44 protein-coding genes and 1 pseudogene (2 of these 45 only partly in view) are annotated in these 57,671 nt (G+C 67.7%); 24 read left to right on the forward strand and 21 right to left on the reverse strand.

The genetic code is table 11. The features are described from left to right. Both IW252_RS05300 and IW252_RS05305 read right to left on the reverse strand, forming a co-directional pair. Positions 1-296, reverse strand: partial view of a FecCD family ABC transporter permease gene (locus tag IW252_RS05300; RefSeq protein WP_196835610.1) — the 5' end (the start) only. The gene continues 826 nt to the left of window position 1, outside the view; only the first 296 of its 1,122 coding nucleotides appear in the window; it begins with the start codon at positions 294-296; the stop codon falls past the left edge of the window. Next, positions 296-1,297: a FecCD family ABC transporter permease gene (locus IW252_RS05305; RefSeq protein WP_196835611.1), complete on the reverse strand. Its 1,002-nt coding sequence runs from the start codon at positions 1,295-1,297 to the stop codon at positions 296-298. Before IW252_RS05305 ends, IW252_RS05300 begins: the two co-directional genes overlap by 1 nt. Before the next feature lie 26 nt (positions 1,298-1,323). Here IW252_RS05305 and IW252_RS05310 point away from each other — a divergent pair, with 26 nt between their 5' ends. Next, on the forward strand, positions 1,324-2,172 hold the full coding sequence (locus IW252_RS05310) for an MBL fold metallo-hydrolase (RefSeq protein ID WP_196835612.1): 849 nt from the start codon (positions 1,324-1,326) through the stop codon (positions 2,170-2,172). A 31-nt stretch (positions 2,173-2,203) separates the two neighbouring features. On the opposite strand, the gene IW252_RS05315 is transcribed toward IW252_RS05310, so the two are convergent. The 3 genes from IW252_RS05315 to IW252_RS05325 all read right to left on the reverse strand — a co-directional run bounded on the left by IW252_RS05315 (position 2,204) and on the right by IW252_RS05325 (position 5,349). Beyond that, entirely contained in the window at positions 2,204-3,256 is a 1,053-nt protein-coding gene (locus IW252_RS05315) for an ABC transporter substrate-binding protein (protein WP_196835613.1), read from the reverse strand. A gap of 145 nt (positions 3,257-3,401) precedes the next feature. After that, a complete protein-coding gene (locus IW252_RS05320) occupies positions 3,402-4,070 on the reverse strand; it encodes a YqaJ viral recombinase family protein (RefSeq protein WP_196837119.1) in 669 nt (222 codons plus the stop codon). 124 nt (positions 4,071-4,194) lie between these two features. Then, positions 4,195-5,349, reverse strand: coding sequence for a mechanosensitive ion channel family protein (locus tag IW252_RS05325; protein ID WP_196835614.1), 1,155 nt, complete (start codon positions 5,347-5,349; stop codon positions 4,195-4,197). A 139-nt stretch (positions 5,350-5,488) separates the two neighbouring features. Between IW252_RS05325 and IW252_RS05330 the strand changes: the two genes are divergently transcribed. From IW252_RS05330 to IW252_RS05340, 3 genes are read left to right on the forward strand one after another with little or no spacing between them, the layout of a single operon-like run. Continuing rightward, entirely contained in the window at positions 5,489-6,511 is a 1,023-nt protein-coding gene (locus tag IW252_RS05330; RefSeq protein WP_196835615.1) for a PhzF family phenazine biosynthesis protein, read from the forward strand. 3 nt (positions 6,512-6,514) lie between these two features. Further along, positions 6,515-8,014, forward strand: coding sequence for a DHA2 family efflux MFS transporter permease subunit (locus IW252_RS05335; RefSeq protein WP_331271450.1), 1,500 nt, complete (start codon positions 6,515-6,517; stop codon positions 8,012-8,014). A gap of 38 nt (positions 8,015-8,052) precedes the next feature. Next, positions 8,053-8,745, forward strand: coding sequence for a TetR/AcrR family transcriptional regulator (locus IW252_RS05340; protein ID WP_196835616.1), 693 nt, complete (start codon positions 8,053-8,055; stop codon positions 8,743-8,745). Positions 8,746-8,778: 33 nt separating this feature from the next. Here the strand turns inward: IW252_RS05340 and IW252_RS05345 are convergent, their stop codons facing one another. Further along, entirely contained in the window at positions 8,779-9,615 is an 837-nt protein-coding gene (locus IW252_RS05345) for an SDR family NAD(P)-dependent oxidoreductase (protein WP_196835617.1), read from the reverse strand. Positions 9,616-9,766: 151 nt separating this feature from the next. Here IW252_RS05345 and IW252_RS05350 point away from each other — a divergent pair, with 151 nt between their 5' ends. The 6 genes from IW252_RS05350 (at position 9,767) to IW252_RS05375 (ending at position 16,070) form a co-directional block, all read left to right on the forward strand. Continuing rightward, positions 9,767-11,047, forward strand: coding sequence for an acyl-CoA dehydrogenase family protein (locus tag IW252_RS05350; RefSeq protein WP_196835618.1), 1,281 nt, complete (start codon positions 9,767-9,769; stop codon positions 11,045-11,047). Between the two features lie 228 nt (positions 11,048-11,275). Continuing rightward, positions 11,276-11,437 (forward strand): hypothetical protein, encoded by a 162-nt coding sequence (locus tag IW252_RS05355; protein ID WP_196835619.1) that lies wholly within the window; start codon positions 11,276-11,278, stop codon positions 11,435-11,437. 319 nt (positions 11,438-11,756) lie between these two features. After that, complete coding sequence (locus IW252_RS05360; protein WP_196837121.1) at positions 11,757-12,740, forward strand: aldo/keto reductase; 984 nt, start codon at positions 11,757-11,759, stop codon at positions 12,738-12,740. Between the two features lie 9 nt (positions 12,741-12,749). Next, the gene (locus tag IW252_RS05365) at positions 12,750-14,243 is read left to right on the forward strand and encodes a DUF5129 domain-containing protein (RefSeq protein ID WP_196835620.1); all 1,494 of its coding nucleotides are present in this window, start codon (positions 12,750-12,752) and stop codon (positions 14,241-14,243) included. A 35-nt stretch (positions 14,244-14,278) separates the two neighbouring features. Further along, positions 14,279-15,445, forward strand: a complete 1,167-nt coding sequence (locus IW252_RS05370) for an AI-2E family transporter (RefSeq protein ID WP_196835621.1) — start codon at positions 14,279-14,281, stop codon at positions 15,443-15,445. Positions 15,446-15,467: 22 nt separating this feature from the next. After that, positions 15,468-16,070, forward strand: coding sequence for a YdeI/OmpD-associated family protein (locus IW252_RS05375; protein ID WP_196835622.1), 603 nt, complete (start codon positions 15,468-15,470; stop codon positions 16,068-16,070). On the opposite strand, the gene IW252_RS13630 is transcribed toward IW252_RS05375, so the two are convergent. After that, the gene (locus IW252_RS13630; protein WP_196835623.1) at positions 16,067-16,831 is read right to left on the reverse strand and encodes a DUF305 domain-containing protein; all 765 of its coding nucleotides are present in this window, start codon (positions 16,829-16,831) and stop codon (positions 16,067-16,069) included. The two genes, IW252_RS05375 and IW252_RS13630, sit on opposite strands and share 4 nt — an antisense overlap. A 116-nt stretch (positions 16,832-16,947) precedes the next feature. Between IW252_RS13630 and IW252_RS05385 the strand changes: the two genes are divergently transcribed. The 5 genes from IW252_RS05385 (at position 16,948) to IW252_RS05405 (ending at position 23,404) form a co-directional block, all read left to right on the forward strand. Further along, positions 16,948-18,417, forward strand: a complete 1,470-nt coding sequence (locus tag IW252_RS05385; RefSeq protein ID WP_231365914.1) for an LVIVD repeat-containing protein — start codon at positions 16,948-16,950, stop codon at positions 18,415-18,417. A 229-nt stretch (positions 18,418-18,646) separates the two neighbouring features. Beyond that, positions 18,647-19,768: an L-talarate/galactarate dehydratase gene (locus tag IW252_RS05390; protein WP_196835624.1), complete on the forward strand. Its 1,122-nt coding sequence runs from the start codon at positions 18,647-18,649 to the stop codon at positions 19,766-19,768. Between the two features lie 71 nt (positions 19,769-19,839). Then, positions 19,840-20,736, forward strand: a complete 897-nt coding sequence (locus IW252_RS05395; protein ID WP_196835625.1) for a LysR family transcriptional regulator — start codon at positions 19,840-19,842, stop codon at positions 20,734-20,736. A gap of 106 nt (positions 20,737-20,842) precedes the next feature. Next, positions 20,843-21,772: a 5-dehydro-4-deoxyglucarate dehydratase gene (kdgD, locus tag IW252_RS05400; protein WP_196835626.1), complete on the forward strand. Its 930-nt coding sequence runs from the start codon at positions 20,843-20,845 to the stop codon at positions 21,770-21,772. Between the two features lie 39 nt (positions 21,773-21,811). Next, positions 21,812-23,404, forward strand: coding sequence for an aldehyde dehydrogenase (NADP(+)) (locus IW252_RS05405; protein ID WP_196835627.1), 1,593 nt, complete (start codon positions 21,812-21,814; stop codon positions 23,402-23,404). A 71-nt stretch (positions 23,405-23,475) separates the two neighbouring features. Here the strand turns inward: IW252_RS05405 and IW252_RS05410 are convergent, their stop codons facing one another. Further along, positions 23,476-24,489: a LacI family DNA-binding transcriptional regulator gene (locus IW252_RS05410; RefSeq protein ID WP_196835628.1), complete on the reverse strand. Its 1,014-nt coding sequence runs from the start codon at positions 24,487-24,489 to the stop codon at positions 23,476-23,478. Between the two features lie 280 nt (positions 24,490-24,769). On the opposite strand from IW252_RS05410, the gene IW252_RS05415 reads away from it, so the two are divergent. Next, a complete protein-coding gene (locus IW252_RS05415; RefSeq protein ID WP_196835629.1) occupies positions 24,770-27,514 on the forward strand; it encodes an exo-rhamnogalacturonan lyase family protein in 2,745 nt (914 codons plus the stop codon). Beyond that, the gene (locus IW252_RS05420; protein WP_196835630.1) at positions 27,514-28,341 is read left to right on the forward strand and encodes a rhamnogalacturonan acetylesterase; all 828 of its coding nucleotides are present in this window, start codon (positions 27,514-27,516) and stop codon (positions 28,339-28,341) included. Before IW252_RS05415 ends, IW252_RS05420 begins: the two co-directional genes overlap by 1 nt. 74 nt (positions 28,342-28,415) lie before the next feature. Here IW252_RS05420 and IW252_RS05425 read toward each other — a convergent pair whose 3' ends face one another. The 6 genes from IW252_RS05425 to IW252_RS05450 form a co-directional block, all read right to left on the reverse strand. After that, the gene (locus IW252_RS05425; protein WP_196835631.1) at positions 28,416-29,696 is read right to left on the reverse strand and encodes an ABC transporter substrate-binding protein; all 1,281 of its coding nucleotides are present in this window, start codon (positions 29,694-29,696) and stop codon (positions 28,416-28,418) included. A 314-nt stretch (positions 29,697-30,010) separates the two neighbouring features. Beyond that, the gene (locus IW252_RS05430; RefSeq protein ID WP_196837123.1) at positions 30,011-31,309 is read right to left on the reverse strand and encodes an ABC transporter substrate-binding protein; all 1,299 of its coding nucleotides are present in this window, start codon (positions 31,307-31,309) and stop codon (positions 30,011-30,013) included. A 165-nt stretch (positions 31,310-31,474) separates the two neighbouring features. Next, positions 31,475-32,278 (reverse strand): sugar phosphate isomerase/epimerase family protein, encoded by an 804-nt coding sequence (locus tag IW252_RS05435; protein ID WP_196835632.1) that lies wholly within the window; start codon positions 32,276-32,278, stop codon positions 31,475-31,477. Further along, the gene (locus tag IW252_RS05440; protein ID WP_196835633.1) at positions 32,275-34,143 is read right to left on the reverse strand and encodes a DUF2264 domain-containing protein; all 1,869 of its coding nucleotides are present in this window, start codon (positions 34,141-34,143) and stop codon (positions 32,275-32,277) included. Before IW252_RS05440 ends, IW252_RS05435 begins: the two co-directional genes overlap by 4 nt. A gap of 114 nt (positions 34,144-34,257) precedes the next feature. Continuing rightward, positions 34,258-35,571 carry an ABC transporter substrate-binding protein gene (locus IW252_RS05445; RefSeq protein ID WP_196835634.1) on the reverse strand — a complete coding sequence of 438 codons (1,314 nt, stop codon included), beginning with the start codon at positions 35,569-35,571 and terminating at the stop codon, positions 34,258-34,260. A gap of 169 nt (positions 35,572-35,740) precedes the next feature. Next, positions 35,741-36,757: a LacI family DNA-binding transcriptional regulator gene (locus IW252_RS05450; RefSeq protein WP_231365915.1), complete on the reverse strand. Its 1,017-nt coding sequence runs from the start codon at positions 36,755-36,757 to the stop codon at positions 35,741-35,743. A gap of 172 nt (positions 36,758-36,929) precedes the next feature. Between IW252_RS05450 and IW252_RS05455 the strand changes: the two genes are divergently transcribed. The 5 genes from IW252_RS05455 (at position 36,930) to IW252_RS05475 (ending at position 43,602) form a co-directional block, all read left to right on the forward strand. After that, positions 36,930-38,096 carry a Gfo/Idh/MocA family protein gene (locus tag IW252_RS05455; RefSeq protein WP_196835635.1) on the forward strand — a complete coding sequence of 389 codons (1,167 nt, stop codon included), beginning with the start codon at positions 36,930-36,932 and terminating at the stop codon, positions 38,094-38,096. 23 nt (positions 38,097-38,119) lie between these two features. Then, positions 38,120-39,367, forward strand: a complete 1,248-nt coding sequence (locus IW252_RS05460) for a dihydrodipicolinate synthase family protein (RefSeq protein ID WP_408065781.1) — start codon at positions 38,120-38,122, stop codon at positions 39,365-39,367. After that, positions 39,364-40,245 carry a sugar phosphate isomerase/epimerase family protein gene (locus IW252_RS05465; RefSeq protein ID WP_196835636.1) on the forward strand — a complete coding sequence of 294 codons (882 nt, stop codon included), beginning with the start codon at positions 39,364-39,366 and terminating at the stop codon, positions 40,243-40,245. The genes IW252_RS05460 and IW252_RS05465 overlap by 4 nt, the downstream gene beginning before the upstream one ends. A gap of 85 nt (positions 40,246-40,330) precedes the next feature. Next, positions 40,331-42,442: a DUF6807 family protein gene (locus tag IW252_RS05470; protein ID WP_196835637.1), complete on the forward strand. Its 2,112-nt coding sequence runs from the start codon at positions 40,331-40,333 to the stop codon at positions 42,440-42,442. A gap of 23 nt (positions 42,443-42,465) precedes the next feature. After that, entirely contained in the window at positions 42,466-43,602 is a 1,137-nt protein-coding gene (locus tag IW252_RS05475) for a M24 family metallopeptidase (protein ID WP_196835638.1), read from the forward strand. Between the two features lie 164 nt (positions 43,603-43,766). Here IW252_RS05475 and IW252_RS13790 read toward each other — a convergent pair whose 3' ends face one another. From IW252_RS13790 to IW252_RS05500, 6 genes and pseudogenes are all read right to left on the reverse strand, one after another. After that, entirely contained in the window at positions 43,767-46,838 is a 3,072-nt protein-coding gene (locus IW252_RS13790; RefSeq protein ID WP_456243198.1) for a rhamnogalacturonan lyase family protein, read from the reverse strand. 138 nt (positions 46,839-46,976) lie between these two features. Continuing rightward, positions 46,977-49,271 (reverse strand): annotated as a pseudogene (locus IW252_RS13795) (GDSL-type esterase/lipase family protein); the annotation flags it as partial. 322 nt (positions 49,272-49,593) lie between these two features. Then, positions 49,594-50,502, reverse strand: a complete 909-nt coding sequence (locus IW252_RS05485) for an NAD-dependent epimerase/dehydratase family protein (RefSeq protein WP_196835639.1) — start codon at positions 50,500-50,502, stop codon at positions 49,594-49,596. Between the two features lie 3 nt (positions 50,503-50,505). Beyond that, positions 50,506-51,861: a Gfo/Idh/MocA family protein gene (locus IW252_RS05490; protein ID WP_331271454.1), complete on the reverse strand. Its 1,356-nt coding sequence runs from the start codon at positions 51,859-51,861 to the stop codon at positions 50,506-50,508. 134 nt (positions 51,862-51,995) lie between these two features. Then, on the reverse strand, positions 51,996-52,913 hold the full coding sequence (locus tag IW252_RS05495) for a carbohydrate ABC transporter permease (RefSeq protein ID WP_408065782.1): 918 nt from the start codon (positions 52,911-52,913) through the stop codon (positions 51,996-51,998). 13 nt (positions 52,914-52,926) lie between these two features. Further along, positions 52,927-53,853: a carbohydrate ABC transporter permease gene (locus IW252_RS05500; RefSeq protein WP_196835641.1), complete on the reverse strand. Its 927-nt coding sequence runs from the start codon at positions 53,851-53,853 to the stop codon at positions 52,927-52,929. A gap of 269 nt (positions 53,854-54,122) precedes the next feature. On the opposite strand from IW252_RS05500, the gene IW252_RS05505 reads away from it, so the two are divergent. Together IW252_RS05505 and IW252_RS05510 are read left to right on the forward strand one after the other, a co-directional pair. Continuing rightward, the gene (locus IW252_RS05505; protein ID WP_196835642.1) at positions 54,123-55,340 is read left to right on the forward strand and encodes a mandelate racemase/muconate lactonizing enzyme family protein; all 1,218 of its coding nucleotides are present in this window, start codon (positions 54,123-54,125) and stop codon (positions 55,338-55,340) included. A gap of 42 nt (positions 55,341-55,382) precedes the next feature. Next, positions 55,383-56,552, forward strand: coding sequence for a glycerate kinase (locus IW252_RS05510; protein ID WP_196835643.1), 1,170 nt, complete (start codon positions 55,383-55,385; stop codon positions 56,550-56,552). Between the two features lie 37 nt (positions 56,553-56,589). Here IW252_RS05510 and IW252_RS05515 read toward each other — a convergent pair whose 3' ends face one another. Continuing rightward, positions 56,590-57,671 carry the 3' portion of an amidohydrolase family protein gene (locus IW252_RS05515; protein WP_196835644.1) on the reverse strand. Its footprint extends 244 nt past the window's final position, so only the last 1,082 of its 1,326 coding nucleotides appear in the window; its start codon lies off the right edge, out of view — the gene reads right to left on this strand; its stop codon occupies positions 56,590-56,592.

A 57,671-nucleotide genomic window follows, 5' to 3' on the forward strand; every position in this document is an offset into this window, starting at 1 on the left:
TCGGTCACGATGAAGCTGAGCCCTGGCACGGTCTCCCCCGTCAGGATCAGCCACAGTTGATCGAGGTACACCACCGGATCACCGAGCACCACGCGGGCGATGAACAGGACGATCACGGCGGCGATGAGCCCGGCCAGGACCCGGCGCACCCGGCGCGAGGCCCGCTGTGTGGCCGTACCGTCCGCACCGACGCTGGCACTCAAGACGGCCTCACGGGTGGCGTTGGCGTCGGCGGGTGCGGTGGCGCTCGCGGTAGCGGCGCGGGACGCGGAGCGGGAACTAGCGCGCTGGAACATTACAGGTTCACCTGCTTCCGGGTGCGGATCAGCCACATGAAGACGGGCGCGCCGATCACGGCCGTCATGACGCCCACCTGCACTTCGCTCGGCGGCAACACGATGCGGCCCAGCACGTCAGCGCCGAGCAGCAGCACCGGCCCGGCGAGCACACTCAACGGCAGCAGGACGCGGTAGTCGGAACCGACCATCAGGCGCAGCGCGTGCGGGACAACGAGGCCGAGGAAGGCAATCGGTCCGGCCAGCGCCGTCGCTGCACCCGCGAGGAGGACGACGCCGAGTCCGGCGATGAGCCGCCCCCGGCCAACGCGCACGCCCAGGCCCGTGGCGGCGTCGTCCCCCAACGCCAGCGCGTTAAACAAGCGCGTGGATCCGAGGATCAGCAACGCGCCGGCGGCGAAGAACGGCAACAGGGTGACGACGTCGGCCACGGACCGGGCGCCCAGCGTGCCCACCTGCCAGAAGCGGAACCCGTCCAGAGCCGTCTGGTCCAGCAACAGCACCGCGTGCATGATCGAGCTGAGCCCGGCGGCCAACGCCGCGCCAGCCAGCGCGAGTTTGATGGGGGTCGCCCCCTCCCGCCCCAGGCTGGCCACGGCATAGATCACGACGGCGGCCGCGGCCGCGCCGACGAACGCGAACCAGATGTAGCCGGAGACGGTCGCCACCGAGAAAAAGTGGATACCCAGCACCACCGCGAGGGCCGCGCCCGCGTTGAGCCCGAGAATGCCGGGGTCAGCCAGCGGGTTGCGGGTCATCCCCTGCATCGCGGCGCCCGCCAGCGCCAGCGCCGCGCCCACCACGAGCCCGGTCACGGTGCGCGGGATGCGCGAGTGGATGATGACGTGGTCCGTGTTGGACGGATCGAAGGCGGTCAGGGCCTCAAACACCACGGCGGGACCGGTGGCGCGGGCTCCTACCGTGACGGAGAGCACAGCCAACACGACCACCGCAGCGGCCAGGAGCAGTGCCACGGCCGTGCCGCGCAACGTCTGGCTCATGCGTTGGTTCTCTCTAGACTGGTCAAATGGTCGATCTTCACGCACCACAGCCCGTGTCAGCGTTTGCTTCATTGCTGCTGGCTCCCAACCCGTCGGCGATGACGCTCGACGGCACGCAATCTTACGCCGTTCGGTTCCCCGGGCATACCTCGCTGATCGTGGTGGACCCGGGGCCCGACGACGCCGGCCACGTGGCCGCTCTGGCCGCCCTGGGGGACGTGGCGCTGATCCTCATCACGCACCGACACCCGGACCACACCGCGGGGATCGACGCGCTGCACCAGCTCACCGGCGCGCCCGTGCGGGCCGTCCTCAGCGAGTTCTGCCGCCCTGCGGCGCCACCTCACCCGGCCCACAACACCCCGGCCGGGTTCGGTGAACCGCTGCGAGACGGGGAACTGATCACGGAAGCCGGCGTGAGCCTGCGCGTGGTAGCCACGCCCGGCCACACGTCCGATTCCGTGAGCTTCTTCCTGCCGGAAGACGGCCAGCACGGGGCGATGATCACCGGTGACACCATTTTGGGCCGCGGCACCACCATCCTGGACTTCCCCGACGGGACCCTGGGCGATTACCTCGCCTCGCTCGAGCGCCTGGCCGGGTTCGGCGCCGCCACCGTGTTGCCGGCTCACGGCGGCACCCTCCCCGACCTGGCCCGCATCGCCGGCGAGTATACGGCGCACCGCAACCAGCGGCTCGCCCAAGTGCGCGACGCCGTCGAGCGGGTGGAGTCCGGGCACGACGACGGTTCCGCCGCGTCCGTGGCCGAGGTGACCGACGTCGTGTACGCGGACGTCGATCCCGCGGTGCGGGGCGCGGCGGAACACTCCGTGTCCGCGCAAGTGGCGTACCTGCGCGGGACTGAAGGCGCCTAAAGCCGACAAGCTCGGGGAGCTACCGCGTCGATTATTCGACGACCGACTCGACCGTCTCGGCCATCTCCGGCACCACGTTCTCGAGGGCCCACGGCAGGCTCAGCGCGCTGGCCGCGGAGATGGAGAGCGTCTGGTGGTCATCGTTGGTGTAGATCAGGCCGCCGTTGCCGACCGCCGGGATCTGGGCGAACAGCTCGTTGGCCGCAACGTCCTCGGCGGTGGTGCCCGCCGGGATCCAGGTGTAGAAGACGTCAGACTCGAGCTCGTCGCCACGCTCAGCGGACCAGTCGTAGTAGAACTGCCCCTCCGGCGCGTTCTCCGCAACGATGGGGGCCTCCGTCATGCCCAAGGACTTGAAGAAGCGGGGGCGGGTGTCCTCACCCGTGTACAGGCTGACGATGTTCTGCGCGGTGTCGAGGTTACCGGCGATGAACGTGGCCTCGGACAGCGCCGGGTGCTCGTCGCTGACGGCCTGGACCTGGGACTCGACGTCTTCGATGAGCGCGGCGGCTTCCTCCGACTTGCCGAGAGCCTTGCCGGTGGCCTCCGCAACGGACTGCCACGAGGCGAGGTAGTTCTCCTTCTGCGGGCCCACGACGGGGGCGATCTTGGAGAGCTTGTCGTAATCTTCCTGCGTCAGGCCCGAGTAGCCGGCGAGGATGACGTCCGGCTGCAGCTCGGCGATGGCCTCGAAGTTCACGCCGTCGGCCTCGCTGTAGAGCTCCGGGGCGCCCTCGGAACCGATCGGGGCGCCGAGCTCCTCCAGCTTGGCGTCAATCCAGTCGGTGCTGCCGTTCTCGTTACCGCCCCAGGTGACCTCCGGCATGCCGGCCGGCACCACGTCGAGCGCCAGCGCGGTATCCGCGTTGACCCAGGAGACGGTCACGACGGTCTCGGGCTGCTCCGGGATCTCCGTCTCGCCGTAGATGCTCTCCACGGTCACCGGGAAGGCGCCGCTGGCCTCCTCGTCCGCCGGGGCGTCTTCGCCCGTGGCGGCGCCCGAGCAAGCGGACAAAGTCAGGGCGGTGGCTGCGGCTGCGGCAAGCAGCCCTACGCGACGAGAGGCGCGGCGGGAGATGTTCATAGCTGGTCCTTGCGTGAATGCGGGGTTGATGCAGCGGCCACGTAGCCGCCTGAGTAAGGTTAGCCTCAGTGAGCACCATTACGCAAAGCGGATGTGACGAAATTGTCACCCGTGGTGCCCACGCAGCACCGCACGGACACCCGGCTCAGTAATGCAACGCCGCCGGACCATAATCCGCGCGTTGGGCGGCCCGCTCGCGGGACGCCTGCGTCTTCTCGTGCAGCCGGTCAATCAGCCGGTTGGCGTTGGAGATCAGATCCGCGATGGCCGCATCGTCCCGGTCAATCCAGACGTGCTGCGGCTCGCGGCGCAGCGGCCTGAAATCCCGGTGCTCCTCCCACACAAAGAGCGTCCGCTGGGCCCCGATGACGTACTGCTGCCACCAGACTTGGCGCAGGTAATGCTTGGGAATCGTGCGCCACGCCTTATTGGTGGTCTTGATTTCCGCGAGCTCCACGGCCCCGTCGGCCCGGAGGGCGATCCCGTCCGGGGTAGCCAGGTGCCGGACCTCGGACGCCGCATGGAACAACAGGGAACTCGGCTCGATGACAAACCGCTCCTGAACCCAGGCCGCGATGACGGGCTCCCGCTGCCGGCCATACTCCGTGTACGGGTTACCGGCGAACCCTGAGCCGTGCAGTTTGGCCTCCGCCGCGGCCTCGATACTCCGCGGGGTGGACAGCTTCGCCACGTCCGTCGCGGTAATTCCTCGGGTCCGCGCACGCAACCAGTTGACGCGGTCGCTGGAATCGGCCACCACGCGGCTGAGGCACGCATGCCGCGTGGGCGCCGGGCCGTCCCCGCCGGCGCCGATCGGTGGTGCTGGGACGACGGGGGCGGAGGGATTCACAGGCACCCGCCTATTCTGCCCCAGCACGCGCTCGGGCCCCGGCAGCCAACGCCGCCGGGGCCCGAAGTCAGTGCGTCGCAGTAGAAACCTATTCGCTCGCCGACTGGATCATCGGCTTCGGCAACGCCTCGGGGTAGTTCTCGCTCAGTTCCTTGAGCAAGGCCTCCCGGACCGAGTTGTGCAGTTCCCAGAGCTCGCCAGCGTTGGCGGCGGTGACCCAAATGAAGATGGTCATCAACCCGCCACGGGCGTCGCTGACGGCCAGGTCGGAGTCCCGGCCATCCCAGTGCGGGTTGGTCTCGAGGACCTTCTGGAACGTGGAGCGCAGCACATCAACCGGCGCCTTCCACGTCAGCTCGATGCTGATACCACCAGCCACGTCGTTGGTTCCGCGCGAGTAGTTCCTGAACGGCGTCGTCGTGAAGTACGTCGAGGGTAGGATCAACCGGGTCTCGTCGATCAGCTTGACCACCACGTACGTCAGGGTGATCTCCTCCACGTTGCCGCGGGAGCCCTCCACAAACACGGTGTCATCGACGCGCAGCGAGTCCGTAAAGGCGATCTGCAGGCCGGCAAACAGGTTGGTCAACGCGGACTGCACCGCCAGGCCGGCCACCACCGAGATGAGGCCGGCGGACGCCAACAGGCCAGCTCCGAGCGCGCGCACCTGCGGGATCATGAGCAGGACACCGGCGACGGCCAGCACCAGAACGACGGCGACGGCCACCCGCCGCAGCAATCCCACCTGGGTGCGCATTTTGGACATGCGCCGGGCGTCCACGGACTGCTCGGAGCGGTACTTGGAGAGCATCAGCGATTCGACGAAGTGCAGGACCACCACGAGGAGCCAGGCGAACGCGGCGACCATGCCCGCCAACAGCAGGAAGTTCGCGGCCTCATACCAACTCGCGTCGGGGGCGGTCACGCCGATCGCACCGAGCGATCCCGTGGCGCAGAGCAGGAAGAAGATGGGCCAGCGCGCCCGGGACATATCCGCCAACAGTTCGGGGCGTTTGCGCAGCACTCTGCGCAGTACGGTGATCCCCACCCACGTGACAATGAACGCGATCACCACGGCAATGGCGATGCCGACCACCGGCTGGAGGTAGTCCGGCAGCCCGGAGGTGGCCGATTCCGTGAGGCCGCTCAGGCCGTTCTCGCCGGGCACCACCCGGTCCGGGTCAATCAAGGGATCAGCGGATTCGCTCGGGGACGAGCTCGAGGAGGACACAAGAGAACGCATGTCCCTAGCCTGACATAGCCGGCGCCGCGCCCGCTGTGAACTAACCATGAGTGGCCCCACGCTTCACCGGTGGCGAAACGATCAGTCACGAAACACTGTGGTGGTACGGACGGGCGAGCCAATGTGTCACGATTCAATCATGCTTGCCTCTGCCCCGAACCAGGATTCCCCGTACGCGCGCGTTCACTTTAAGCAGGTCGACGTGTTCTCCGCGGTGCCGTACTTGGGCAATGCGCTGGCGGTGGTGCTGGATGCGACGCACTTGGACACCGAGACCATGCAACGCATCGCGCAGTGGACCAACCTGTCGGAGACCACGTTTGTGCTGCCGCCCACCACCGCGGGGGCCGACTACCGCGTGCGGATCTTCACCTCGACGACGGAGCTGCCGTTCGCCGGGCACCCCACCCTCGGCACCGCGCACGCGTGGCTCGAGGCCGGAGGCGTCCCGGCGGCGGGCGACGTCGTGGTCCAGGAGTGCGAGGCGGGGCTGATCGAGGTGCGCATTGAGGACCCGGACGCGGCGGCGCCGCGGTTGGCGCTGAAGGCCCCGCAGTTCTACCGCACCGGCCCGCTGGAGGACGACGTGCTGGAGTGGGCCGTGACCGGGCTGGGGCTGCGCATGGACGACGTCGTCGGTCACCAGTGGTTGGCCAACGGCCCACAGTGGGCCGGGTTGCTATTGCGGGACGCGGAGACCGTGCTGCGGATCGAACCGGATTTTGCGTCGCTCGAGGGGCTGGAGGTCGGGGTGATTGGGCCCCACCTCGAGACGCCGTCGGGCAACATTCACACGGGCCGCGATCCGCGGCACGAGGCCGCCCGCCCGTCGGGAACACGTGCCGAACTTGAACCGCTGCCGGATACCGGGGCGATCAGCATGGGGGCGTTCGCCTCGGCGATCTCCCATGTCCCGGCCGACTACGAGGTGCGCGCGTTCTGCCCCGGCGAGGCCCTGCCGGAGGACCCGGTGACGGGCAGCCTCAACGCCGGGTTCGCGCGGTGGCTCGTGACGGAGAACCTCGCCGCGCCGTCGTTCACCGTGCGCCAGGGCACCCGCGTGGGCCGGGCTGGCTACGTGCAGGTCCACCAGGACGAGGCCGGTTTGTGGATCGCTGGCGACTGCCTGACCTGCATCGACGGCTCGGTGCTGGTTCCCTAACCCGTGCCGTCAGCCAGCCACACCGCCGCCGACGACCGCCAAGCGTGGGGCGCCCTCTGGGCGCTCGTCATCGGGTTCTTCATGATCCTGGTGGACTCGACGATCGTCACCACCGCCATGCCCGCCATCATGGCCGGCCTCAACACGGGCGTCTCCGGCGTCGTCTGGGTCCATAGCTCGTACCTGCTCGCGTTCGTGGTGCCGCTGCTCATCACCGGGCGCATGGGAGACCGGTTCGGCCCCAAAAACTTGTACCTGACCGGGCTCGCCGTGTTTACCGCCGCCTCCCTCTGGTGCGGGCTCGCGCCGGATTTGCCCAACCTCATTGCTGCCCGCGTGGCTCAGGGGCTAGGGGCCGCGCTGATGACGCCGCAGTCGATGACCTTCATTACCCGCCTCTTTCCGGCGGAGCGGCGCGGGGCCGCGATGGGCCTGTGGGGCGCGGCGGGCGGGCTGGCCTCGCTGACCGGCCCGCTGCTCGGAGGCGTACTCACCGATTCTCTGGGGTGGGAATGGATCTTCTTTGTCAACATTCCGCTGGGGATCTTCACCTTCTGGCGGGTGCTGCGCAAGGTCCCGGCGCTGCCGACGCACGCGCGCAGCTTTGACATCCCGGGCGTGCTGCTGTCCGCGGCCGGCGTCTTCCTCTTGGTCTTTGGGATTCAGGAGGCGGAGACCTTTGACTGGGGCCCCGTCGTCGGCTGGTTCGGGATCTGGCACATGATCGCCCTGGGAATCGCCCTGTTGGTGACGTTCATCTGGTGGCAGCGCCACACCCGCACGGAGCCCCTGCTTCCGCTTAACCTCTTCGCGGACCGCAATTTTTCGCTCGCTACGAGTGCCATCGCGTGCATGGGCGTCGCCATCACCACCCTGAGTATCCCCGTCATGTTCCAGTTGCAGTCCGTCCGCGGCCTCACCCCCACGCAGGCGGCGCTCGTCATCGCACCCATGGCCCTGCTCGGTGCCGCGATGGCCCGCTACGCTGGCCGTCGCGTCAACCGCAAGGACCCTCGCACGCAGGCCGTCCTCGGCTTCTTGGTCTTCGGCGCCGCCATCATCGCCTTCGGGATGATGCTGCCGCTGAGCATCTCCGTGCTCTGGCTGCTGATCCCCGCGGCCCTCATGGGCGTTTCCAACGCGCTCGTGTGGCCGGCGGTCTCGCTGACCGCCACGCGGGATCTGGGACCCACCAACGCTGGCGCCGGCTCGGGCGTCTACAACATGACCCGCCAGATCGGCGCCGTGCTCGGTTCCGCCATGATGGCCGTGCTCATCGAGGCCCGGATCGCAGCGCACGTCGCGCGCACAGGGCACGACGGCGGTGCGCCGGGCGGCCTCTCCGAGGTCATGTCCCAGCAGGTGCCGGCTGCGCTGGGGCAGGCTGTCTCCGCCGGGCTCGGCGAGGCGATGTTCCTGCCAGGCCTCGCGGCCGTGGTGGGTGGGATCCTCTGCCTCGGGTTTCGCCGCTCGGGCACTGTACAGACGGTGACGGGCCGCTAGGAGGCCGCCCCCGGCCCACCCGTGCTAGATTCCCCGCCATGACCTCTGCCAGCGACTCCGCCCTCCCCGTCAGCGCGCTCCGGCTGCTGCTAGACCAAGGATTCGGCGCGACCAGCGTGGAAGACCTCGCGGCGGCCGCCGGCGTCAGCCGCAGCACGTTCTTCCGCCGCTTCGGGTCCAAGGAGGGCATGGTCTTTGCCGACATGGAGCACGTCATCACCTCGGTGACCGAACGGCTCGGCGAGCGTGCGCAGCAGCCGGTGGGCGACGTCGTCGTGGCCGCCTCCCTCGGCGTGTTCGACCACCTGACCGCGGACGCCGAGCGGGCCGAGCTACGGCACCGGTTGCTCGTGGCCGTGCCAGCTCTGCGCGACCGCGAGCTGGTCAGCACGCACCGGTTCGAGTCCGCGTTCCGCCAGGGGCTGGCGGGCGTGTTCGCTGATCCCGCGGAGGCGGTCGCGTACAGCGCCGCCGTCGTGGCTGTCCACAATTTCCACCTGCGCCGCTGGTTGGCCGAACCGTCCGCCGCGCACCGACAACAGTTGGCCGCGGACCTCCGCGCGCTCGGCGCACGCTATGCGGAGGTACTGGATCCCGATCATGCGGTGCCCGGCGCGCCGGAACCGCGTGGTGCGGCCGCGAGCGCGGTGGTCGTGACCGTACTGGATTCCGCGGACGAAGGCCAGGTGCTGCAGGCGGTGCGTTCGGCCTTGCGGAGCCGGACTTCCTGAGCGTTCACGGGGTCGCCGGACGCCGCGCAGACGCTAGCCCTCGACGCCGACGCGGCGCGCGCTCTCGGCCCAAAGGGCCTCGACGAGCCGGACGTCGTCCTCCTGCGGATGCGGCGTGCGGGGCGGACGGCGGTGTTCGGTGAAGTAGTGGCCAGACATCCCCGGCTCCTTCGCCACGGAGTCCATGGCCCAGAGGAGATTGTCCGCGCCGAATTGTGCCGGGCTGAGCAAGCGAGACACGGGGGTCTTGTAGATCAGGCGCATCAGCGCACTGCCCGTCTCTTGGGCGAAGTTGGAAGAGATGTTGCCGGGATGGATGGCCACCGCCGCCAATCCACGTTCGTGGTAGCGGGTGTGGAGCCCCTGGACGTGCAGGATGTTGGCCAGCTTCGAGTCACCGTAGGCCTTCATGGCCCGGTACTTCCGTGACGCATCCAGGTCATCCATCCGCAGGCGTCCAAACGCGTGCGCTCCGACGCTGGAGGTATTCACCACGACGCCCCGCGCGGCGAGCAACGAATCCATGAGCAACTGGGTGAGTAGGAATCCGGCATAGTGATTGACCTGCATGGTCCGTTCGTGGCCGTCCGGCGTGATCTTGCGCTCGGCGAAGACCCCGCCGGCGTTATTGGCCAGCACCTCGAGGTGGTCGGTGCGCTCGAGGACCCAGGCGGCGGCCGCACGGACCTGGCTGAGGTCCTCGAAGTCCGCCGCAAACGCTTCGGCACCGAGCGGTCCGGCGACCGCGTGCAGCTTCTCTGTGGTCCGGCCGACCAGCAGCAGGCGTTCGCCGCGGGCGGCCAGGGAGCGTGCCGCAGCCGCGCCGATTCCATCCGAGGCACCGGTGATGAGGATGGTTCGCTGGGTCATTGTGCTCCTGACGCCGTGAGGTGGGCAGGAATCACGCTACCAAGGGAACAGGCACCATGAGACTCAGTTTCTTGACGTGGAACTGAGTTCCAGTGGATAGTGGTGTGCACCACGTCCACACCGCCGCACCGGCCCGCCCCAGGGAGTCGCCATGTCCAGCCCACAATCCTCCGCCCACGCGGCCACCGAAGAGTCCGCCAACTTCCCCACCGGCGTGACGGCCTCCGAGTACGAGGTGTGGGGCGACGTCGACGCGGACCCGGCCGGAGTCTTCGCCGATGTCACCGGCGCGGACCGCGCCTACTGGGATACCGCTCGGACCTTCGGGCGTGAGGAGGTCGCGCCCGTCATTGACGACTTCTGGAACCGTGCCGACTACCCGCTAGAGCTGGCGCGCCGCATGGGTGCGCTGGGGCTGCTGCGCGACGGCGTGGACGTTGACGGCTACGAGCCGATGACGCCGCTGGCCGCTGGCCTGGTCAACATGGAGCTCTCCCGTGCGGATGGGTCCATTGGCACCATCTGCGGCGTACAGGCCGGGCTGGCCATGCGCTCGATCGCCCTATGCGGCACGGACGAACAAATCGCCCAGTGGGTGCCGAAGCTGGTCCGCGCCGAGGTGTGGGGCGCCTTTGGCCTCACCGAGCCCACCCACGGCTCCGACTCCGTGTCTTTGGAGACGACGGCGACGCGCGTGGACGGCGGCTACCGGATCTCGGGCGAGAAAAAGTGGATCGGCAACGCCTCGCTCGCCGACACCACCGAGGGCGGCATCACCGTTATTTGGGCCCGCGTGATCGGTGGCGAGCACGACGGCAACGTGCGTGGCTTCATCGTTCAACAGGAGTGGGACGGATACTCGGCCACCACCATTGAGAACAAACTCAGCCTGCGCGCCATCTGGCAGGCGCACATCCGCATGGACGCCGTCTTCGTCCCGGACAGCCACGTCCTGGAACGGTCCACATCCTTCAAAGATGCCTCACGTGTCCTCTTTGCCACCCGCCTCGGCGTCGCGTGGTCCGCCGTCGGGCATGCCACGGCATGCTACGAGACGGCGGTGCAGTACGCGGGTCAGCGCGTCCAGTTCGGTCGGCCGTTGGCCAAGAGCCAAATCGTGCAGGAACGGCTGGCGCGCATGCAGTCGGAACTGGTGAGCATGCAGCTGATGGCCCGCCACATGACCGAGCGCGACGCAGCGGGGCAGCTCACGCCGGAGCAGGCTTCGCTCGCCAAGTTCACCTGCACGCGGCAAGCCCGGCAGATCGCCGCCAACGCCCGTGACCTGCTCGGCGGCAACGGCATCCTGTTGGAACACCGCGTGGCGCGGCACTTCGCCGACGTCGAGGCCATTCACACGTACGAAGGCACCGAGACCATCCAAGCGCTCCTCATCGGCCGCTCCATTACCGGCGTCTCCGCCTTCGCGTAAGCGGGAATCCTCATTCCCACGCACTTCACCGAGGCCATTCAGAGAAATACCAGCTTGAGCGATTAGCGTCATGGTTACCTCATGAAGGTGCGAGTGATGAGAGCACCGGTCGCGTCAGTCTTTCGAGACCATCCGACCGGTGCTCGTCTCACTTAACCACGCTTCTGAGCTGGCCAAATGGCACGCACGGGAGCAGACTAGAACTAACCAGTGGAGAGGAGAAGTGCCATGACCACGACGGACCCAACTAAGAAGTCTTCTGAAGCCGCCACGGATGAGGAAGCGCTGCAGGCACGCCGGGACAAGGACCAGCACGACCACGACGACGCGCGAGTCGATGAGTGGGAAGACGAGTCTTTCCCGGCGTCCGACCCTCCCTCGAACTACTGATCACACCGGCCCTCAAGAGTGCCAGAAGCCTCCAACGTTGCTCTCAGGTGATTCCAAGAATGGGCCGTTAGGCTGAAATCACCTTCTCAAGGTGCGAGTGATCAAGAAGCACCGGTTGTCAGCGGTTTATCGCCTCCTTGTCCGTTGACGCCGGTGCTTCGCTCATTTAATACCGCACTGACAAGCCCCGGCTGCGGATAGCATGAAGTGAGCAGCAGCACGTGACTAACCCTAGGAGGACGCCGTGCCGGAATTCCGGATCCAGCCCACCCACGAGACGCACCGCCCGTACGTGGCCGCACCGGATCGCTACGAGTCCATGGCGTATCGCCAGGTCGGCACCTCCGGCCTCCTGCTACCTCCTTTGAGCTTGGGCCTCTGGTGGAACTTCGGCGACAACCGCCCCTTCGATACGCAGCGGGAGATCCTCCGGCATGCCTTCGATCGCGGCATCACGCACTTCGACCTCGCGAACAACTACGGGCCTCCCTACGGCAGCGCCGAAGAAAACTTCGGCCGGATGATGCGCACCGACTTCGCCCCGTACCGGGATGAAATCATCGTCTCCTCCAAAGCCGGGTATGACATGTGGCCCGGCCCCTACGGGATCGGCGGCTCCCGGAAATATCTGCTCTCCTCCGCCGAGGCCTCGCTGCGCCGCATGAATCTGGAGTACGTGGACCTCTACTACTCGCACCGTCCGACGCCGGAGGTGCCGCTGGAAGAGACCATCGGCGCGCTCGACACCCTCGTCCGGCAGGGCAAGGCGCTGTACGTCGGCATTTCCTCCTACTCCCCCGAGCGCACGGCGGAAGCCGCAGCGATCGCGCGGGACCTCGGCACACCGCTGGTCATTCACCAGCCCTCCTACTCACTCCTCAATCGGTGGGTGGAAGACGGCCTACTCTCCACCCTGCAGCGCGAGGGCATGGGCTCCATTGCCTTCACCCCGCTCGCGCAGGGCCTGCTCACCAACAAGTACGTCGACAACCCGCAGGCCGCCGCGGCCGGGGGCCGCACCACGGTTCAAGGCCTGACCGAGGACAATCTCGCCATCGTCAAGAACCTGGCCCGCGTGGCCGAGGAGCGCGGCCAGAGCCTGCCCCAGTTGGCGCTGGCGTGGCTGTTGCGCGACGGCGGCGTCACGTCCGTGCTCGTCGGCGCCTCGTCCACCGCACAATTGGATGACAACCTCGGCGCCCTCTCCAACACCTCCTTCACCGACGAGGAGCTGACGCTGATTGACCGCATTACCTCCGGCGAGCCCAGCGTCGACCTGTGGCGCGCGCAGTCTCAGGTGTAAAGGAGCCCGATGAGCCACCACGTCAATCGTTCGACTCCGCGTCCGCCGCGTCCCCTATCGGGTGTCCGAGCCGCGTTCGCTGCCGCCGGCGCGGCTCTCGCGGCGCTCACTCTCGGGGCCCCCGCGGCCTCGGCGGTCCCCCCGTCCGAGGTGACGGTGGTCGATCAGGCACAGGTGTTTGACGACGCCGCCCTCAGCACCGCTGTGGGCGAGGTGGACTTCCGCGAGCCCACCGACGTCGTCGTCATCAGTCTGGACGCCCAGCCGACCGACGAGGACGAGGAGGCCACGGCCCTGAACGCGGCCGTGCTGGAGCACGCGCGGGCCGAGGCACCGCAGTGGTTGAGTGGCGAGAAGTGGGCCGACGGCCTCTTCATCTTGGCCGTGGACCCCGAGGCCCGGCTGGTCGGCACCTATTTTGGCGAGGATCGCGCGGTATCCGACGGCGCTCAGGGCGAGATTCAGGATGCCACCAAGGATGATTTCCGAGCGGGCGAATGGAACGCCGGTGCCATCGCCGGCGTCGAGGAGGCAGCCGCTGCGATCGGACGCCCATGGTTCCAGCATCCCGGGTTCATCGTGCTCGTGGGCGCCCTGGGACTCGGCGCCGCTGGGACGGGCATTGCCGTGATCGCCACCCGCGCGAGCCGGCAGCGCCGCTTCGCTGACGCGCTGCGTCGAGGCGATGAGCACGTCGCCCGCGTCGATGCGGACCTGCGCACCACCGCAGGGTACGCCGCCGAGATTCCCACCGGTTCCTCCTACGGGGCCCAGGTCCTGCAGCAATACCAAACCTTCCAACAAGACGTGGTGGCGGTGAAGGCCGAAGGCCAGCAATTGGCCGCCCGCACCCCCGCCGAACGCGCACAGAAGGACGCGGTGGGCGAGGCCCATGACTGGGCGGATCGAGCCGGACACCTCGACCTCTTCGACGACGTCGTCGCGGACACAGCGGTGCTGTTGACGATGAGTCCCGGATGGCAGGCCGCATGGAAGCGCCAAGTGGATCCGTTCCGGCAGGATCTCGACGAAGTGCCGGGCGTCGTAGACCTTGCTCCCGAGGCCGCTGAATCCGACGCCGCGCGCGAACTGCTGGACTTCGCGGGCACGGCGCGGGCGGAGATTCAGGTCATTTCCAACCGGCTCAACGCCCGGCAAATGACCTCCGACCTGGCGCTGGATGGCCTGCACCGCCTGCGCGTGCAGCTCTCCGAGCTCTTTGAGACGTACACCCTCGAAGTGATTGCCACTCGGGCCGAAACGGACGAGCAGCGCCAGATCATGATGGATGACCTCGAGGACCGGCGCAATGGCCCGTTGCGCACCAACGCCGGCATCCTCGACGTGTCCTACCCGTCGCTCCTCGTGTTCTACCCCGCCCTGTTTGTCACGTGGAACAGCAGTAGCAATGCAGCCGTCGAAGCGGCGACGGCCAGTTCCTCCGCCAGCTACGGAGCCACCGCTGGCGGGTTCTCCGGCACCGGCTCGTCCTCAAGTTTTTAGACCCTTAACCCACCCTCTGACTGACGAGGAGCATCATGTCACTCGGGCTTTTCCGCCGGCGCAATCGCGCTGGAAGCATGTCCAGCGAGGACGTCGTCGCCCGCCGCCCACCGCGGGATCGCGTGGCCGGTATGTGGAGCGATTTCCTCGGCGTCACGGCGACCCGCGCCGCCCAGCTGCTGCTGGCCTTGGCGATCCTCGCCGTCTTTGTCGTCGCGTTCCAACAGGTCAGCCTCGCCGTGCTGCCGCTCCTGATCGCGCTCATTCTGGCGTGTGCGCTCTGGCCCTTGGTGCGACTACTGCGCAAAGTCATGAGCCCCCTGCTCGCGGCGTGGACCGTTTTCCTCGGTGCCATCAGCGTCCTGGGCGGCATCGGGTGGGGTTTGGTGGCCTCCGTCATGAACGAGTGGCCGGAGCTGGTGGATCAGGCCGTGCAGGGCTTCGGCGAGGTGCAGCGGCTCTTCGAACAGTACGCGCGCAATTTCCCGATCCAGATCAGCCAGGATCAGATCAATGACGCCGTGAGCTCCGTGACGTCGTTCCTGACCAGCAGCCAGTTCGGCGCCGGCGCCATCAGCGGGATATCGGCCGCCGGTTCGTTCCTGACCGGCACCATTCTGCTGATGGTCATCCTCTTCTTCTGCCTCAAAGACGGGGACAAGATCTGGGAATTCTTCCTCTCCTGGATGCCCGAGCGGCATCTGGAGCACTGGAAAGCCTCCGGACACGAAGCCCGCGAGACCTTCGGCGGGTATATCCGCGGCACCGCCACCATCGCCGCGGTGGACGCCTTGGGCATCGGCATCGCGCTCGCCATTCTGGGCGTCCCGCTGGCCCTGCCGCTCGGCGTCTTCGTCTTCGTGGCGTCGTTCATTCCGATGGTGGGCGCCACGGTCGCGGGCATTCTGGCCACGCTCGTCGCCCTCGTGGCCAACGGGTGGATCATTGCCTTGGTGGTGCTCGGCGTCGTCATCTTGGTCAATCAGCTGGAGGGCAACTTCCTGCAGCCGATCGTTATGGCGCGCGCCCTGAACCTGCATGCGCTGGTGATCCTGCTGGCGCTGACCATGGGTACGGTGCTCTCCGGCATTGTGGGCGCCGTGCTGGCCGTCCCGCTGACCGCGGCGGCGTGGGCCGTCATCAAGGTCTGGACGGGCCGGTCCCACCCGGAGCTCGAGTCCGTCTCCTCCACCAGCAGGTAACGGTGTCATTGACATGAGCGCTATGGCCGAACTGCCCGAACTCCTCCTCCCGGATGCCGACGCGTGGCGCGAGTGGCTGGCGGCTCATCACCGACACAGCAGCGGCGTCGCCCTGATCCTGACCAAGAAGAACGGGACGACGACGCGGCTGACGTACGCCGAGGCCGTCGAGGAGGCGCTGTGCTGCGGTTGGATCGACGGGCGCCGGAATGCTCGCGACGCCGAAACCTTTACGAACCGATTCACGCCGCGGCGGCCCGGCGGGATCTGGTCCTCGCGCAACGTGAGCCTGGTAGAGCGGCTCACGGCGGAGGGGAGGATGCTCCCCGCCGGCCTCGCGGAGGTCTCCGCGGCTCAGGCCGACGGCCGCTGGGAACGCGCCTACTCCGGGTCCGCAGCGGCCGAGCCCCCGCCCGAACTCCTCGCCGCGCTGGAGGAGAACCCCGCGGCGGCGCGCCTGTACGCAGAGCTGAGCGCCACCAATCGCTACGCCCTGTACTTTCGCATCCAGACCCTCAAGCGCGCCGAGTCACGCTCGCGCCGCGCTCGAGAGCTCGTCGCCCAGCTCGAACAACGCCGAGTCCCGCACCCTCAGCCCGGATTCACCACACCTGACGCCTCCTAGCCCAGGGCCGCAAGCAGGTCCTTCATGCGGGCGATCTCCGCGCCCTGGCTGGAAGTCATGTGGGTGGCCATCTGCTCCACCGTGGCATCGATGCCCGTGATCACCACGTCGTCGCACATCATGATGGCGCCCTCGTGGTGCTCGATCATGCCGGTCAAAAAGAGGCGGTCGAACTCGGCCCCGCTGGCCGCTTGAAGTTCAGCCATCTGCTCGTCGGTCAGCATGCCGTGCATGCTCATTCCGCCGGGCTGCCAGCCCGTTTCCGCTTCCGCGGGAACCGCCAGGCCCCGCTCCGTCAGCCAGTCGGCCATGACCTTGATCTCGGCCCCCTGCTCGAGGTTCATCCGGTGCGCCAAGGACTTCAGCTGCTCCGACTCGGCCTGCTCGGCGGCCCAATCCGTCATGGTCAGCGCCTGCGCATGGTGCGGAATCATCATGGCCATGAACTCTGCATCGGCCTCGTTCCACGTCTCCTGCGGGTCGGGATCAGCGGACTCCGATCCGCCTCCCGGATCCCCCGACTCATTGCCGCCGCCGGGCCCACCCGGCGTGATCACGACCGGAGCCGTCGGGCTGGGGCTGGGCGAGGGCTTCTTGTTTCCCTTGCCCTCCGGAGGGGCCGCCCCCGCCGCGGCGCAGGATGCGAGCACCAGTGCCAAAATTCCCGCCAGCAGGGCGGCACCGGCACGCCGACCACGGGCCTTCAGCGACGTCGTCGTTTGCTTGAAGATTTGAGTTTGACTAGGAGCGAAACATTTCACGCCTACATCCTCTCCCTGATGTGTATCGGCTGTGTTTAACCTTTGAAAAGGTCTGGACTAATCCGGTGTTTGAGAGACAGACTACAGTCACCCGATACAGGAGGTGAAGACGCACCATGCGTCCCATTCATTCCAAACACCCGGGCCGGCGAGCGCTGTCGGCGACCGCCGCGCTCCTTCTCGCCGGCTCCACGCTTGCCACCGCGAGCGCTGCCAGCGCGGACCCGGACCACCGTCAGCACCGGCAAAACCTCGAGGAAACGTTTGAGCTGAATCAGCAGTTTTCCGAGGCGGAGTACGCTGAGGAGCTCTCGGCCGACGAGTCCGCGGCGAGCCCGGATGTCCCCGCTGGCGAGGTGGCCAGCGAAAACATGGACTTGGTGACCAACATCCCGATGGACGGGCAGCTGCAGGGCACGGGTTCTGACCTGGCCTTCGCGGGTGACTACGCCTATGCAGGCAACTACGACGGATTCACGATTTACGAGCTGGCCGACAACGGGGTCCCCACCAAGCTCACCGAGGTCAAGTGCCCCGGCTCGCAGAACGACGTCTCGGTCTATGGCGACCTGCTCATCACGTCCGTCGATGCGCGCATGACGGACAATTCCTGCAACGCCGAGCGCACCAATGACCCGGAGAACTACTGGGAAGGCATCCGCGTCTTCGACATCAGCGACCCGCTCAACCCGGAGTACATCCAGGCCGTCGAGACCAAGTGCGGCTCCCACACGAACTCGCTGGCCCCGTCGAAGAACGGCAAGGACCTGTACGTTTACGTGTCCTCTTACTCACCGAATGACGCGCTGGCCAACTGCAAGACCCCGCACGACCTGATCTCCGTGGTCAAGGTTCCCGTGAAGGATCCGGCGGCGGCCGCCGTCGTCTCCGAGCCCGTCCTCTTCCCGGATGGCGGCTACGCGGGTGGCAGCGGCAGTGCGACGTCCGGCTGCCACGACATCACGACGTACGCCAAGAAGGATCTGGCCGCGGGCGCCTGCATGGGCGACGGCATCCTGATGGACATTTCTGATCGCGAGAACCCAGAAGTCATCGACGTCGTCCGGGACACGGAAAACTTCGCGTTCTGGCACTCGGCCACCTTCAACAATGACGCGTCCAAGGTCATCTTCACCGATGAGCTCGGCGGCGGCGGTTGGGCCACGTGTACCGAGGAGTTTGGCCCGGAGTTGGGCGCCAACGGCATTTACACCATCGAGGACAACGAGATGGAGTTTGCCTCCTACTACAAGATCCCGCGCATCAACACGGAAAATGAGAACTGCGTGGCGCACAACGGCTCCCTGATTCCGGTCAAGGGCAAGGACCTCATGGTCCAGTCCTGGTACCAGGGCGGCACCTCTGTCTTCGACTTCACGGATGCTGAGAACCCTAAGGAGATCGCGTGGTTCGACCGCGGCGAGGGGCTCTCCGGCGGCGGAACCTGGTCTTCCTACTACTACAACGGCTACGTCTACTCGAATGATCTGGACTTGGGACTCGACGTCTTCACTCTGGATCCGGCGATTGACGCCAAGGCCAAAAAGTTGAAGGAACTCAACCCGCAGATGCAGCAAAAGTTCTAACCGAACCTTTGCTCCCCGACGACGGCGGCATCGGCCCGACGCGACCTCACACTGGGTGTCGTTGGGCCGGGGCCGCCGTCGCCGTTGGTGGCATGGGAGTGGACGCCGGGCCGCTGCGGCGCAACTCTTCACGTATGGTACGGGTAAATTCAATACCCTCAGCGCATGATCATATGCCGATGCGGACGATTCTCTTGTCCGCGTCCGGCCCACCGCGAAGCATGGGAACATGACCCACGATTCGATCCGCAGCATCAGCCTGTCCACCCTCACCCTGCCGCTCGAGGCCCCGATCTCCGACGCCAAAGTCTTCACCGGGCGCCAGAAGCCGATGACCGAGGTCGTGTTCCTCATCGCCGAGATCACCACCGAGCAAGGTCACGAAGGCCTCGGCTTTTCCTACTCCAAGCGTGCCGGCGGTCCGGCCCAGTATGCGCACGCGCGGGAGGTCGCGCAGGAAGCCATCGGTGAGGATCCGAACGACATCGCCAAGCTCTACACCAAGCTGCTGTGGGCCGGCGCGTCGGTGGGCCGCTCCGGCGTGGCCACCCAGGCGCTGGCCGCTATCGACATCGCCCTGTGGGACCTCAAGGCCAAGCGCGCGAACCTGCCGCTGGCCAAGCTGCTCGGTGCACACCGCGATTCGGTCCGCACCTACAACACCTCCGGCGGCTTCCTCCACGCGAGCATCGAGGAGATCCAAGAGCGCGCAACCCGATCGTTGGCCGAGGGCATCGGCGGCATCAAGATCAAGGTGGGCCTGCCCGATTCCCGCGAGGATCTGCGCCGCGTCGCCGCCGTTCGCGAGCACCTGGGCGCGGACGTGCCGTTCATGGTGGACGCCAACCAGCAGTGGGACCGCGCGACGGCGCTGCGCATGGGCCGGGCGCTGGGCGAGTTTGACCTGGTCTGGATCGAAGAACCGCTCGATGCCTATGACGCCGCGGGCCATGCCGACCTGACGCGCCGGCTCGACACCCCCATCGCGACGGGTGAGATGCTGGCGTCGGTCAACGAGCACGTGCAGCTGATCGAGCAGCGGGCCTGCGACATCATCCAGCCGGACGCGCCCCGCGTCGGTGGCATCACCAATTTCCTGCGCCTCGCGACCCTCGCGGATCACGCTGGCCTGGACCTCGCTCCGCATTTCGCGATGGAGATCCACCTACACCTGGCCGCCGCCTACTCGCGCGAACCGTGGGTCGAGCACTTCGACTGGCTCAACCCGCTGTTCAACGAGCGATTGGAGACTCGCGATGGCCGGATGCTCATCCCGAACCGGCCGGGCTTGGGCGTCACGCTCTCCGATCAGGCACGCGCTTGGACCACCGACAGCGTCACGCTCCAGTGACGCGCAACACAGCTCAGGCTATGATGCCTTAGATCACCCTTTATTCCGCTTATCTATACCCGGAGCGCATTGTGTTCACTCTTGATCAGATCCGCAGCTTTGTCGCCGTCGCCGAAGAGCTTCACTTCGGCAGAGCTGCGGATCGATTGAACATGACACAGCCACCGCTGAGCCGGCAGATCCAGAAGTTGGAAAAGAACGTCGGAGTCACCCTGGTAGAGCGGGACAACCGCAAGGTTTCCCTCACCGCTGCGGGGACAGCGTTCCTTGACGAAGCACGCAAGCTCCTCATCACTGCCGAACAGGCCCCCTTCACGGCGCGCAGGATCGCTCAGGGCCAAGCGGGCATTCTCCGCATCGGGTTTACCGCCACCTCGGGATTCAGCATTCTCGGGACTCTGCTGACCCGTCTCAGCAAAGCCCTACCCGATGTAGACCTTGATTTGCGTGAACTGGTCACGAGCGAACAATTGCAGTCACTGATCGATGGTGACTTGGACCTCGGCTTAGGGCGCCCGCCGTTCGACAACGAGCTCTTCGCCTCGAGGGTCCTCCAGTCCGAATCACTACTTTTGGCCATCCCGGATGGTCACCATCTTGCGGATGGTAACCATCCGGTGACCGAACACGACCTGCGCGGCGTGCCACTGATCATGCACTCGCCGATCAAGGCGCGCTACTTCTACGACCTAGCGATCCGCCACATGCCAGTCGAACACGGCAACGTCATCCACACCGTGAGTCAGATTCTCACCATGGTTTCTTTGGTCGCCGCAGGCCGCGGTGTCGCCTTCGTGCCCGAGTCGGCTCGGCGGCTCGGAATTCGCGGAGTGACGTACCGGCCGATCGCGGGTGAGGCCCCCGGTTCTGTTGAGTTGCACGCCATCTGGCGCCGCGGTGCCCGCAATCCCGCACTGCGGCGCGTTGCTGATCTCTTGGCCCAAGAAGCCCCTCTCAGCCACCGCTAATACTCTGAGGGCATCAGATCATCTAATTTCGGGCTTGGACAGGCATCAATCTCGGCTCATAGGCTGACGTCAATTGACCCGACCATGCCTCCAAGGAGTCGCTGCCGTGACCCGTTTTACCCCGACAGAATTGGCCGCCCATCTCAAAGACGGGCTGCTCTCCTTCCCCGTCACCGCGTTCAACCAGGACCTCGAAATCGACGAGGAAAACTACCGGCGCCACCTCGACTGGCAGTCCAGCTTCGACGTCGCCGGCCTCTTCGCCGCGGGCGGCACCGGCGAAGGCTTCAGCCTGACCCCCGACGAATCAGCACGCGTGGTCCGCATGGCCGTCGAAGAAGCCGGCGACCGCACCCCCGTCCTCGCCTCCGCCGGCGGCTCCACCCGCCAAGCCGTCGAGAACGCCCGCGCCGCCGAAGCCGCAGGAGCCGAGGGCCTCCTCCTCCTGCCGCCCTACCTCACCGAATGCGACCAAGCCGGCCTCACCGCCCACGTCGACGCCGTCTGCGCGGCCACCAACATCGCCGTGATCGTCTACAACCGCGCCAACGCCATCTACTCCGCCGACACCGTCGCCACCCTCGCCGAACGCCACCACAACTTCATCGGCTTCAAAGACGCCACCGGCGACATCGAAGCCGTCACCCGCGTCGTCGCCAAAAACGGCGACCGCCTCTTCTACCTCGGCGGCCTCCCCACCGCGGAAACCTTCGCCCTGCCCATGCTCCAACTCGGCATGAGCACCTACTCCTCCGCCATGTTCAACTTCGTCCCCGAATTCGCCCTCGAGTTCTACGCCGACGTCCGCCGCCAAGACCGCACCGCCATCACCGAAAAACTCAACCGCTTCGTCCTGCCCTACCTCGAGATCCGCGACCGCGTGAAAGGCTATGGCGTATCCATCGTCAAAGGCGGCCTCACCGCCATCGGACGCGACGCAGGCACCGTCCGCCCACCCCTCCAAAACCTCACCCCCACCGACATCACCGACCTCACCCACCTCATCGATTCCGCCGGAATCCGCCCGACTTCGTAACCACCACCGACAGGGACACCCCTTCAGGAGGAACACCAGATGCCCACCACGCAGCTGACCGGCCACTCGATCATCGCCGGTGAGACGACGCCCGGCGACGGCAGGACCGTCAACGGGTTCGACCCGTCAACCAACGAGGCCCTGCAGCCGGCCTATTCGCTCATCAATGAAGAGCAGCTCGCCGCCGCGACCACCGCGGCGGCCGAGGCCTTCGACGCGTTCCGCAGCCTCGACGTCGAAACCCATGCCGCGTTCTTGGAAAAGATCGCGGAGAACATTGAGGCCGTGGGTGAGGCGATCGTCGCCCGCGCCATGGAAGAGACTGGCCTGCCTGAGGCCCGCCTGGTCGGCGAACGCGGACGTACCTGCAACCAGCTGCGCCTCTTCGCCCAGGTAGTCCGCACCGGCGATCACCGCGGCGTGCGCGTGGACCCGGCGCTTCCAGATCGCAAGCCGTTGCCGCGCCCGGATATCCGCCAACGCAAGATCCCGCTTGGTCCCGTGGCCGTGTTCGGCGCTAGCAACTTCCCGCTGGCCTTCTCAACCGCCGGTGGAGACACCGCCAGCGCCTTGGCCGCGGGATGCCCGGTAGTCTTCAAGGCCCACAATGCGCACCCGGGCACCAGCGAGCTCGTAGGCCGCGCGGTGACGGACGCGGTCAAGGAGTTCAACCTGCCCGCAGGCGTGTTCTCCCTGATCTACGGCCCGGGTTCGACGATCGGCCAAGCGCTGGTCTCTGACCCAGCCATCAAGGCCGTGGGCTTTACCGGGTCCCGGGGCGGCGGCACGGCGCTCATGGCGACGGCGGCCGCCCGCCGCGAGCCGATCCCGGTGTACGCGGAGATGAGCTCCATCAACCCGGTGTTCGTGTTCGACGGCGCCCTTGAGGGCGATCTCGACGAGCTCGCTGCCGCCTACCTCACCTCCGTGACCGGATCCTCGGGTCAGCTCTGCACGGCTCCGGGCCTGATCTTCGTCCCGGCCGGCGCGCGCGGCGATGCCTTCGCGGGCGCCATCAGTCAGGCGGCCACCGGACACGCGGGCCAGACCATGCTGACCGCCGGCATCGCCGGTTCGTGGAACGACGGCGTCGCCCAGTTGGGCGAGCAGGACGGCGTGACCCAGCTGGGCCGCGGCTCCGACGGGCCGGGTGAAAATGCGCCGGCCCCGGCTGTCTTCGCCACGGACGCCTCCACGTTCCTCGCCAACGAGGTGCTGCACGAGGAAATCTTCGGCGCCGCCTCCCTGGTCATCCGGTACAACAGCGCGGAGGAACTGGCCCAAGCGGCCGAGCACCTCGAGGGACAGCTGACGGCGACCCTGCAGCTGACGGAGGCCGACTACCCTGCCGCCGCCACGCTGCTGCCGATTCTGGAGCGCAAGGCGGGCCGCGTGCTGGCCAATGGCTGGCCCACCGGCGTCGACGTCGGCCACGCCATGGTGCACGGCGGCCCGTACCCGGCGACGTCGGACAGCCGCACCACCTCCGTGGGTTCTTTGGCGATCGACCGCTTCCTGCGCCCCGTCGCCTACCAGAACCTCCCGGATCAGTTGCTGCCCGCGGACTTGCAGGCGGAGAACCCACGCGGGCTCAACCGCCTCGTGGACGGAAAACTGACCCTAGCCGAGTAGGTTCCCCACGCCCAGCGCTGGCCGCTTCACCCGTCGGGTGAGGCGGCCAGCTGCGTGTGGTGCCGTGAAACTTAGCGCGCGGGCGCCGGTCCCGTGGAGCCGCGCCAGATCACTTCGGTCAGGCTCCGCTCCGGCTCCGGCTCAAGGTCCACGTCCAGCATGCCCAGCAGACGCCGGATCGCCCGGCGCCCAATACTGTGGAAGTCGATCGCCACGCTGGTCAGTCCGGGCGGCATGATGGCGCCAACCTCCGTGTTGTCCCAGCCGGTGACGCTGAGGTCTTGGGGCACGCGCCAGCCGCGCTCGACGGCGCCGGCGATGGCGCCGGCGGCCAGCTGATCGTTCGCGGTGATGATGGCCGTGACCCCGGCGCTCTCCGGCAGATCCAGCACACCGCGGCGCGCAGCCTCGGGATCCCAGTTGGCTTCGACCACACCGCGGGAGATGAGTCCCAGCCGCTCGATCGTCTGCACATACGCATCGCGGCGGTAGCGCGCCGTCGTATTGGTGTAGTTGCCGGCAATGTGCAGGAAGGTGGTGTGCCCCCGGCTAGCCAACCCCTCCACGAGGTCGACGATCCGCTGGCCGCTGGCGAGCTCGCCGATGCCGCGCATGGATTCGTCGTAGCGGGTCTCCACCGCCACCGGGGTGGACATCGTGGGGGCCAACTGCTCGACCTCGGGGATCGGTGTCAGGGACACCAGCCCCTCAAACAATCCGCAATCTGCCAGCTCAAGGACCCGCTGATAGCGCTTGTGCGCATCGCCGCCCAACGTGACCGCTTCCACCACGTACCCATGCGCTTCCGCCGCCTCGGTGGCGCCCTTGAGCACCTCGAGCGCGCTGATCGCCACACCGGTGGGCAGCAGGAGCGCCAGGCGGCCCGTCCGCCGGTCCCGCATGGCGCGAGCGGCGATGTTAGGCCGGTACCCAAGCTTTGTGATGGCCGCCTTGATCCGCTCCCGAGTCTCCGGCCGCATGCCCGTCTCCGAGCGGAGGTAGCGGGAGACGGTTTGGTGGGAGACTCCGGCCTCCTGGGCCACCTCGATGATCGTGGCGCGCTTGCCTGCTCGCTGCGTTGTCATGTCCGGTCCACCTCCGTTTCGCTTCAGTCTGTCACTTTCTGCGTGAGAACGTGCGCTTGGCCCGTTCCACATGACGTGTGCGGTGGGCCAAGCAGCCCTCGCCGATCGTCAATATTACCGTTGAGTATGTGATTGACGTCATAGTGAACGTTCACTATGGTGAGCTCAGGTCGAACGTCACCGCGCACCCCGCACACTGCGGCTTTGCTCGATTTTTCGCGGCCCCGACCTCACGATCCTGACGGAACCACAGACATCTCAATGAGGAGTGAAACGTTTTATGAAACACGTCAGTCGACGACATCTTCTGCAAGGCGCTGCCGCGTCCGGCGCGGGAGGGCTCATCAGCTCATCCTTGTTTGCTGCCACCGCCGCGGCAGCCCCCGCTGCTCCCCAAGCCACCGCTGCGACCGGTCATGGCCCCGTCAACCTCACGTGGTTGGAGGAGAACGTCCCCGCACGTTTGGCAGCCGGTGCGACCTTCGGCGTTCCATGGCCCCGCGGCGCCCTCGACGCAGACTCAGACTTTGCCCTCACCACGGCAGATGGCAGCTCTGTGCCGGTACAAAACTGGACCACCGGTTGGTGGCCGGATGGCTCCATCAAGTGGACGGCGCACGCGGTCGGCGACGGGCGGGATCACGCGGAGGCCTACACGCTAGCCCCCGGCACGCCGACCCAGCCAGAGACCGCCCTCAGTGTCAAACAACAGGGTTCTCAGACCATCGTGGACACCGGCGTCATTCGCGTGACCTTCGCCTCCAAGGGGCCGCATTTGATCAAGAAGATCGAGCGCGGTTCAACGGTCATCGCCGAGCACGGCACGCTCGTCGCGCAGCGCAAGGACCAGCCAGCCAGCGACGCTGCCGAGAAAGTCACCACCGAGGCATTCACGGCTCGCATCGATGAGGTCACCGTGGAACAGGAAGGGCCTGTCCGCGCCGTCGTGCGCATCACGGGCCGCCACGAGCACGGCAACCGGCGCTGGCTGCCCTTCGACGTCCGCTTTTACCTCTACGCCGGGTCCGACGGGCTCCGCTTGGTACACAGTTTTGTTTTCGACGGCGACGCTGGGACTGACTTCATCAGCGGCCTCGGCGTCCAGTTCTCGGTCCCCATGCGCGGGGAACAGTACGACCGGCACATCCGGTTCGCGGGGGCCGACCGAGGCGTCTTGGCCGAGGCGGTCCGGGGCATCACCGGCCTGCGGCGAGATCCCGGGGAGGAGGTCCGGGCTGCGCAGATCGCTGGCCAGGCGCTCCCCGACCCATCGACCTGGGACCAACGAGTCACCGAGCGGCTTCACTGGATCCCAACGTGGGGAGAATACAGCCTCACTCAGCTGACGGCCCACGGCTTTGAGATCCACAAGCGGACCAAGCCCGGCCACTCGTGGATCCGCGTGGACGCGGACCGCCGGGCGGGCGGACTCGGCTACGTCGGCACGCCCTCCGGCGGCCTCGCGTTTGGCCTGCGCAATTTTTGGCAGCTCCACCCCACCGAGCTTGCCGTCGCCGGCGCGGAGACGGACGCCGCGACGGCCACCGTGTGGATGTACTCGCCCAAGGCAGATCCAATGGACTTGCGGTTCTACCACGACGGCCTGGGCCAAGACACGTATGAGGAACAACTCGACGCCCTGAACATCACGTACGAAGACTATGAGCCCGAGTTCGGCACCCCCTACGGCGTCGCCCGCACGTCAGAGCTCATGTTCTGGGCCTTGGACGCGACCCCTTCCAACGATGAGTTCGCCGATCTCGCCGAGGCCAATGCCACGCCACCACTCCTGCAATCGACTCCCGAACACATGAGTAGCACGGGGATCTTCGGCTCCTGGGCACCGGTCGACCGTTCAACACAGGCCAGGGCGGCGATTGAAGACAACCTGGACGCGATGCACGCCTATTACGTCGGTCAGACCGAGCAGCGCTCGTGGTACGGCTTTTGGGACTACGGCGACGTCATGCACACCTACGACGGCGACCGGCACCAGTGGCGGTACGACGTCGGCGGCTACGCGTGGGACAATTCGGAACTCTCCACGGACATGTGGCTGTGGTACCACTACCTCCGCACGGGAGACGCCACCGCGTTCCGGTACGCCGAGGCGATGACCCGCCATACGGGCGAAGTGGACGTATACCACCTAGGAGACTGGGCCGGGCTCGGCACCCGCCACGGCGTGCTCCACTGGGCGGACAGCGCCAAACAGCTGCGAATCTCCAACGCCGGGTACCGGCGCTTTTACTATTTCCTCACGGCCGACGAGCGCGTTGGTGACCTGATGCACAGCCTGATCGACGCCGATGAAACGTTCCTCAAGCTCGACCCCTACCGCAAGATCCGCGAGGACGAGTACAACCCCGATCCCAGCGCACTCGCGGTATCCAACACCACCGACTGGGGCTCAATCGCCCTCGCCTGGCTGGCCGAATGGGAACGCAATGGAGACGAGATCGCCAAGACGAAGCTCCTCAACGGCGCCCGGACCATTGCCGCGATGCCCAACGGCTGGTCCCAAGGCGGCACCCTGAAGTACAACATGGCCGACGGCAAATTTGCCGAGGAAACCGAGCAGACGGTGGAGGTGGGTTCCCTCGATTCGGTCTTCGGACTCATCGAGCTCATGACGGAGCTGGTCGAGTTGCTGGACGAGGATGACGTGCGCGAGCAATGGACCACGTACTGCCGCCTCTATAACGGGACGAGCGACGAGCAACGCGAAGCCACCGGACACTCTTGGGGTAGCCAGAACCTCCGGCAGTCCTACTCCCGAGCCTCGGCCTACGCCTCCGTGCAGCTCTCCGACCCGGACTTGGCAGCCCGCGCGTGGAAGGAGTTCCGCACCGGTCACGCCGGCTACCCGGAGGGGCACGATTTCAGCACGCGGCGCATCGAGGGCTCCGCGGTGCTCAAGCCCGTCGACGAGGCCGACCTCTCCACGAACGCCAGCGCTCAGTACGGGCTGGCAGCCATCCAAAACCTCGCCCTCATCGGCGACCACCTTGAGGAGTCCAACTAATGCGCCACACTCCTGTTGCTCACATCACCTCATCCGGGGTCTCCCGCCGCAGCGCCCTCGGCGGTCTCGCTGCAGCCGCCCTCGGCACCCTCGCGTTGGCAGCACCGGCCTCCGCGCACCCAATCCGCACGCTCTACATCGCTGGGGACTCCACGGCCAGCATCAAACCCCTGGACGTCTACCCGGAAACCGGGTGGGGCATGGGGCTTGGTTACTACCTCACTCCCCACGCACGCGTCGCGAACCACGCGGTCAACGGGCGCAGTTCCAAGAGCTTCATCGACGAGGGCCGGCTCGCGGGGCTCCTTTCCACCGCGGCCAGTGGCGACGTCTTACTCATCCAGTTTGGGCACAATGACGCCAAGCCCGATGCCGAGCGGCACACTGATCCCTGGGGAAGCTATCAGGACTACCTCGCGCAATACGTCGATGCGGCACGCGCCCACGGGATGACGCCCGTGCTCGCCACATCCATTGAACGGCGGCGGTTCCGCAGCGACGGGACCGCGTACTCCACGCACGGTGACTACCCGGAGGCTATGCGCCAGCTCGCGCAGAAGAAACACGTGCCGTTGATTGATCTGCAGCGGCAGAGCCTCGCCCTCTGGCAACAGCTCGGCCCCGAACGCACCAAGGATTATTTCCTCCACACCGAGGACGGCCGGCGAGATAACACCCACCTCAGTGAGGTGGGCGCCGCCGCCATCGCGCAGCTCGCAGCCATCGGACTCCAGGGCACCGGCGCACTGAGCCCGCGTGACCTGCGCAGGCTGGATGAGCTGGTGCCGCATGGGTGGTTCGAACGGCCAGAGACGGTCCCGGCGTAGCCTCGAGCCCGACACAACGACGGCGGGGCGCCACCAGAGGTGACGCCCCGCCGGTGCGAGGGATAGGGCAGCGGTTAGCCGATCGCCGATTCCATCTCGGCGACCATGCTCTCCGCGGCATCGGCCGCGCTCTGGCGCTCGAACATGACCTCAAGTTCGTAGCGGTAGAGGATGTTCTGCAGCTCGGAGAAGCCCACCGGCGGCACCGGCTCCGCCTCGCCCAGTTCCGGCTCGACCTCGGTCACGAACTCGGCCGAGGCCTTATCCACGCCCTCGAGTTCAGCCATCACGGCCTCACGAACCTCGGAGTTAGCCGGCAATCCGCGCTCGGTCATGCCGATGAGGCCCGCGTCCACGTTGTTGACAAAGAAGTCGATGAACTGCTGCGCCTCCTCCGGGTGGTCCGTGCCGGAGAATGCGGAAAGCATCATGGAGGCCTTGTACCAGAGGCCGGCGTCCTCGGCATTGCCGGTCTCCGACGGGTAGCGCAGGGGCTGAATCTCGGCGCCGGAAGCACCGGCGATGGCCGAGACCTGGTTGGACCAGTACGTGCCCATCGCGGCGGTACCCGTGCCCATCAGGGACTGGTCCACTGCGGCGGTCTGGTCCTCGGCGATGGCCGCGGCGGAGGGGTACGCCCCCGCTTCACCGAGATCCGCCACGTGCTGCAGGTAGGCCTCCGCGTCATCGACGCTCAGGCCGAGCTGGCCTTCCTCGGTGGTCAGGTTCTTGCCCTGCTGGCGGAGCCAGACCTGAATGTTCAGCGGCTCAGACGGGGAGCCCGCTCCGAACTTTCCGTCCGCACCCGCGGTGACCTCGGAGGCGACCTGCTCGAAGTCGTCCCACGTCCACGTCGTGTCATCCGGAATCTCGACGCCGGCCTCGGCGAAGACATCGGGGTTCGCCAGGATGACCGGAGTGTTCACGCTGGTGGTAAGGCCGAAGAGGCCATCGGTGGTGCGGCCGTTGTCCACAATCGACTCTTCGATCTGGGACAGGTCCACGTCCGCGAGGTCCAGCAGGGCGCCGCGATCCGCGTACTCGCGCAAGTACTGCGCGTCCATCTGGATGATGTCCGGCGCATCATTGGCGGCGGTCTGCGTGGCGAGCTTGTCCCAGTAACCGTTCCAGTCGCCGTACTCCGGCTGGATGTCGATGTTCGGGTTTTCGGCCTCGAACGCCGCGATGATCTCCTCGGTGATCTGGGCACGGGCGTCGGAGCCCCACCACGTAAACCGCAGGCTGACCTTGCCGTCCTCGGAGTCTCCGGCGTCTCCACCGCCGCCGCAGGCGGTCAATGCCAACGCGGCGGTCGCGCCGATGGCGGCTGCCTGTGCAAGTCGTTTGAACCTCATGGTCCCACCTTCACTGTCTCTGACTAGGAATGATGCGGGGTCAGCGTCATCGTGACCCGCTTCAACGCATCCCAGTATTGGAACGTTTCATAGAGCGAGTAAGCGCTTTCCACGTCGCTTGAGCACCAGCGTAGCCGACTCCTGTGACCGCGCACACATCCCGTTACCGAATTGAAACATTTCAATACGGTGGTGGTGAGCGGACGGTCAGCGTCACACCACGCAAAGGAGCGCCACCGTTTCCCGCAAAGGGGGAACGGTGGCGCTCCAGAGTACCTAGTCAGCGAAGGGTTCTGACCGGTAGACGCCGGGAACTAGCCGATGGCTGAGCTCATCTCAGCGTGCGCAGCTTCCGCGGCCTCCGCCGGAGTCTGACGCTCGAAGAAAACCTCCAGCTCATAGCGGTAGATGATGTCCTGCAGCTCAGAGAAGCCCATGGACGGGATCGGCTCCGCCGGGCCCAGCTCATCCTCGATGTCGGCGATGAACTCGGCCGAGACGGCGTCGGGGCCCTCCAGTTGGGCCACCACTGATTCACGCACCTCGGCATTGGACGGCAGGCCACGGTCCGTCAGATTGAGCTCGCCGGCCTCCTGCGAGTTGACGAAGTAGTCAATGAACGTCTTGACGGCTTCCGGGTGCTCCGTCTGGGAGTAGCCGGACATCAGCATGGAGGACTTGTACCACAGGCCCGCATCCTCCGAATTACCCGTCTGGCTCGGCATCCGCAGCGGCTCGAGGTCCACGCCAGCGGAACCGGACAGCGCGGTCAGCTGGTTGGTCCACCACATACCCATGGCCGCGTCACCCGTGCCCGTCAGGGACTGATCCGGCCCCGGGCTCTGATCTTCGGCGATGACGGAGGCCTCGGGGTAGGAGCCGTTCTCCATCAAGTCCAGGTGGTGCTGGAAGTAGCCCTCCAAGTCGGCCACATCAATGCCCAATCCGCCCTCCGGGCTGATCAGGTGCTTGTCCAACTGACGGGCCCAGATCTGCAGGCCAGCCGGCTCATTGGGGCCAGTCGCCCCGTACTTCCCGTCCACGCCCTCGGTGATCTGCTTGGTGATCTCCGCGTAGTCATCCCACGTCCAGGTTTCGTCATCCGGCAACTCCACACCGGCCTGTTCAAACAAGTCCGGGTTCGCCATCAACACCATGGCGTTGATGCCGGTGGTAATGCCGAGCAGCCCGTCCTCCGTGGTGCCGTTGTCAATGGTCCCCTCATCGAACTGGGAGACGTCCACGCCGTCCAGATCGAGGAGCGCGCCGCGGTCGCCGTATTCGCGCAAGTACTTGTCATCCATCTGGATGACATCCGGCGCATCATTGGAGGCCACCTGTGTTGCGAGCTTGTCCCAGTAGCCGCCCCAGTCGCCGTACTCCGGCTGGATGTCAATGTCCGGGTGCTCAGCCTCGAAGGCCTCGATAATGTCTAGCGTCGTCTGGTGGCGGGAGTCCGAGCCCCACCAGCTGAAGCGCAGCTGTACCGGACCATCCTCCGCTGCGGCCTCTTCGCCGCCACCACTTCCGCACGCGGTCAGCGCGAGCGCCGAGACGGCCGCAACCGCCGCCGCCTGTGCCAGCCGTCGCCCCGTGCGCCGCTGATCCTTCATCTGGTTCACCTTGTCCTCCTCGTCGAGTGGTTCACGCCCAGCCCTGGCGGGTAAGCGATTTCCCACCAACTTAGGTGTGACCGCGGTCACGATCAAGGAAAATGGCGTCACTTCCCCTTGCTACTTGGCGATCAATCCATACTTTCAGTGCATGGAAGCCGCGATTCAAGGTGTTTCTTCGACATGCAGGGGATGTGGCCCGGCCCACGGCCCCTCGATCCACGCTCGCGCCGCGTCCAGGGCAGGATCCACGGGGCCGATCTGCGGGTGCCAGGCGAGCTCCCACTCCAAGGACACCCAACCGGACCAGGTCGCCAGCTCCGCGCGGAAGGCGTGCAGCGGCAGATCCCCGTGCCCCGGAATTGCCGGCACCCGCTCCTTGGCAGCGAGGTCCTTGACCTGGAAGTACCCCAGATACTCCCCCGCCCGCTCACGCGAGACGGCCGGAGACTCCCCCGCCAGCCACGGATGGACGGCGTCCCAGAGCACCCCGACGCAGCCCGGGTCAGCGAAGGGCTCCACGAGTTCCATCACGTCCGCCACCCGTGGATGCGAATCGTGCGTCTCCACCAACAGTTGCACCCCGGCGGAGGCCAGCTCCGCCCGGACGGCAGCGATGCGCTCGATGCCACGCGCCGTGTCACCCCGTTCACCCCCCGGGAAGACGCGCACGGCGGGCGCCCCGACGTCGACCGCTAGATCGATGAGGCGCCGCAAATCCTCCTCCACGCCCGGATCTGGGCCGCAGATCCGGGCGTAGCCGGCCAGTGCCGCGATGCGCAGCCCGGCACGAGCGACGTCGTCCTTCACCCTCCGGCGCGCGCCGGGCGAGGCCTCCAAATGCAGTTCCTCGTCCGGGTGAACCCGCAGTTCGATCCCGGTGCAGCCGTGCTCGGCAGCTCGCACCGCGGACTCGGCCACCGGACGCCCCGGCATGCCCAGCGTGCTGACGGCAAAATCCCACGTCATGCGTCCACCTCCCGGACCTCGCCCGCGCTGAGGTCCACCTCGAGAGCAAGCCGCGGTCCCTCCGCGGGCTCGAACGTACACCGCACCACCTCACCGGCCACCACCACGTCGCCGACCGGCGTGGGCTCGACGTCGGGGCTACGGAGCCTCGCCACCGCCACCAGGGTGGTCGACTCATCGATCGCGGCGGAGAGTCGCGGCAGCCGTGCGTAGTCGGCGAACGCCGTGCCGGCCGGCGCCGTCACCGTCTCCGCCTTCTCCCAGCCGGCCAGCGGCTCCAGCTCGGAGATCGGTCCCCCGTCACCGACGGCCCACCCGCTGTGCTCCACCCGGACAGGAAAGAGGGGGCCCACCACGCGGTCAATCCGCACCTCGGCGTTGCCGTGCACGACGACGTAGGACTCGATCCGCAACCCCGGCATCGCCGGAGAGGAGGCCGTAAAAACGGGCCGATGCCACGACCCGGCCCACCCCCAACGTCCGTGATCGGCGCATCCTAAGGGATGAATTTGGCGGCGAACGGAGCGCCGACCGCGCCACAGGACGCCCACGTGATTATCCGCCGGGTTGGAACCGGCCGTGGGGCCGCTCGCGGTGGAGTAGGCCAGCCGCGCATACAGCGGGTCCGAACCGCTCACCGGGACCCCCGCCGGCGGGCGCACCTTGTCACTGCCGTGGTTGTGCAGCCGGGCCAGCCCATCCCGCGCCGTGGACTGCACCAGTAGCCCGGTGGCCGGCGTCGCCACGACCCGGTCCGCCTCCTCGACCGGCGCCGGTGACTCCGTGGCGGTCCATAGCTCGGCATCGGCCGGGGCCAACAGGCACACAAAGGCCTTGGCCGCCCACAAGGGGGAGGCCGGGCCCGAGTATCCCTGCACGCTGGCCGCATGCGGGCCGTGCCACCCCAAGCTGAGAAGCCCCTGCTCAGTGACCGCACCGCGGTCCAGGAAGTACTTCAACGCCCCGCTCAACAGTCGGCGGGACTGCCCCGGCGTCCACGGGGTGTTTCCGGTCAGCGCGCCGAGCCCCACCGCCGTCGCCGCGGCAAAACGGTAGGTCATGGACCGGCCCATGTAGAGCGGGGCGCCGTCGGACCCAAACCAATACCCGAAGCCGCCCAAGAAGGTCTCGAGGCGTGCCCCGTAGCCGTGTTCCGTGCCATCGAGGAGGTCGCCGAGCACCGGATACAGGTGCAGCGCCCACCCGTTGTAGTGATCGAAGGCCCGGCCGTCACCATCGGTGTACCAGCCGTCCCCGCAATACCAGTGTTCCAAGAGCAGGGATGCTCGTTTTCGGGCCGCCGACGTGGCCTCATCCGCTTCCCCAATGCTCTCGAGGAAACCCGCCACCGTGGAGGCGAAGAGGTACCAGTTGTTCGGCGCCGGGACCACGGTCAGGGCCCCGCGAAGCCAGGACACCACGTTGTGGCGCGTCTCGGGCTCGAGCGTGTCCCAGAGCCATGGGCGCGTGATCCGCAAGGACAGGGCGATCGACGCCGACTCGACGAGCGGCTGCCCCCCGTCGTCGTGATCGCGAATCGGCGGCCACTGCTCGGGCCCTCCCGCCTGCGTGCCGGCGGCGAGGCCGCGCGCGTACCGCCGGAGCCAGCCGTGCGGGTCCTCCCCCCGCGCTCCCGCGACGCGGAATGCGGCGATCAACATGGACCGGGCGAAGCCCTCCAGCCCGTCGGACTCCGGCCCGCTTCCCGACGCTGAACCTGGCAGGTCGAGCCGAGCTGACTCGGCGGAGGCGAAGCGCCACTGGGCAGCGAGCAGTCCGTCCGCGGCGGCTTCCCAGTGCTCGCGGGTATAGCCGGTGTGAGGGCTGAGCTGCCAGTCGGGGGCGGGCAAGGGCAATGAATCCACGGTGTTCCTTTGGAGGGTCTCGGCTAAGTGGTGTGAGCGGCGCGCGGCGCCCGGCGCGTCAAGAAGACGACGACGGGCGCCGCAGCGGGCCGCGGACGGGAAAATGGCGGCGGGCTACTGCAGCGCCGACTCCAGTTCCGCGTAGGCGCTCGCGGCGGCCTCATCCACAGACTGCAATTCCATGTAGACCTCCGTCTCGTAGCGGTGCAGAATGTCCTGGAACTCACCGAAGCCGGCGGCCGGGACAGGCTCGGGCGCCTGGACCTCATCCTCGATGTCCTGCAGGAACTCGGCGGCGTCCAGCTCGGTGCCCTCCAGCGTGTCGATGACCGCGTCCCGCACATCGGAATTGGCGGGCAGCCCGCGGTCCGTCAGGTTCTCCAGACCCGCCTCTTCGGAATTGACAAAGTAGTCAATGAATCGCTGGGCCTCCTCCGGATGCTCGGTGGTCGTACTCGCCGAGAGGAACATGGAGACACGCTGCCAGAGGCCGTTGTCCTCAGCCGAGCCCGTCATGCTCGGCAGGCGCAAGGGCACCAGCTCCACGCCGGCGGCGTCCGAGGCCGCGGGCAAGAGGTTGCTCCACCCGTTGAGCACGCCCATCTTGCCTTGGGCCAACAGCGAGCGCTCCGTCCCGGCGGCCCGGTCCTCTTCGATGATGGTCGGCTCCGGGTAGCTGCCCCGCTCGACGAACTCCTTCTGGAACTGGAAGTACTCCCGCAGGTCTGCCTCGTCGAACCCGATGCTGCCATCCTCGTTGATGAGGTGGAGGCCCTCCTGACGCAGCCAGATCATGATGCCGCCGACCGGCTCGAAGGGGGACGTGGACCCGTAGCCGCCATCGACCTGCTGGCTGATCTGCTCGGTGACTTGACCAAAGTCCTCCCACGTCCAGGACTCGTCATCCGGCAGCTCGAGCCCAGCCTGTTCAAACACCTCGGGGTTGGCCATCATGGCGATCGACGCAAAGCCCGTGGGGATGCCGAACTGCCCCTCGTCCGTGCGTCCCTGCACCAGCAGGTCCTCGCTGATCTTGGAGGTGTCCACGTCGGGCAGATCCCGCAGCACGCCGCGGTCCGCGTACTCGCGGAAGTAGGCGAGGTCCATCTGCATGATGTCCGGGGTGTCCCGCGCCGCGGCCTGGGTGGCCAGCTTGTCCCAGTACCCGGTGAAGCTATTTGGCTCTGGCAGGATGTCGATGTCCGGGTTCTCGGCCTCAAACGCTTCGATGATGGCCATGGTGTTCTGGGAGCGCGCGTCCGATCCCCACCAGGAAAAGCGCAGCGAGACCTGCTCGCCTGATTCCCCGGCCGATTCCGTCGATCCGCCGCAGGCTGTCAGGGCCAGCGCAGCGACCGCCGCCACCGATACCGCACGTGCCGTCGTGCCCCGTTGGGTGCGACGCTTCCTCGTTGACTGTACTTCCACCCTTGTCTCCTCCTCGTTGTCTCGACCGGGCCCCCTATGAGTGAACGTTCACCCGAACGTTCACTTTATGCGGCATGGCATAAAATTGGGGTGTTGGCACGGGATCCTACGTGTGATCCACCTCACCGTCAAGGGGTGCCGCCCGCGAATCTTCAGCCGGCCATGGCCCCTAGCTCCGCACCGCCGTACTCTCCCGGAGGACCGGCTCGCCCCGCACGCTTTCCCGGTACGTCTCATCCACCTCGGAGAGGACAAAATCGGCGGCCTGCCGGCCGATCTCCTCCAGCGGCAGACGCACGGTGGTCACGCTGGGCACCATGTCCCCCAGGGTGGGAATGTCGTCGAACCCCGCGACGGCGACGTCGCTGGGGACGGCGAGCCCGTGCTCGCGGATCGCGGTCATCGCGCCCAACGCCATGACGTCATTCGCGCAGAAGACGCACACTTGCCCGGAGTCGAGGTCTAGAGCCCCCGCCTCCAACAACCGGGACATGTCATCGTGCCCGCCGTCGCGGGTGAAGACGCCCTCGCTGACCAACAGCGGCTCGATACCCTCCTCCGCCAAGCGCTCGACGAATCCAGCCACGCGCTCAGCGGCGGTGATCAGCGCGGGATCGCCCGCGAGCACCGCGAACCGGCGGTGCCCTGCGGCGAGCAGTTCGGCAGCGAGGGCCGCGGCGGCGCCGCGATTGTCCAGGTGAATGCCGCCCGCCAGATCCAGCGGCTGGCCGATCATGACGACGCGCCCGCCCGAGCCTTGGTACCGCTCCAGCGCGACCACCAGCTCCTCGTCATCGCTGAGTCCGCGGGAGCCGGCCAGAAGGATGGCGTCCGTGCGGTGGGACATGAAGGAACGCACCGCCTCCAGCTCCAGCGCCGAATCGCGGCCCGTGCTCGCCAGCATCACCTGAATCCCGCTACCGGACAGCCGCTCCTGAACGCCGCGGGCGATCGTGGAAAAGTACGGGTCGGCAATGTCATGAACGATGAGTCCCACCAGGGAGGCGGAGCTCCTCGCCAGCGCCTGGGCTTGAGCATTGGGGTAGTACCCCAAGCGCTCGGCCGCCGCGCGCACGCGCTCGGCGATCTCCTCCGCCGGGCGGCGGCTCGAACCATTCAACACGCGCGACGCCGTCGCCGCCGAAACCCCTGCTTCCGCCGCCACCTCGGCCAGCCGAACCGCCATGATTCCTCGTTTCTCTTCGCTCTGAACGCTCAACACTAACCCTGCCATGACCTGTGATGGTTGACACACGCTCAATCTTCGCACTAGCTTGGAAAGCGCATTCCCACTGAGTCGGAGACCATCAGAAGTCAGACGCCCCCTCCGGCTCCCACACACTTTTCAGGAGTCACTCATGACGCAGACCCGCGTTCTTCGCATCGCCATGAACGGCATTACCGGCCGTATGGGCTACCGCCAGCACCTGCTGCGCTCCATCCTCCCGATCCGCGATCAGGGCGGCATCACCCTGGCCGACGGCTCCAAGGTCACCGTTGAACCCATCCTGATCGGCCGCAATGAAGCCAAGATCGCGGAGCTGGCCGCCCTGCACAACGTGGAGCACTACACCACGGACCTCGAGGGCGCGATCAACGATCCGTCGATCGACATCGTCTTCGACGCCTCGATGACCTCCCTGCGCTACAACACGCTGTCCAAGGCCATCGCCAACGGCAAGCACGTCTTCACCGAGAAGCCGACCGCCGAGACCTTGGAAGAGGCCGTGGATCTGGCCCGCCAGGCCAAGTCGGCGGGCATCACGGCCGGCGTCGTTCACGACAAGCTGTACCTGCCGGGCCTCGTCAAGCTCCGCCGCCTCGTGGACGAAGGCTTCTTCGGCCGCATCCTCTCGATGCGCGGCGAGTTCGGCTACTGGGTCTTCGAGGGCGAGATCCAGGAAGCCCAGCGCCCGTCCTGGAACTACCGCCTAGCCGACGGCGGCTCCATGACCACGGACATGTACTGCCACTGGAACTACGTCATGGAGGGCATCGTCGGCAAGGTCAAGTCCGTCAACTCCAAGACAGCCACGCACATCCCGCAGCGTTGGGACGAGAACGGCGAAGCGTACGAGGCCACCGCGGATGACGCCGCCTACGGAATCTTCGAGCTCGAAACGCCGGGCGGGGACGACGTCGTCGCTCAGATCAACTCCTCGTGGGCCGTGCGCGTCTACCGCGACGAACTGGTGGAATTCCAGATCGACGGCACGCACGGTTCCGCCGTCGCAGGCCTCAACAAGTGCGTCGCGCAGCAGCGCGCCCACACCCCGAAGCCGGTCTGGAACCCGGACCTTCCGGTCACCGAGTCCTTCCGCGACCAGTGGCTCGAGGTCCCCGCGAACGCCGAACTGGACAACGGCTTCAAGCTGCAGTGGGAAGAGTTCCTCGCCGACGTCGTCGCCGGGCGAGAGCACCGCTTCGGCCTGCTCTCCGCCGCCCGCGGCGTGCAGCTGGCCGAGCTGGGCCTGCGCTCGGCCGAGGAGCGCCGCACCATCGACATCCCGGAGATTGAGCTGTGAGCGGCGCGACGAACACCATGACCCTGCCCACGCTCGCCCTGCCGTCCCCGTACGGCACGGTCAGCGAGTACACCATGACCGGCCCGGGCGAGTTCACGCGCCCGGGGGCGCCGATCGCCTCTCGCAAGGTCTACGCCGCCGCCCACGTGGTGCCGCAGATGACCGCGGACAACACCCCGGGCGCGCCCGCTGAGCTGGATTGGGATGCCACGCTGGCCTACCGCCACGAGCTGTGGTCCTACGGCTTGGGCGTCGCGGACGCGATGGATACCGCCCAGCGCGGCATGGGCCTGGACTATGCCGCCACGTGTGAGCTGATCCGCCGCTCCGCCGCGGAGGCGGCCGACGTCGTCGCCTCCGGGCGCTACCCGGCCCTCGCCGGCCGGACCGTGCGGGACCTCGTGGCCTGCGGCGCGGGCACCGATCAGGTGGACCCCGCCACGGTGGAGCCGGGCGCCGACGGCCTCGCCACCGTGACGGCGGCGTATCTGGAGATGCTCGACGTCGTCGAGTCCTCTGGCGCGAAGGCGATCGTCATGTGCTCGCGCGCCCTGGCCAAGGTGGCCACCAGCGCCGAGGACTACTTGGACGTGTACGCGAAGGTCTTCGAGCGGGCGTCCCAGCCCGTGATCGTGCACTGGCTCGGGACGATGTTTGACCCGGCGCTGGCCGGGTACTGGGGAAGCGAGGACATCCCCACGGCGACGGCGACGTTCAACCGGCTGCTGGCGCAGCACGCGGACAAGATCGACGGCGTGAAAGTCTCCCTGCTGGACGCGGAGCACGAGAAGCAGCTGCGCGCCCGCCTGCCCGAGGGCGTGCGCCTCTACACCGGCGATGATTTCAACTACCCGGAGCTGATCGACGGCGACGGCGAGCTGTACTCGGACGCCCTGCTCGGCATTTTCGCCGCCATCTACCCGGCGGCCTCCACGGCCCTGCAGGCGTACGACGCCGGCGACGCGGCGCGCGGCCGCGCCATCCTGGATTCCACGCGGGAACTGGGCAAGCACATCTTCGCTGCGCCGACGTTCTACTACAAGACGGGCATCGCGTTTCTGTCCTGGCTCAATGGGCATCAGGACGGATTCCAGATGGTCGGCGGCCTGCACTCGGGCCGCTCGATCGCGCACCTGGCGCACACCTTCGTCCTCGCCGACAAGGCGGGCCTCCTGCTCAAGCCCGAGCTCGCGGCCGAGCGCATGCGGGAGTTGCTGGCCGTTTACGGGATCCCTCAGGACGGCTCCGCGCCCCCGGAGGCCCACGCATGAGCGCCGCAGACTACCCGCTGGCGCTCAATACGGGCACGACGCCGACTCTGGATTTGCGAACGGCGTGCGAGGCCACGGCAGCGGCAGGATTGACGCACATTGGGCCGTGGCGTCACCTTCTGGACGGCGCCGGCGGCGCGGACGCGGCGGCGAAGATCATCGCCGAGTCCGGCCTGAAGGCCTCCACGCTCTGCCGTGGCGGCTTCCTCACGGCGGCCGAGCCCTCGGCGCAGGCCGCGGCGCTCGAATCCAACCGGGCCGCCATCGTCGAGGCCGCCACCCTCGGCACAGACAGCCTCATCATGGTGGTCGGTGGCCTGCCGGCCGCGGCCCACGTGCTGGGTGGCGATGGTGATCGCACGGACAAGGACATCGCCGCCGCCCGTCACCGCGTCGCGGACCGGCTCGCCGAGCTGGTCCCGTTCGCTCAGGAACACGGGGTCAAGCTGGTCCTCGAGCCGCTGCACCCGATGTACGCGGTGGACCGGGCCGTGCTATCGACGCTCGGCCAAGCGCTCGACCTTGCCGCGCCGCACCCCACCGATGCGGTCGCCGTCGTCGTCGATACCTTCCACGTGTTCTGGGACCCCGCGGTCCTCGAACAGATCGCCCGCGCCGGACGCGAAGGCCGGATCGCCAGCTACCAAGTGTGCGATTTCAATCTGCCGATCGCTCAGGATGCCCTCAAGTCACGCGGCATGATGGGTGACGGTTATGTGGACTTCGCCTCGTTGTCGGCCGCGGTCGCCCAGGCCGGCTACACAGGCCCGGTGGAGGTTGAAATCTTCAATGAGGAGATCAACGCTCAGGACGCGGCGCTCACGCTTGAGACGATGAAGCAGCGCTACACGGACCTGGTACTCCCGCATCTGGCCTAAGTGGCACACCGGTCCGGCGAGCGCTGCCACGCTCGCCGGACCTTTCCCTTTGACCGGCACCCGAACTTCGACTGAAGGAGATCTGATGTCCGCACGTGACGGCGTCGTCCTCATCGGCCTCAACGGCTTTGGCCGCCAGCACCTGATCAACATCGAGCGGCTGGTCGCCGCGGGCAAAATGGAGCTGCTCGCCGGCGTCGATTTTTCCGATCCCGGCCCCGACGTGCGCGGCGCGCAGACCCCCGTCTTCTCCTCGCTCGCGGAGGTCGCCGCGGCCGGCATCCGCCCGGACATCGTGATCGTCTCCACCCCCATCAGCACGCACCACCCGATCGCCCTCGAGGCGCTCGAGCTCGGCGCGGACCTGTACTTGGAGAAGCCGCCCACCGCCACGCTGGCCCAATACCACGAGCTCTTGGCCGCCGCAGAGGCCGCCGGCGCGCGGGTGCAGGTGGGCTTCCAGTCCATTGGCTCCCACGCCCTGCCCCATATCGCCGACCTGCTCTCCCCGACCGACGGCAGCGGCCCCCTCGGCACCCTCCGCGCCGTCGGCGCCTCCGGCACGTGGGTGCGCACGCGCGGGTACTACCAGCGAGCCCCGTGGGCCGGGCACCGGGTCTTGAACGGGGTCGAGGTGGTCGACGGCGTCGCCACCAATCCGCTCGCTCACGCCGTGCAAACGGCCCTGCACATCGGCGGCGCGACCGGCAGCGAGGACGTGGTGCGCCTCGACACCGAGCTGCACCACGCGCACCCCATCGAGGCGGATGACACCACCACCCTCTCCATCGGCACCGCGGCCGGCCTCGACATCACGTGTGCGCTCACCGTCTGCGCGGGCGAATCCGCGGACCCGTGGATCACCATCTACGGCACCGAGGGTCAAGCGGTGTTCTACTACACGCGGGACGAGCTGGTCATCACCCCGAACGCCGACTCCCCGTCCGCCGGTGCGGGCGAACAGCGGCAGTCCTTCGGCCGCACCAACCTGCTGGAGAACCTCATCGACGTGCGCGCCGGCGCCGCGACCGAGCTGTTGTCCCCGCTGTCCTCCGCTGGCGGATTCATGCGCGTGCTGGAGGCGATCCGGACCGCCGATGACCCGGCGCAGATCCCGCGCGAGCACGTCTTCTGGGAGGGCGAGGGCGATGACGAACACCCCGTCATTCCGCACATCGAGGATCTCATCGACCGCGCCGTGAAGGGCGGAACGACGTTCTCCTCGCTGCGCGCCCCGTGGGCGAAGCGCCCCGAGACCTCGGGAGAACTCACGGTATGCGGCACGGCCCGGCCCGTGACCGTCGCCGAGTTGCGCACCGGCGCCGACATCTCCCCGACCAACGGGCCGCGCCCCTTCCTCGACCAGGTGCGCACGCTCTCCGGCGTGGTGCTGACCGATCAGCAGCCGTTGGATCACCCGTGGCACCTCGGGGTCTCCGTGGCCGTGCAGGACGTGGACGGCATCAACTTCTGGGGCGGGCGCACGTACACGCGGGACGCCGGACGCTACGTGTGGCGCGCCGATCACGGCCGGATCGTCACCACCTCCCAGTCCGTTGTCACGGACGCGCACGACGACGGCACCTCGGGTCAGCGCTGGCGGGCCGCTCTGGACTGGGTGGGCCCGGACGGCTCCGTGGCCCTGCAGGAGCGGCGCCAAGTGAGCACCCGGCACCGCGGCGACGGATGGGAGCTGGATATCGAGTTCGAGCTGAGCCCGGCCGGCGAGTCCGACGTGGTCCTCGGCAGCCCCGGTTCCAACGGGCGCGCCGGCGGCGGATACGGCGGCTACTTCTGGCGCCTGCCAGAACTGAAGAACGCCCGGGTGTTTACCGCGGAGGCCGAGGGCGAGGACGCCGTGCACGGCACCGTGTCCGAATGGCTGGCCGTCACCGCGGACTTTAGTTCCACGGCTGGGCACCCGCTCACCGGCACCACTGCGGAACCGGCCACCGGGTCGGGCCGCGGACCGTCGACGCTCATCTTCATCAGCGCGGACGACGACCCCTGGTTCGTCCGGCAATCCGGCTACCCGGGCATTGGCGCCTCCCTCGCGTGGGATGCCCCGGTGACGGCTAGCGCGGAGGCGCCCGTCCGCCGTCGGATCCGGACGTTGATTCTCGACGGGGTGCTGCCGCCCGCGGAAATCGCCGAGCGCGTCGCCGCGCTCAGCGGTGCCCCCGTCTCCACGCACTAGCGCGATCCCACCGAGAGGAAGCTATGCACCCCACTACTGCCGCCACGGCCACCGCGGACGCGCTCATTACGGAGCAGGCCACCAAACATCAGCGGCTCGTCGCGCTCTTAGAGGAACGCGGTGCGGACTCGCTCCTGCTGACCTCCGCCGGGGCGCTGTCCTGGTACCTGGGCGGCGCGCGCGTCCACGTGTCCCTCGCCGGCGGCCCGATTGCGGCCGTTCTGGTGCACCGGGGCGGCGCCGAGCTCGGGCTGTTCACGAACGAGGCGGCGAGGTTGCGCGCCGAGGAGCTCGGCGGCAGCGAGGGCGTCACCGTCCACGAAGTGCCGTGGCACGGGAATCTGCACGACGTCGCCGCTTGGTATCCGGAGGCGTCCGCGTGGTCCATCCTCGGCGAGGAGGAGGTGGCCGCCGGGTTGCGGGCGGCGCGGGCCAGCCTGTTGCCGGCCGAGCTTCAGCGCTACCGCACGCTATGCCGCGATGCGGCCGCGGCGCTGACGGACGTGCTGACCGCGGCCACCGGCGAGATGACCGAACGGCAGGTCGCCGCCGAGCTGGCCCGCGCCGTGGTGACCTTCGGGGCGGACCCCGTGGTGGTTCTGGTCTCCGGCGACTCGCGGGCCCAGCACCGGCATCCGCTGCCCACCGACGCACCACTGGGCCGCCGCGCCATGGCCGTGGTGTGCGCACGGAAGTACGGCCTCATTGCCAATGTCACCCGATGGGTCACCTTCGGTGAGTTGCTCGACGGAGAAGAGGAGCTGGACCGCCGCATCCTCGAGGTCGAGGCCGAAATCTTGGGCCAGCTGCGTCCCGGGGCGGCGATGGATGAGCTACTTCCGGTCATTCAGGAGGCCTACCCCCGGCACGGTTTCGCCGAGGACGAGTGGACAAAGCATCACCAGGGCGGCGCCGCCGGGTACAACGGGCGCGACCCGCGGCTGGCCCCCGGCGTGGCGGACACGCTGGTGACCGGCCAGGCGTTCGCGTGGAACCCCACCGCGGCGGACCCGCTGACCGGGCTGGTGGCCAAGGTGGAGGACACCATCCTGCTCACCGAGCGCGAGGGAGCGCCCGTGCTTGAGGTGCTCAGCGTCGACGAGCGCTGGCCGAGCGTCGAGGTGGCTGGCCGGCAGCGCCCGGCTGTGTTGCGGCGCTAACGTACCGGCCAGCCCACTCTCCCGGCGGCGGGGCCGAGCCGCATCCCGCTGACAACGGGTTTTGCGAACTCGGACCGCACCGGGCAGGCCGAAAGTGGGCTGGCCGGTACACCACGTGTGAGGGCCCGGCCACGTGGCCGGACCCTCACGCGTTCCGGGCTCCGCTAGCGGATGGTCACCTCCCGCTGCTCAGAGGCCGTCTGCCCGTGCTGATTCTCGGCGATGACCTGCACCGTGTGGCGGCCGGCGGTCGCCTGGTCCCACTGCAGTTTCACCTCCTGCTCGCGCCCGGTCTCGTCCACCACTGCGGCGGAGGCCACCGTGTCGCCGTCCACCACAAGGTGGAAGGTGTGGGCGTTGTTCTCTCCCTCGGCGATGCTCGCCTCCACGCGCAGCTTGTCCACCTCCGCATCATCGATCGCGAAACTCACCGCGCCAGGAACGTCCGCTGCCGGCCCGGGCACGCGCTCGGGCGCCGGCGCCTCGGCCGTATACGCCAGCGACGGGGCGTCCGGGGCGCTCATGCCCTCGCCGATGAAGTACGAGGTGTGTGGCGGCTGGTTGTAACCGGTATTCTGCCACGCCACCGCTAGGCGGTACTGCGAGTCAGACATCAGCGTGTAGAAACGCTCCTCAGTCGGGATGACGGTCGTCGCAATCCGCAGTGCCGAAGAATCCTCGGTGCGGGTGACGATTTCCTCGCGCCAATCCCCCATGAGGTCAGCCTGCAGGGAGAAGTTGCCCTTCGTGCCGTTGTTGCTCAGGGTGCCCTCCGCACGGTAGAGCTCCTCGGCGGACTCGGTCTCCCAGTTCCACTTAGAGATGGTCGGCACGCCCGCCCCCTGGTCAGCGTCGTACTCATGATCGCCGATCTCACGTAGGAGGTCCCCATCCCAGAAGGTCAGGAAATTCGCCGCCGGAATGTTCTCCGCAATCAGCTCGCCGGAGGCGGACGTCAACTGGCCCACGGGCGAGTTCCACGCCGCGTCTCCGCCGACGGCCCAGCCCTCCGCGCCGTCGTAGCGGGGGTCGATGTCCCCCATCGCCGCACGTCCGGTATCCACCTCGGCGGGGATGTCCCACAGGATCTCGCCCGTGGCCGCGTCGCGCAGGGTGGCCCCGCGCTGGCCGGAAGCGCCGATGTCCTCGTGAGCGGAGAAGACCTCCAGCCCCGGGCGGCTCGGGTCGAAATCGGAGACGTGCTGAGCGTCACCGTGGCCGAGCCCGGTGTTGTAGGCCACCGTGCCGTCGTCGTCCAACGTCAGGGAGCCATAGACGATTTCGTCCTTCTGGTCCCCATCCACGTCGTTGATGGACAGCGAGTGGTTGCCCTGACCGGCGAACTCCTTCCCGTCCACGTCCGAGTCAAACACCCAACGCTGGCTCAGCTGCTCGCCATCAAAGTCGAAGGCGGCCACCACGGTGCGGGTGTAGTAACCGCGGGCGAACAACGCGCTCGGCGTCTCCCCGTTGAGGTAGGCGGTGCCAGCCAGGAACCGGTCCACCCGGTTGCCGTAGCCGTCGCCCCATGAACCCACGTCACCGCGAGCCGGCACGTAGTCGATCGTGTCGATCGCGGCACCCGTGGCGCCGTCGAAGACCGTCAAGTACTCGGGGCCGGTCAGCACGCGCCCCGCGGAGTTGCGGTAGTCGGCGCGGGCCTCCCCGATTACCGTGCCCTCACCGTCCACCGTTCCATCGGCAGTCTTCATCATCACCTCGGCGCGGGAATCGCCGTCGTAATCGAACACCTGGAACTGCGTGTAGTGGGCACCGGCACGGATGTTGTGGCCGAGGTCAATCCGCCACAGCTGAGTGCCATCGAGCTCGTAGGCGTCCAGATAAACATTGCCGGTGTAGCCCTCGCGGGAGTTGTCCTGCGAGTTGGTCGGATCCCACTTGACGATGTATTCGTACGCGCCGTCCCCGTCCACGTCGCCGACCGAGACGTCGTTGGCGCGGTAGGAGTACGGCTGCCCGTCCTTGGAGTAGGCGTCTTCCGGTGTGTTCAGGTCGATGTCCAGCGTCTGCGCTTGCTGGACCCCGAACTCGACGCTGGCCCAGTGCTCGATCTCGCCAGCCGCGGCCGGCCGGCCCTTGCCGCGGCCCTTGCCGCCGGGCTGCTCGGCGGGTGCGACGGCGGTGCTCAGCCGGTAGGTCGACGCGGCCGTTCCGTTCTCGTCGACCCAGTTGGTGCTCGCAGTGATCGGCTCGTCGGTGACGCGCTCGCCATCGCGGTACACGTGGAACGCGGTCTCTTGGTCATCGCTGCCGAGGAGCCGCCATCCGAGGAACACACCGTCGCCCGTGTCGACGGCCACCGGGGATCGATCCAAGCGTTCCGCCTGGCGCTCCAGCTGCGTGACGGCCTCGGAGACGGCGGGCTCGGACGGCTCGGACGCACCGCCAGCGTTCACCGCGGCCACCGTGTAGGTGTATTCGACGGTCGTCAGGACGTCGGTATCGGTGTAGCTGGCGGTGTCCGCGCGGCCCACGAGCGCGGGTTCGCCACCCGGTTCGGCGCGATAGACGTGATAGAAGAGCGCCTCCTCCGAGCCGTCCCACGTCAGCTCCACGGAGTTCTTGCCGATCTCGCCAACACGGAGTTGGGTCGGGACGGGGGCGGTGGGCACGGACTCGTCGATGGTCACCACGTCCACCGCGTTGGAGGCGACCGATTCCGCGCCGGCCGCGCTGACGGCCACCACGGTGTAGGTGTACTCGACGCCGACGTCCGCGGTGGTATCCGCGAACTCGGTCGCTTCCGTTTCCGTCAGTTGTTCTGGCTCGGCGGCGCCTTGGGCCTGCCGGTAGACCCGATAGGCCGCAGCGTCTTGGGTCCCCTGCCAGGTCAGCGGCACGCTCACGCTGGAGCCGTCGATGACGACCTCCCCGGCGGTCAGGCCCGCCGGCGTGTACATCAGCGGCGTGATCTCCAGACCGTTGAGCCACCCGGAGGCCTCCACGGTGAGCTGGCCGTCCTCGACGATCACGGGCTGCAAGACCTTACTGGTGGTGGTGCCACGGCCGGCGTTCGAGGTCCCGAAGTCCTGGCCCTCGAGGCTGACGCCCAGACGCGCCGTACCGATCATGTCGCCCCACGTCACCTCGACGGCGTAGCTGCCATTGGGGAGGTCGACGGCGATCGGCGTGTCGCCGCTCGGCAGCACGAAGTCCCGCTGCAGGTCATTAGGCGCTGGGTCGAAGTTCGTCCCGCGGTCCCGTCCGTCCGGCATTCCATCCGTGAACCCGTAGCCGAGCTCCTCGGTATACGCGGTGGTGTTATCCAGGGCCGTGTACCCTTCCTGGGTCACGTGGCCCTCCAGCTGCAGGTCAAACTTGTGCAACGGCGCCTTCGTGGTGACCTCCACGGTGGCAGAGGCGTCGGACGGGCCCCGTCCGTTCACGGCCACCACGTGCAGTTGGTAGTCAGTTCCCTCCTCAAGCCCCACGACGTGGGCCATCGGCAGGGTGGCGGTGGCCAGCAGCCGGTCCTCCTCGGCTCCGGCTTCCCGGCCGTACACGCGGTACATGTCCGCGCCCTCCACCTCAGTCCACGTCAGCGTCGCGCCGGAGGCGGAGACGTCCGAGGTGACGACGCCGGCCGGTGCGGCCGGCACGTCCGCCGGCGGTTCGACGTCGTGCACCTCGTCCGCCAACGGGATCTCCAATTCGGCCACGTCCTGGGCCACGAGGCGCGCCATTTGAATGGCGCCGTACTCCTGGAAGTGCGTGTCATCCTCCGTGCCGTTGGGGCGGTTTGGGTACACGCCGGCCGGAACCCACAGGAAGACGGACTTGGCTTCCTCGGGGCCGATCTCGTTGAGGTAGGCGCGGCTCGAGGCGGACAGATCAACGAGCGGGGTACCGGTTTCTGCGGCCAGCTCGCTCGCGTGGCGCACATAGTCGGGGAAGGAGACGTTGAACTCGCCCGTCGACTCATCGAAGGAACGGCGTGAGACCGGGGTGACGAGGATCGGCGTGGCGCCGCGCTGCTGGGCCCCCTCGACGAAGGTCCGCAGGTAATTGCGGTAATCGGCGGGAGCGGCGAAGCGGTCGTCGACCCCGTAAGAATTGTCATTGTGGCCGAACTGAACGAACAGGTAGTCACCCGGCCGGATCTGCCGCAGGACCGTGTCGAGGCGGCCCTGGCTGATGAAGTTCTTCGACGAGCGCCCGCCGATCGCGTGATTGTCCACCGCGACGTCGTCCGACACGTAGCGCTGCAGCATCTGCCCCCAACCGGCCTGCGGTGCGTAGTCGTCCGTGTACGTCTGCACGGTGGAATCGCCCGTCACGAACGCCGTCGGCTGCGCCGCGGCCTCGCGGTCCGGGTGGCGCGTCAGCGTCAGCGCGGAGATATTCGCCGCATCTCCGGTGAACTCGAGGTTCAGCTGCCCGTCGACGAGGGCGAGGTCGAACTCCATTTCATGAAATTCGCCCGCGTTCTTCTGTACCGCGGCAACCTTGTCCATCTGCTCGGCGGTGATGGCTAGGTCCGTCGGGCCCTCGGCGTCGCCGGCGATGACGCCGACCGTGTAGTCGCCGTTCGGCAGGTCTGCGACGAACTCGGTGTCCCCAACAGTCACAAAGTCCGCGCGGACCGCGTCGTCGCCGCCGCGGTCCGTGCCGGCGACGGCGGCCGGATCCACGAAGCCGAGGCGAGTGGCGGCGTCGTACTGCGTTTCCGCCGTGACCTGCTGGTACTCGCCGGCGACAGCCCCGGGACCGAAATCGAGGCGAAGGGTCCCGGACGCGGGAAGGGCGGGTGCGTCCCCCGTCAGGAGCGCAACGGCGGACGCGGAGGGACCCGACGTGCCGGACTCAGTCAGCGCGTGCACGCGGTAGTAGTTCACCGCGGCCGTATCCGCATCGGCGTGCGTGGCAAACACTTCCCGGGCTCCGGTCCGGGCCACCTCGGTGTACTCGCCGTTGAGCTCGGTGGAGTGGGTCAGCAGGTACCCGGTGGCCTCCGGCACCTCGTCCCAGCGCATGGTCACCGACCCCTCGGCAACGTGCGCTGTGCGCAAGGACTCGGGGGCCACGCCGGAGCTGGCTGGCGGATCGGTGGGCTCCGGATCGGTGGGGACGGTACCGACGTCGCCCGTGCGGGTGATGGAGATGCCGTTGACGTAGCCGTTGCCGGAGCCGGTGACGTCAATCGTGAGCTGGCCATCGGTGACGGCGGTGCTGAACACCTCGCTGGCTACGGTTTCCGGGTCCGGGCGCACGTGGCCCGCCTCCGCCCCTTCGAGAGCGATGGTGGTGCGGACACTGCTGGTTCCGGCCAGCGGATCGCCAGCAAAGACCTCGACGTCGTATTGCCCGTCCGGCAAGTCCACGGCGAACGTCCACTCGGCGCCGAGGACGAAGTCTCCGCCCAGCGGGTCAGCGTCTGAGGACCGGTCCCGCGAGGCAAGCCCGGGGTTGTCCAGAATGCCAAAGCCGGCCTCGGCCGAGTACGTGTTGGTGTGGTCGATGGCTGTGTAGCCCTCGGCGACGGCGCTGCTGGCGGTGCCGAAGTCGAAGGCGAAGTCCGCAGCGCCGGCCGTGGTGGTACTCAGCCCCAGGGGGCTGGCTAACGCGGGGCCGGCCGCGCCGGCAACCACCGCGGAGGCGGTGACCACGGCGAGGCTGAGCCGCAGGGGTTTGGTGAAACGATTCATCATTGAGTCGCGCTCTTCCTGGGTTGGGGACGGGAAATGGATTGCGCTTTCCAACGATGAACGTAATGTGGATCACATAGACGGTCAAGGGTTTCTTGTATGCAGTCTGAGCATCACCCGTGCAGTAGGTGTGCGTTACCTGCGAGTAACCGCGACGGCGTGCGGCACAAGTACCGGCCAGCCCACTCTCCCGGCGGCGGGGCCGAGCCGCATCCCGCTGACAAGGGGTTTTGCGAACTCGGACCGCGCCGGGCAGGCCGAAAGTGGGCTGGCCGGTACGGCAAGGCGGCCAGCTCGGTGCGTCCAGTTAGTCAGCTCGCAGCGTTTAGCCGGCCAGCTCGGTGCGCCAGCTGCGCTTCGGCTCCCAGCCGAGTACGCGCCGAGCCTTGTCGATGCTGAACGCCGGGGCGGAGCCTGTGAGGCCCTCAGCCAGATGCGCCAGTTCCGGATAGATCTCCGGAATGACCTCGCGCAGCGGACGGCGGGCCATGGCGTCGGCAGCACCAACGAAGAAGACGTCGCCGTTCTCGATCACGTGCATGCGTTCCAGGAGGAGCAGCAGAAAATCCGTGACGTCCCGCGCGTCCACGTAATTGAACAGGGCCGGCGCGGAGAGGGCCGGGTCATCCAGCCGCTCCGTCACCGTGTGGCCCTGCTGGGTGGGGGCGCCCTGCCACTCCTCCGGCGCGATGACGTAGCACGGGCGGAAGGACGCGAACTTCACGCCTCGCTCCCCGTCGCCGGGTCCGTGCTTGGCCGCGAACATCGCCGCCACCTGCTCGGCCACGTGCTTCGAGAGCCCGTAGGCATGCCAGGGCCGCGGCGTGACGTCCTCGTCGAGCGGCAACCGCGGAGGGACCCAACCGGCGGGTGAGCCGTAGCCCATGATGGATGGGCTGGAGGCGACAATCACCTTCCGCGCGCCGGCTTCCACCGCGGCGTCGGTCACGTTGTGCGCAATCGCGGAGTTCGTGGTGAGAATGACGTCTTCCGGGGCGCTGAAGGGCACGGCGATCGCGGCGAGGGAGACCACGGCCTCGGGAGCCCGCTCGGCGAACAGCTGGCGCGTCGCCGCGGCATCCAACAAATCAACCTCGGCATAGTCCGCTCCCGTCACGGGATCCGCGGGGGTTTGCCGGTCCACGCTCACCACGCGATGACCGGCGGCCACAAACCCCTCGACGACGCTGCGGCCCAGCCGCCCGGACCCGCCTGTAATGAGGACGCTCGCCATGGGCTAGCTCCCCTGAGCCGCGTGCGCCGCGTCATCAAGGCCCAGCGGCACATCTGCCACGTGGACCACTTGACCGCGGGCCAGGGATTCATTGCCGCAGATGCCGACGGCGATCGCCTGGATGCCGTCGACGAGCCCGGCGGGGCGCTGGTAGGGGTCTTCGCCCACGCCACGGAAGATGTCCGCCAGCAGGAGCTTGTCGCCACCGCCATGGGCGCCCTCCCCGTTGATGATTTCTAGCTCCCGGGCTTCTTCCCAATGCCGCTGTAGCACCAGCCGCTCCCCCGCGGCGCGCAGGGCATTATCCTGACTGTCCTCCGTGACGGACGGGTCCACGGGCGAGCCGCCCTCGGCGGGCAGCACGGCGGCGCGTTCGACGACGTCGAGCTCCAGCCGCCCCTCGGTGCCGTTGACGGCCACGCGATACCCCTCCCACGGGCTGTGCGCATTGAGGGAATAGTTCAGGACCGGCCCGCGCGCGTAGTCCACGGTCAAGGAAAGGTTGTCCTCGATGGTGATGCCGGGGGCGAACACGTCCTGGTCGCGCCGGTAGCCGTCGTGGTCCTCGTTCTTCAGGTAGAGAGATTCGAGCCGCTCATCGGTGCGCAGGTCCAAGGCGAAGGGGTCCGCGGCGCTGTCCTCGCGCGTGCCGCGTTCGTGCACGGCCACGCCGCGCTTTTCCGCGTTCTCGGCGCCGTAGAACTTCAAACCACCCGAGGCATAGACGCGCCGGGGGACGTCAGCGAGCCACCAGTTGACGAGGTCGAAGTGGTGGGAGGACTTGTGCACCAGCAGGCCGCCGGAGTTCTCCTTGATGCGGTGCCAGCGGCGGAAGTAGTCCGCGCCGTGCACGGTATCTAGGACCCACGAGAAGTCGATCGAGGTCACCTCGCCGATGAGTCCGTCCGCAATGGCGGCCTTGAGCGCGGTGTTGCGCGGCGAGTACCGGTAGTTAAAGGTGACGATCACCTGCCGGCCGGTGGCCGCCACGGTCTGCGCGATGCGGGCGGAGGCGGCCGCGTTGACGGTGAGGGGCTTCTCCACCACGACGTCGGCGCCGGCCTCGAGCGCCTCGCACACCAGGTCGGCGTGCGTGAAGTCCGGGCTGGTAATGATGACGCGGTCGATCTTCTCCGTCTGAATGAAGTCCGTCAGCGCCTGGGGGTCGAAGGCCTCCACCTGCGCGCCGAACGTTTGCTCGATCACGTCCTGGTAGTAGGCAGCCCGGCCGGGATTGGAGTCGGCTAGGGCCACCAGCTCGGCGACGTCGGCGTGATCGCCGAGGATCGCGTTGATGTACATTTCGCACCGGTTGCCGGTGCCGATGATGACGTAGCGGGTGCGCGGGGATTCGCTCACGGGACGTGACTCCTGAAGTGATGGATGCTGCTCGAGGCCCGCCGGGGCGGGCGTTCTGACCTGAGGACGACGACGGCGCGCGCCGCGTGTGTGCGGCGCACCCCGCCGTCGTCCTCGTTTGATGCGTGTTGCGTTTACTTGATGCCGGTGGTCGCGATGCCCTTGACCAGGAACTTCTGGCCGATCAGGAACGCGATGAACACGGGCAGCAGGGTGACGATCGACATGGCGAACAGGGCACCCCAGTTGGATTCGCCGGTGGCGTCGATGAACGCGCGCAGGGCGACCGGGACCGTGTACATCTCCGGGTCCGTCAGGTAGATCAGCGAGGTGAAGAAGTCGCTCCACGTCCAGATGAACGTGAAGATCGCCGTCGTCGCCAGGGCCGGGACCATAAGCGGCAGGATGACCTGCAGGAAGATGCGGGCGTGGCCGGCGCCATCGATGCGGGCGGCCTCATCCATGTCCTTCGGGATGCCGCGAATGAACTGCACCATGAGGAAGATGAAGAACGCGTCCGTGGCCAGGAGCTTCGGCACGATGATCGGCAGGAACGTGTTCACCCAGCCGACCTGAGAGAACATGATGTACTGCGGCACGATGATCACGTGGATCGGCAGCATGATGGTCATCAGCATGAGGCCGAACATGATCTTCTTGAACTTGAAGTCCAGCCGGGCGAACGCATAGGCGGCCATCGAGCAGGAGATCAGATTGCCGAGGATACAGCCGAGGACCACCACGGCCGAGTTCATCAGGAAGTGACTGAACGGGTGGGACAGGGCGTTCCAACCCTCGGAGTAGTTGGACCATTCGAAGGTGGTCAAGAACAGGCCCGGCTCGCGGAAGATCACGTCCGTGGGCCGCAGCGAGCTGACCAGCATCCACAGCAACGGGTAGATCATGATCAGCGCGGCCGCCACCAGAATGACGTGCTTGATCACGGAGCGGGCGATGGCCCGCGGACCCGGCTTATACGTGTTGGCGGGAGCCGGCTTCTTGGGAGCCGCGTGGCGCTTCTCCGGCTTTTGCTCGGTGGGCTGCGCCGTCATGGTGGTTGCTGAATCAGTCATCGTAGAACACCCAATACTTGGAGGCAATGAAGTTGATGGCCGTGAAGGCGCCAACAATGAGCACCAGCAGCCAGGCCATCGCTGACGCGTAGCCCATGTCGAAGTTCTTGAAACCCTGCTGGTAGAGGTACAGCGTGAAGAACATCGTCGAGTCCGCCGGACCACCCGTGCCGTTAGAGACGATGAACGCCTGCGTGAAGTTCTGGAAGGCTCCGATGATCTGCAGCACGAGGTTGAAGAAGATGATCGGGCTCAGCAGCGGCAGCGTGATGGAGAAGAACTGGCGGACCTTGGTGGCGCCGTCGATCGACGCGGCCTCGTAGTACATGTGCGGGATCTGGCGCAGGCCGGCAAGGAAGATCACCATCGGCGAGCCGAACGTCCAGATGTGCAGCAGGATCAGCGTGCTCAGCGCCGTGTCCGGGTTGGAGATCCAGCCCATGCCCTCGATGCCGAACATCGCCAACACCTGGTTCACGAGGCCGGTGGTGCCGAAGAGCTGCTTCCACAGCACGGCGATGGCCACGGAGGAACCGAGCATGGACGGCAGGTAGAACACCGAGCGGTAGAACGCCAGGCCGCGCATGCCCCGGTCGAGGATCAGCGCGATGAACAGCGCGACGATCAGCTGCAGCGGAACGCCGACCAGCACGTACGTCATGGTGACGACCAGCGAGTTGTGCAGGCGGTCATCGGAGAACATCCGCACGATGTTGTCGAACCCGATCCACTCGGGGGCCTGCAGCAGGTTGTAGTCCGTGAAGGAGAGGTACAGGGACATCGCCATCGGACCGATGGTGATGGCGAAGAGCCCGATGGTCCACGGCAGCAGGAACAGGTGGCCGGCCTTGTTGTCCTTATACGGACGCTTGCCGCCCTTCACCTTTGAAAGGTTCTGGAATTCAGCGGCGACGCTCATGGCTTCGCCCCCTTCATCGTGCCAGCGGTGCATCGCCGGCGGGTTGTGTGGAACAGCATGGCTGGCTCCTCGTCTCGGGCCCGAGCGGTGCGTCATCGCTACACCATCGGGAATGCGCTTTCCAACTTGTCTCTACTCAAGGTAGGCTAATTTCACCTGTGAGGTCAACCACACCACCTGGTGATGCGCACCTCGCTGAGAAGGAATGGATTGAAACGTATCACAATGCGGGTGTGGCCGGGAGGCGTGCATCACATTCGGAGGGCTTCATGGCTATCACTGCAACTCAGAGCACGGTTACGAGGATCGAGCTCACCCTCATCTCCCTCCCGTTCGACGCCGGCCGACGCGATACCGCGGCGGACGCAAACGAGTCAATTGATACCTACAACGCATCATCAAGAACCTTTACGGAGATGCAATCCCTCCTCGTCTCCGTCCACACCAGCGACGGCCTCACCGGCTGGGGCGAGGCCTTCGGCCACAAAACCAACCCCGCCACCTGGGCGGCGCTGCAGGACGTCGTCGCCCCCTTCTTCGTGGGCCGTGCCGCCGATCCGGTGGCCGTCCGGCACGACGCGGAGTACGCCTTTCACGCCTTCGGCCGCACCGGCCCCGTGCACTACGCGCTCTCCGCGATCGATACCGCGCTCTGGGACCTCGCCGCCCAGCGCGCCGGCCAGCCCCTGCGGCACCTGCTCGCCGAGCACCTCGGCACGGGCGGTCCGGATCACCCGGTGCGCGAGGCCATCAGCTCCTACGCATCGCTGGTCCACTACGGGGAAGACCCCGTCGAGGTCGACTTCCACGTTCGCCGCGCGGCCGCTGCAGGCTTCGCGGCCTTTAAGCTGCATGAATCCACGCGCGAGGCCATCGCCGCCGCCCGTCAGGCCGCTGGCGGCCACCCGCTCATGGTGGACGTCAACTGCCACTGGGACCTAGAGGGCGCCCACCGGGCGGCGGACGCGTTCACGGACCTGGACCTGCACTGGCTCGAGGAGCCCATTTTCCCGCCCGACGACGCCGGCGCCCTGGCCGCGCTCAACGCCCGGCACGGCTACGTGGCGGCCGGCGAGAACGCCTCCGGGGCGCAGGGGCTGATCGATCAGATGGCCGCCGGGGCCGTCGCCGTGGCCCAGCCGAGCGTGGGAAAGATCGGCGGCATCACGGACATGCTGGAGGTCTATGCGGCGGGCGCTCGCCTCGGCGTGGCCGTGGTGCCGCACAACTTCTACTACGGGCCCGCGCTCGTCGCCACGGCGCAGCTGATCGCCGCCGCGCCGCGCCAACGGGCGGCCGACGGCACCGCCCACCCCGAGCTGGAGGTCCCCTTCCTCTCGTGGCCGCGCCGGCTCCACCCGCTGCACGCCGCGCACCACGACGCGGCCAGCGCCGACGTCGTCCTGCCCGAGGCCCCGGGCCTCGGGTTTGCCCCGGACCCGGAGGTGCTCGCCGCGGCCACCCTCCGCACCGCCACCGTGGCCTAGCCGCCCGGCCCACCGCACTCCCCCACCCCAGAGGTTGACGTGATGAAGCTGAAGAAAATCGTGTGTGTCCCGGACTCCTTCAAGGGTTCCGCCTCGGCGCAACAGGTCGCGGCCGCGTTGGCCGCCGGCGCCGCTCAGGTAGCGCCGGCGGCCGAGATCCTCCAGATCCCCTTTGCCGACGGCGGCGAGGGCACGCTGGACGCGCTGCTGGCCGCGTGGGGCCAGGAAGCCAGCACCGTCGAGACCGTCGACGCGCTCCGCCGACCGCGCACCGCCCGGTACGGCCTGTCCGCCGATGGCCGGACGGCCATCATCGAGGCGGCCGAGGGCAACGGCCTGCCGACCGTCTCCGACGTCCCCCTGCGCCCGCTCGACGCCGACACCCATGGCGTCGGGCTCATCGCCCGCCGCGCGCTGGAGGCGGGCGCCACGGAAATCCTGCTGTGCATCGGCGGTTCCGCCACCACGGACGGCGGGCTCGGCCTTCTGGCGGCCCTCGGCGCGCGCATTGAGTACGAGGACGCGCCGCACGAGGATGCGGCGGGGTTCGGCGGCCGCCGCCTCGGCACCGTGCGGGGCATCGACCTGACGGACCTCCTGCCGGCCGCCCGCCGCGCGCGCTGGCGGATCGCCGTGGACGTGGACAACCCCCTGACCGGCGAGCGCGGAGCCGCCGCCGTGTTTGGCCCGCAAAAGGGTGCCACCGAGCCGGAGGTGGCGCTGCTGGACGCCGGGCTGGCGCATCTGGCCGGCGTTATCGCGGACCACCCCGAGCGGCACGCGGCGGCGCCCTCCACTGAGGAGGCCCTCCGCGGGGCCGCCGGGTTCGGAGCCGCGGGCGGGATCCCCGTCAGCCTGGTGGGCCTGCTCGGTGCCGACACCGTTCCGGGCGCCCAGCTGGTCGCCGAGGCGGTGGGGCTCGACGCCGCGCTGGCCGGCGCCGACCTGGTGCTCACGGGCGAGGGGGCGCTCGATGCGCAGTCGCTCGGCGGCAAGGTGGTGGACGCGGTCCGCACCCGCGCACCGCAGGGCGCCGCCGTCGTCGTCGTTGCCGGCACGGTGAAGCTCACCGCGGCGGAGGTCCGCGCCGCGGGCCTGACGGCCGCGTTCTCCATCGCTCCCGGGGCGGCCCCGCTGGCCGAACTGCTCGAGCGCGCCCCAGCCCTCATTGAGGACACGGCCGCGCAGGCCTGCGCCCTCGCCGCCCGCTAGCGGCTGTGGGCCCCGCCGCTGGGGCCCACACCGCCGGTTAGGCCGCCTCGCGCACCAGCACGCCCTGGGCAACGACCGCCGAGACCGCCTCGAGGGCCGCGGCATCGGCCAACGGGTCCCGGTCCAGGAGCACGACGTCGGCCTGGGCCCCACGCACGAGCCGCCCGACGCTCCGCTCCACTCCCAGCAGCCGTGCGGGCGCCGTCGTCACCGAGCGCAGGGCCTGCAGCGGGCTGAGCCCCGCCTCGGCCAGCCAGCGGGCCTCCGTGCCGATCGGGGTGACGTCCGTGCCGAAGGAATCGGTTCCGGCCACCACGGTGACGCCGGCCTCCGCCGCGGCGCGGATCGCCTCCTGCAGCACCGGGGTGTATTCGCGACCGCGTTCGGCGAGCACCGGATCGGTGGAGTCGGCCATCGAGGCGATGCCGGACAGGGTCGGCGTGAAGGCGGTTCCGCGCTTGGCCATCTCAGCCAGCGTGGCCTCGCTGACAAAGACGCCGTGCTCAATGCTGCGCACGCCAGCGCGCACGGCGCCGTCGATGCCCTCGGCGCTGTAGGCGTGGCAGAGGACGCCGGCCTTCTTGGACGCGGCGACGATCGCGGAGATCTGCTCCTGCCCGTAGACCAGTTCCAGCGGGTCCTGTTCCGCCAGTCCGGCCCGCGGGTTGGCCCGAGTCTTGATGACCGTGGCCCCGCGCTTGACGTTGTTCCGGGTCAGGTAGGCCAGGTCCGAGGCCTCGCGCACGCCGTCGGACAACGCGGCCAGCGGGGCCAGCGCGGGGTCCGCCAACACCGAGTCGCCCAGTTCCGGGGAGACGAAGAGACCGGCCGCGTGCATCCGCGGGGAGAGCCCGGGCGCCCACCGCGGGAGGGCCGCCAGCGCCACGTCCTGATAGAAGCTCGAGGAGCCGCTGCGCACCGTGGTGGCGCCGTGGGACAGGATCAGCCGGGCATCCTCCAGAGCGTTGGCGTGCACGTGTGCGTCCACGAGCCCCGGCAGGACAAACCGGCCGGTGGCGTCCACCACGGTGGCGCGGTCAGCAACGGAGGCCACGGCCCGGCGGGTGGACTGGCGGTCCCCGGCCGCGGCCACGCGCCCGTCCACCAGCACGACGACGG

Source organism: Zhihengliuella flava (assembly GCF_015751895.1).
Classification (GTDB): Bacteria; Actinomycetota; Actinomycetes; order Actinomycetales; family Micrococcaceae; genus Zhihengliuella; species Zhihengliuella flava.

Bases quoted from the DNA above. Each gene is read 5' to 3' on its own strand.
- IW252_RS05425 (WP_196835631.1), bottom strand. From the start codon at position 29,696: ATGAGGTTCAAACGACTTGCACAGGCAGCCGCCATCGGCGCGACCGCC.
- IW252_RS05355 (WP_196835619.1), top strand. From the start codon at position 11,276: ATGACCACGACGGACCCAACTAAGAAGTCTTCTGAAGCCGCCACGGAT.
- IW252_RS05390 (WP_196835624.1), top strand. From the start codon at position 18,647: ATGACCCACGATTCGATCCGCAGCATCAGCCTGTCCACCCTCACCCTG.
- IW252_RS05375 (WP_196835622.1), top strand. From the start codon at position 15,468: ATGGCCGAACTGCCCGAACTCCTCCTCCCGGATGCCGACGCGTGGCGC.
- IW252_RS05485 (WP_196835639.1), bottom strand. From the start codon at position 50,502: ATGGCGAGCGTCCTCATTACAGGCGGGTCCGGGCGGCTGGGCCGCAGC.
- IW252_RS05500 (WP_196835641.1), bottom strand. From the start codon at position 53,853: ATGAGCGTCGCCGCTGAATTCCAGAACCTTTCAAAGGTGAAGGGCGGC.
- IW252_RS05410 (WP_196835628.1), bottom strand. From the start codon at position 24,489: ATGACAACGCAGCGAGCAGGCAAGCGCGCCACGATCATCGAGGTGGCC.
- IW252_RS05370 (WP_196835621.1), top strand. From the start codon at position 14,279: ATGTCACTCGGGCTTTTCCGCCGGCGCAATCGCGCTGGAAGCATGTCC.
- IW252_RS05430 (WP_196837123.1), bottom strand. From the start codon at position 31,309: ATGAAGGATCAGCGGCGCACGGGGCGACGGCTGGCACAGGCGGCGGCG.
- IW252_RS13790 (WP_456243198.1), bottom strand. From the start codon at position 46,838: ATGCCGGACGGACGGGACCGCGGGACGAACTTCGACCCAGCGCCTAAT.
- IW252_RS05435 (WP_196835632.1), bottom strand. From the start codon at position 32,278: ATGACGTGGGATTTTGCCGTCAGCACGCTGGGCATGCCGGGGCGTCCG.
- IW252_RS05465 (WP_196835636.1), top strand. From the start codon at position 39,364: ATGAGCGCCGCAGACTACCCGCTGGCGCTCAATACGGGCACGACGCCG.
- IW252_RS05510 (WP_196835643.1), top strand. From the start codon at position 55,383: ATGAAGCTGAAGAAAATCGTGTGTGTCCCGGACTCCTTCAAGGGTTCC.
- IW252_RS05475 (WP_196835638.1), top strand. From the start codon at position 42,466: ATGCACCCCACTACTGCCGCCACGGCCACCGCGGACGCGCTCATTACG.
- IW252_RS05505 (WP_196835642.1), top strand. From the start codon at position 54,123: ATGGCTATCACTGCAACTCAGAGCACGGTTACGAGGATCGAGCTCACC.
- IW252_RS05385 (WP_231365914.1), top strand. From the start codon at position 16,948: ATGCGTCCCATTCATTCCAAACACCCGGGCCGGCGAGCGCTGTCGGCG.
- IW252_RS05340 (WP_196835616.1), top strand. From the start codon at position 8,053: ATGACCTCTGCCAGCGACTCCGCCCTCCCCGTCAGCGCGCTCCGGCTG.
- IW252_RS05305 (WP_196835611.1), bottom strand. From the start codon at position 1,297: ATGAGCCAGACGTTGCGCGGCACGGCCGTGGCACTGCTCCTGGCCGCT.
- IW252_RS05365 (WP_196835620.1), top strand. From the start codon at position 12,750: ATGAGCCACCACGTCAATCGTTCGACTCCGCGTCCGCCGCGTCCCCTA.
- IW252_RS05345 (WP_196835617.1), bottom strand. From the start codon at position 9,615: ATGACCCAGCGAACCATCCTCATCACCGGTGCCTCGGATGGAATCGGC.
- IW252_RS05415 (WP_196835629.1), top strand. From the start codon at position 24,770: ATGAAACACGTCAGTCGACGACATCTTCTGCAAGGCGCTGCCGCGTCC.
- IW252_RS05455 (WP_196835635.1), top strand. From the start codon at position 36,930: ATGACGCAGACCCGCGTTCTTCGCATCGCCATGAACGGCATTACCGGC.
- IW252_RS05470 (WP_196835637.1), top strand. From the start codon at position 40,331: ATGTCCGCACGTGACGGCGTCGTCCTCATCGGCCTCAACGGCTTTGGC.
- IW252_RS05310 (WP_196835612.1), top strand. From the start codon at position 1,324: ATGGTCGATCTTCACGCACCACAGCCCGTGTCAGCGTTTGCTTCATTG.
- IW252_RS05450 (WP_231365915.1), bottom strand. From the start codon at position 36,757: ATGGCGGTTCGGCTGGCCGAGGTGGCGGCGGAAGCAGGGGTTTCGGCG.
- IW252_RS05420 (WP_196835630.1), top strand. From the start codon at position 27,514: ATGCGCCACACTCCTGTTGCTCACATCACCTCATCCGGGGTCTCCCGC.
- IW252_RS05350 (WP_196835618.1), top strand. From the start codon at position 9,767: ATGTCCAGCCCACAATCCTCCGCCCACGCGGCCACCGAAGAGTCCGCC.
- IW252_RS05330 (WP_196835615.1), top strand. From the start codon at position 5,489: ATGCTTGCCTCTGCCCCGAACCAGGATTCCCCGTACGCGCGCGTTCAC.
- IW252_RS05405 (WP_196835627.1), top strand. From the start codon at position 21,812: ATGCCCACCACGCAGCTGACCGGCCACTCGATCATCGCCGGTGAGACG.
- IW252_RS05325 (WP_196835614.1), bottom strand. From the start codon at position 5,349: ATGCGTTCTCTTGTGTCCTCCTCGAGCTCGTCCCCGAGCGAATCCGCT.
- IW252_RS05495 (WP_408065782.1), bottom strand. From the start codon at position 52,913: ATGACGGCGCAGCCCACCGAGCAAAAGCCGGAGAAGCGCCACGCGGCT.
- IW252_RS05315 (WP_196835613.1), bottom strand. From the start codon at position 3,256: ATGAACATCTCCCGCCGCGCCTCTCGTCGCGTAGGGCTGCTTGCCGCA.
- IW252_RS05360 (WP_196837121.1), top strand. From the start codon at position 11,757: ATGGCGTATCGCCAGGTCGGCACCTCCGGCCTCCTGCTACCTCCTTTG.